Annotated in this window: 46 protein-coding genes and 1 riboswitch (2 of these 47 running past the window's edge); of the genes, 23 read left to right on the top strand and 23 right to left on the bottom strand. The window is 54.5% G+C overall.

All coding sequences use genetic code 11. The features are described from left to right. Both dcd and udk read right to left on the bottom strand, forming a co-directional pair. A protein-coding gene (gene dcd, locus AM410_RS15210; RefSeq protein ID WP_020883257.1) for a dCTP deaminase crosses the window boundary here: on the bottom strand, positions 1 to 98 show its beginning. 484 nt of this gene lie to the left of the window's left edge; only the first 98 of its 582 coding nucleotides appear in the window; its start codon is at positions 96 to 98; its stop codon lies off the left edge, out of view. 91 nt (positions 99 to 189) lie between these two features. Next, positions 190 to 831: a uridine kinase gene (gene udk, locus AM410_RS15205; protein WP_020883256.1), complete on the bottom strand. Its 642-nt coding sequence runs from the start codon at positions 829 to 831 to the stop codon at positions 190 to 192. Between the two features lie 343 nt (positions 832 to 1,174). Between udk and AM410_RS15200 the strand changes: the two genes are divergently transcribed. Beyond that, the gene (locus tag AM410_RS15200; RefSeq protein ID WP_047355807.1) at positions 1,175 to 4,504 is read left to right on the top strand and encodes a diguanylate cyclase; all 3,330 of its coding nucleotides are present in this window, start codon (positions 1,175 to 1,177) and stop codon (positions 4,502 to 4,504) included. Here the strand turns inward: AM410_RS15200 and alkA are convergent. Then, the gene (gene alkA, locus AM410_RS15195; protein WP_073396278.1) at positions 4,469 to 5,341 is read right to left on the bottom strand and encodes a DNA-3-methyladenine glycosylase 2; all 873 of its coding nucleotides are present in this window, start codon (positions 5,339 to 5,341) and stop codon (positions 4,469 to 4,471) included. The two genes, AM410_RS15200 and alkA, sit on opposite strands and share 36 nt — an antisense overlap. A gap of 130 nt (positions 5,342 to 5,471) precedes the next feature. On the opposite strand from alkA, the gene yegD reads away from it, so the two are divergent. After that, a complete protein-coding gene (gene yegD / locus AM410_RS15190; RefSeq protein ID WP_073396126.1) occupies positions 5,472 to 6,824 on the top strand; it encodes a molecular chaperone in 1,353 nt (450 codons plus the stop codon). A 41-nt stretch (positions 6,825 to 6,865) separates the two neighbouring features. Here the strand turns inward: yegD and AM410_RS15185 are convergent, their stop codons facing one another. From AM410_RS15185 to ecpA, 8 genes are all read right to left on the bottom strand, one after another. Continuing rightward, on the bottom strand, positions 6,866 to 8,353 hold the full coding sequence (locus AM410_RS15185; protein WP_047743112.1) for an EAL domain-containing protein: 1,488 nt from the start codon (positions 8,351 to 8,353) through the stop codon (positions 6,866 to 6,868). A 359-nt stretch (positions 8,354 to 8,712) separates the two neighbouring features. Beyond that, positions 8,713 to 9,186 (bottom strand): hypothetical protein, encoded by a 474-nt coding sequence (locus AM410_RS15180; protein WP_020883251.1) that lies wholly within the window; start codon positions 9,184 to 9,186, stop codon positions 8,713 to 8,715. Continuing rightward, a complete protein-coding gene (locus AM410_RS15175) occupies positions 9,161 to 9,889 on the bottom strand; it encodes a winged helix-turn-helix domain-containing protein (protein WP_073396128.1) in 729 nt (242 codons plus the stop codon). The genes AM410_RS15180 and AM410_RS15175 overlap by 26 nt, the downstream gene beginning before the upstream one ends. Before the next feature lie 96 nt (positions 9,890 to 9,985). Then, positions 9,986 to 10,681, bottom strand: a complete 696-nt coding sequence (locus AM410_RS15170; RefSeq protein ID WP_073396129.1) for a molecular chaperone — start codon at positions 10,679 to 10,681, stop codon at positions 9,986 to 9,988. Continuing rightward, complete coding sequence (locus tag AM410_RS15165; RefSeq protein WP_181012743.1) at positions 10,678 to 12,294, bottom strand: fimbrial protein; 1,617 nt, start codon at positions 12,292 to 12,294, stop codon at positions 10,678 to 10,680. The genes AM410_RS15170 and AM410_RS15165 overlap by 4 nt, the downstream gene beginning before the upstream one ends. A 4-nt stretch (positions 12,295 to 12,298) precedes the next feature. Further along, a complete protein-coding gene (locus AM410_RS15160; RefSeq protein ID WP_068794798.1) occupies positions 12,299 to 14,791 on the bottom strand; it encodes a TcfC E-set like domain-containing protein in 2,493 nt (830 codons plus the stop codon). A 55-nt stretch (positions 14,792 to 14,846) separates the two neighbouring features. Beyond that, positions 14,847 to 15,524: a hypothetical protein gene (locus tag AM410_RS15155; RefSeq protein ID WP_014170844.1), complete on the bottom strand. Its 678-nt coding sequence runs from the start codon at positions 15,522 to 15,524 to the stop codon at positions 14,847 to 14,849. A 51-nt stretch (positions 15,525 to 15,575) separates the two neighbouring features. Beyond that, on the bottom strand, positions 15,576 to 16,160 hold the full coding sequence (gene ecpA, locus AM410_RS15150) for a common pilus major fimbrillin subunit EcpA (protein ID WP_020883247.1): 585 nt from the start codon (positions 16,158 to 16,160) through the stop codon (positions 15,576 to 15,578). Positions 16,161 to 16,889: 729 nt separating this feature from the next. Between ecpA and AM410_RS15145 the strand changes: the two genes are divergently transcribed. From AM410_RS15145 to yegS, 11 genes are all read left to right on the top strand, one after another. After that, positions 16,890 to 18,098: an MdtA/MuxA family multidrug efflux RND transporter periplasmic adaptor subunit gene (locus tag AM410_RS15145; RefSeq protein ID WP_020883246.1), complete on the top strand. Its 1,209-nt coding sequence runs from the start codon at positions 16,890 to 16,892 to the stop codon at positions 18,096 to 18,098. Further along, positions 18,098 to 21,220 (top strand): MdtB/MuxB family multidrug efflux RND transporter permease subunit, encoded by a 3,123-nt coding sequence (locus tag AM410_RS15140; protein ID WP_073396132.1) that lies wholly within the window; start codon positions 18,098 to 18,100, stop codon positions 21,218 to 21,220. The genes AM410_RS15145 and AM410_RS15140 overlap by 1 nt, the downstream gene beginning before the upstream one ends. Then, positions 21,221 to 24,298 carry a multidrug efflux RND transporter permease subunit MdtC gene (gene mdtC, locus AM410_RS15135; RefSeq protein ID WP_073396134.1) on the top strand — a complete coding sequence of 1,026 codons (3,078 nt, stop codon included), beginning with the start codon at positions 21,221 to 21,223 and terminating at the stop codon, positions 24,296 to 24,298. After that, positions 24,299 to 25,714, top strand: coding sequence for an MFS transporter (locus AM410_RS15130; protein WP_014170850.1), 1,416 nt, complete (start codon positions 24,299 to 24,301; stop codon positions 25,712 to 25,714). Beyond that, positions 25,711 to 27,114 (top strand): two-component system sensor histidine kinase BaeS, encoded by a 1,404-nt coding sequence (gene baeS, locus AM410_RS15125; RefSeq protein WP_020883244.1) that lies wholly within the window; start codon positions 25,711 to 25,713, stop codon positions 27,112 to 27,114. Before AM410_RS15130 ends, baeS begins: the two co-directional genes overlap by 4 nt. Next, positions 27,111 to 27,833 carry a two-component system response regulator BaeR gene (baeR, locus tag AM410_RS15120; protein WP_014170852.1) on the top strand — a complete coding sequence of 241 codons (723 nt, stop codon included), beginning with the start codon at positions 27,111 to 27,113 and terminating at the stop codon, positions 27,831 to 27,833. The genes baeS and baeR overlap by 4 nt, the downstream gene beginning before the upstream one ends. 135 nt (positions 27,834 to 27,968) lie before the next feature. Then, a complete protein-coding gene (locus AM410_RS15115) occupies positions 27,969 to 28,301 on the top strand; it encodes a YegP family protein (protein WP_014170853.1) in 333 nt (110 codons plus the stop codon). 154 nt (positions 28,302 to 28,455) lie between these two features. Further along, positions 28,456 to 29,817 (top strand): prephenate-dependent tRNA uridine(34) hydroxylase TrhP, encoded by a 1,362-nt coding sequence (gene trhP / locus AM410_RS15110; protein ID WP_014170855.1) that lies wholly within the window; start codon positions 28,456 to 28,458, stop codon positions 29,815 to 29,817. A gap of 417 nt (positions 29,818 to 30,234) precedes the next feature. Then, a complete protein-coding gene (locus AM410_RS23975) occupies positions 30,235 to 31,200 on the top strand; it encodes a hypothetical protein (RefSeq protein WP_047742873.1) in 966 nt (321 codons plus the stop codon). Positions 31,201 to 31,207: 7 nt separating this feature from the next. After that, the gene (locus AM410_RS15100) at positions 31,208 to 31,813 is read left to right on the top strand and encodes a hypothetical protein (protein ID WP_025203670.1); all 606 of its coding nucleotides are present in this window, start codon (positions 31,208 to 31,210) and stop codon (positions 31,811 to 31,813) included. Between the two features lie 179 nt (positions 31,814 to 31,992). Then, positions 31,993 to 32,892, top strand: coding sequence for a lipid kinase YegS (gene yegS, locus AM410_RS15095; RefSeq protein ID WP_108648020.1), 900 nt, complete (start codon positions 31,993 to 31,995; stop codon positions 32,890 to 32,892). Between the two features lie 54 nt (positions 32,893 to 32,946). Here yegS and fbaB read toward each other — a convergent pair whose 3' ends face one another. Beyond that, the gene (fbaB, locus tag AM410_RS15090; protein ID WP_014170857.1) at positions 32,947 to 33,999 is read right to left on the bottom strand and encodes a class I fructose-bisphosphate aldolase; all 1,053 of its coding nucleotides are present in this window, start codon (positions 33,997 to 33,999) and stop codon (positions 32,947 to 32,949) included. A gap of 251 nt (positions 34,000 to 34,250) precedes the next feature. Between fbaB and AM410_RS15085 the strand changes: the two genes are divergently transcribed. Genes AM410_RS15085 through AM410_RS15075 form a run of 3 tightly spaced genes read left to right on the top strand, consistent with a single transcriptional unit; the run spans position 34,251 to position 37,479 of the window. Next, a complete protein-coding gene (locus AM410_RS15085; RefSeq protein ID WP_025203667.1) occupies positions 34,251 to 35,528 on the top strand; it encodes a nucleoside permease in 1,278 nt (425 codons plus the stop codon). Continuing rightward, entirely contained in the window at positions 35,525 to 36,529 is a 1,005-nt protein-coding gene (locus tag AM410_RS15080; RefSeq protein ID WP_020883237.1) for an ADP-ribosylglycohydrolase family protein, read from the top strand. The genes AM410_RS15085 and AM410_RS15080 overlap by 4 nt, the downstream gene beginning before the upstream one ends. Then, a complete protein-coding gene (locus tag AM410_RS15075; protein ID WP_073396135.1) occupies positions 36,526 to 37,479 on the top strand; it encodes a PfkB family carbohydrate kinase in 954 nt (317 codons plus the stop codon). Before AM410_RS15080 ends, AM410_RS15075 begins: the two co-directional genes overlap by 4 nt. Here the strand turns inward: AM410_RS15075 and AM410_RS15070 are convergent. The 3 genes from AM410_RS15070 to thiM are packed head-to-tail and all read right to left on the bottom strand — an operon-like array spanning position 37,453 to position 39,809. Beyond that, on the bottom strand, positions 37,453 to 38,199 hold the full coding sequence (locus AM410_RS15070) for a GntR family transcriptional regulator (RefSeq protein WP_014170861.1): 747 nt from the start codon (positions 38,197 to 38,199) through the stop codon (positions 37,453 to 37,455). The genes AM410_RS15075 and AM410_RS15070 overlap by 27 nt on opposite strands. 42 nt (positions 38,200 to 38,241) lie before the next feature. Beyond that, positions 38,242 to 39,042: a bifunctional hydroxymethylpyrimidine kinase/phosphomethylpyrimidine kinase gene (gene thiD / locus AM410_RS15065; protein WP_108648017.1), complete on the bottom strand. Its 801-nt coding sequence runs from the start codon at positions 39,040 to 39,042 to the stop codon at positions 38,242 to 38,244. Beyond that, positions 39,039 to 39,809, bottom strand: a complete 771-nt coding sequence (thiM, locus tag AM410_RS15060; protein WP_108648016.1) for a hydroxyethylthiazole kinase — start codon at positions 39,807 to 39,809, stop codon at positions 39,039 to 39,041. The genes thiD and thiM overlap by 4 nt, the downstream gene beginning before the upstream one ends. Positions 39,810 to 39,844: 35 nt before the next feature. Continuing rightward, a riboswitch (TPP riboswitch) is annotated at positions 39,845 to 39,942 on the bottom strand. 493 nt (positions 39,943 to 40,435) lie between these two features. On the opposite strand from thiM, the gene AM410_RS15055 reads away from it, so the two are divergent. Together AM410_RS15055 and AM410_RS15050 are read left to right on the top strand one after the other, a co-directional pair. After that, positions 40,436 to 41,812, top strand: coding sequence for a diaminobutyrate--2-oxoglutarate transaminase (locus AM410_RS15055; protein WP_014170865.1), 1,377 nt, complete (start codon positions 40,436 to 40,438; stop codon positions 41,810 to 41,812). A gap of 18 nt (positions 41,813 to 41,830) precedes the next feature. Next, positions 41,831 to 43,297 carry a pyridoxal phosphate-dependent decarboxylase family protein gene (locus AM410_RS15050; protein WP_025203662.1) on the top strand — a complete coding sequence of 489 codons (1,467 nt, stop codon included), beginning with the start codon at positions 41,831 to 41,833 and terminating at the stop codon, positions 43,295 to 43,297. A 36-nt stretch (positions 43,298 to 43,333) separates the two neighbouring features. Here AM410_RS15050 and AM410_RS15045 read toward each other — a convergent pair whose 3' ends face one another. Beyond that, the gene (locus AM410_RS15045) at positions 43,334 to 43,849 is read right to left on the bottom strand and encodes a protein disulfide oxidoreductase (RefSeq protein WP_073396140.1); all 516 of its coding nucleotides are present in this window, start codon (positions 43,847 to 43,849) and stop codon (positions 43,334 to 43,336) included. A 70-nt stretch (positions 43,850 to 43,919) separates the two neighbouring features. Beyond that, a complete protein-coding gene (locus tag AM410_RS15040) occupies positions 43,920 to 44,840 on the bottom strand; it encodes a LysR family transcriptional regulator (protein ID WP_175556439.1) in 921 nt (306 codons plus the stop codon). 122 nt (positions 44,841 to 44,962) lie between these two features. Here AM410_RS15040 and AM410_RS15035 point away from each other — a divergent pair, with 122 nt between their 5' ends. Next, positions 44,963 to 46,741: an adenine deaminase gene (locus tag AM410_RS15035; RefSeq protein WP_073396142.1), complete on the top strand. Its 1,779-nt coding sequence runs from the start codon at positions 44,963 to 44,965 to the stop codon at positions 46,739 to 46,741. A gap of 20 nt (positions 46,742 to 46,761) precedes the next feature. Next, positions 46,762 to 48,105, top strand: a complete 1,344-nt coding sequence (locus AM410_RS15030; protein WP_032680607.1) for an NCS2 family permease — start codon at positions 46,762 to 46,764, stop codon at positions 48,103 to 48,105. Here AM410_RS15030 and AM410_RS15025 read toward each other — a convergent pair. From AM410_RS15025 to AM410_RS15015, 3 genes are read right to left on the bottom strand one after another with little or no spacing between them, the layout of a single operon-like run. Beyond that, positions 48,102 to 50,300: a polysaccharide biosynthesis tyrosine autokinase gene (locus AM410_RS15025; RefSeq protein WP_032680606.1), complete on the bottom strand. Its 2,199-nt coding sequence runs from the start codon at positions 50,298 to 50,300 to the stop codon at positions 48,102 to 48,104. The two genes, AM410_RS15030 and AM410_RS15025, sit on opposite strands and share 4 nt — an antisense overlap. Continuing rightward, positions 50,300 to 50,749 (bottom strand): arsenate reductase/protein-tyrosine-phosphatase family protein, encoded by a 450-nt coding sequence (locus AM410_RS15020; RefSeq protein ID WP_020883220.1) that lies wholly within the window; start codon positions 50,747 to 50,749, stop codon positions 50,300 to 50,302. Before AM410_RS15020 ends, AM410_RS15025 begins: the two co-directional genes overlap by 1 nt. After that, the gene (locus tag AM410_RS15015) at positions 50,749 to 51,888 is read right to left on the bottom strand and encodes a polysaccharide export protein (protein ID WP_032680605.1); all 1,140 of its coding nucleotides are present in this window, start codon (positions 51,886 to 51,888) and stop codon (positions 50,749 to 50,751) included. The genes AM410_RS15020 and AM410_RS15015 overlap by 1 nt, the downstream gene beginning before the upstream one ends. A 489-nt stretch (positions 51,889 to 52,377) precedes the next feature. Between AM410_RS15015 and AM410_RS15010 the strand changes: the two genes are divergently transcribed. Together AM410_RS15010 and AM410_RS15005 are read left to right on the top strand one after the other, a co-directional pair. Continuing rightward, complete coding sequence (locus AM410_RS15010) at positions 52,378 to 52,710, top strand: RcnB family protein (protein WP_008500887.1); 333 nt, start codon at positions 52,378 to 52,380, stop codon at positions 52,708 to 52,710. Continuing rightward, complete coding sequence (locus AM410_RS15005; protein ID WP_369797149.1) at positions 52,685 to 53,140, top strand: GNAT family N-acetyltransferase; 456 nt, start codon at positions 52,685 to 52,687, stop codon at positions 53,138 to 53,140. Before AM410_RS15010 ends, AM410_RS15005 begins: the two co-directional genes overlap by 26 nt. A 94-nt stretch (positions 53,141 to 53,234) precedes the next feature. Here AM410_RS15005 and apbC read toward each other — a convergent pair whose 3' ends face one another. Next, positions 53,235 to 54,344 (bottom strand): iron-sulfur cluster carrier protein ApbC, encoded by a 1,110-nt coding sequence (gene apbC / locus AM410_RS15000; protein ID WP_020883218.1) that lies wholly within the window; start codon positions 54,342 to 54,344, stop codon positions 53,235 to 53,237. A gap of 137 nt (positions 54,345 to 54,481) precedes the next feature. Between apbC and metG the strand changes: the two genes are divergently transcribed. Further along, positions 54,482 to 56,515 (top strand): methionine--tRNA ligase, encoded by a 2,034-nt coding sequence (metG, locus tag AM410_RS14995; RefSeq protein ID WP_020883217.1) that lies wholly within the window; start codon positions 54,482 to 54,484, stop codon positions 56,513 to 56,515. A 64-nt stretch (positions 56,516 to 56,579) separates the two neighbouring features. Here metG and AM410_RS14990 read toward each other — a convergent pair whose 3' ends face one another. Beyond that, entirely contained in the window at positions 56,580 to 57,050 is a 471-nt protein-coding gene (locus AM410_RS14990; RefSeq protein WP_014170878.1) for a DUF1456 family protein, read from the bottom strand. 52 nt (positions 57,051 to 57,102) lie between these two features. Further along, positions 57,103 to 57,671, bottom strand: partial view of a two-component system response regulator BtsR gene (gene btsR, locus AM410_RS14985; protein ID WP_020883216.1) — the 3' portion only. It continues 151 nt past the right edge of the window; only the last 569 of its 720 coding nucleotides appear in the window; its start codon lies off the right edge, out of view; it ends in the stop codon at positions 57,103 to 57,105.

Here is a 57,671-nt window from a genome sequence, read left to right as displayed (position 1 = left end):
ACAGTCACACCATTGATACGCTCCACGGGTGGACGTGGTGTAATAGACAGACGGCCTTCATCCAGCCAGGCTTCAATATCGCGATCACAAAGACGCATCGCACTTTCTCCTTTCATGCATCGTACCCTGAAGCCATAAAGACTCAGGGCAAAACCAGGTTATCCCTGAACGGTACACAATTCGCGCGGCTTATTCAAAAAACTGGCTGATTTTCGCTTTTAAGATATCAATGGCTATGCGGTTTTTACCGCCGCGAGGCACGATGATATCGGCGTATTGCTTGGATGGTTCAATGAATTGCAGGAACATCGGGCGGACAGTTTTCTGGTATTGCGCCATCACGGAGTCCATCGAACGTCCACGCTCATTCACGTCACGCTTAATGCGGCGCATCAGGCAGATATCCAGCGGCGTATCGACGAAAATCGAGAAGTTCATTGATTCACGCAGACGAGAGTCGGTCAGAAGCAAAATACCTTCAAGGATAATGACCTTCTTCGGTTCGATACGGATCGTTTCCTGCGTACGGGTATGTTCTACATAACTATAGACGGGAAGTTCAATTGCCTGGCCGCTTTTAAGTGCTTCTAAATGCTGGAACAGTAAGCTGTGATCCATCGCATTAGGATGGTCATAGTTAGTTTTTACGCGTTCTTCCATCGACAGATGGGATTGATCTTTGTAATAGCTGTCTTCGGGAATGACGCCGATATGCTCATCACCAACTTGTTCACGCAGTTCGCGGTAAAGCGTACTGGCAATAAGACTTTTACCTGAAGCCGATGCGCCGGCGATGCCTATAATGACGCACTGATGAGACTTATCAGTCATAAATTTAGCGACCTGATTAACCTGGATGTTAAGGAAGGACGACGCCGGAGCGTCAAACGCGGCAATTATAGGGATTTCGCGGGCATGATACCAGTCGAAAGCGCAGGTTCTGCGAGACAGGGTGAAAAGCGACGAAATGATCCCTTTGTGAAATTTAAACGCACGTTTTTTCAGCGTTTGCCGGGGATTTTTTACCGAGTAACTATTTAATAAGTCTATGATGTCAAATTATGAGCAGTCGCCATATGAATTGTAAATTGTTTGTACTAGCATAAACCAAATTATCAAATTCACTCGTCCGGACTTCTCTCCTGACGGCATGGCGTCTCTGGATAAAGCGGTAATGAATAAACAATACCAGCGGGTTTTGGTTACCACCCCACATCCTTTATTGCGACTTGTCTGTCTGGGCCTGGTCACCTTTATCTTTACCTTATTTTCGCTGGAGCTGACCCGCTTCGGCACCCTGCTCGCCCCGCTCTGGTTCCCTACCGCCATCATGATGGTGGCCTTTTACCGTCATGCAGGAAAGATGTGGCCGGGTATCGCCCTGGCCTGCTCGTTTGGCAATATCCTGGCTGCGTGGATGCTTTTCTCCTGGTCGTCGATCAACCCGACCTATACCGCTATCAACGTGGTTGAAGCCGTGATTGGCGCGGTGTTACTGCGTAAACTGCTCCCGTGGTATAACCCCCTGCAGAATCTGAATGACTGGATCCGTCTGTCCATCGGCAGTGCGCTGGTGCCACCGCTGGTTGGCGGGGTGCTGGTGTATCTTCTGGTGCCGGGTCCGGAGCCGCTGCGTAATTTCCTCGTCTGGGTGTTATCAGAAGCCATTGGTGCGCTGGCGCTGGTGCCGTTAGGGTTACTGTTTAAACCACATTATCTGCTGCGTCACCGCAACCCAAAATTGCTGCTGGAAACGCTCGCCACCATGGCCGTGACGCTGGCTCTCAGTTGGATGGCGATTACCTGGCTGCCGTGGCCCTTCACCTGCGTTATCGTTCTGCTTATGTGGAGCGCCGTGCGCCTGCCGCGAATGGAGGCGTTTCTGGTGTTTCTGGTCACCGTGATGATGGTCTCGCTGATCATGACGCGTAACCCTGTATCCATGACGCCGCAAAACCTGCTGGTGACGCTGAACGCGCCCTGGCTGCCCTTTTTGATGATGCTGTTGCCGGCCAATATTATGACCATGGTGATGTATGCCTTTCGCGCCGAACGCAAACATATCACCGAAAGTGAAGCGCGTTTTCGTAACGCGATGGAGTATTCCGCCATCGGCATGGCGCTGGTCAGCATTGAGGGGCAGTGGCTTCAGGCCAATAAAGCCCTGTGTAACTTCCTGGGATACAGCCAGACGGAGCTTCAGGCCCTCACCTTCCAGCAGTTAACCTGGCCGGAAGATTTGAATACCGATCTCGAACAGCTGGAGCAGTTGGTCAACGGCGACATCAACACCTACACCCTTGAGAAGCGTTACTACACCCGCAATGGTGAAGTGGTCTGGGCCCTGCTTGCCGTCTCCGTGGTGCGCCACACCGACGGTTCACCGCTCTATTTTATCGCCCAGATTGAAGATATTAACGACCTGAAGCAGACCGAGTGGGTCAATAAACGCCTGATGGAGCGCATCACCCTCGCCAACGAAGCGGGCGGTATCGGCATCTGGGAGTGGGATCTGGAGCCAGACATTATCAGCTGGGATAAGCGGATGTTTGAGCTGTATGAGATCCCGCCGCACATCAAGCCCACCTGGCAGCTCTGGCACGAAACGATGCTCCCGGAAGACCGCGCTCACGCTGAAAAGGTGCTCCGGGATTCCCTCATTTCACGTTTGCCGTTTAAGCTTGAGTTCCGCATTCGTGTTAAAGAAGGCGTGCGCCATATACGCTCTCTGGCGAACCGGGTACTGAACAAACAGGGTGAAGTCGAACGCCTGCTCGGCATCAACATGGACATGACCGAGGTGAAGCAACTCAACGAAGCGCTGTTCCAGGAAAAAGAGCGTTTGCACATTACCCTCGATTCCATCGGCGAAGCGGTGTTGTGTACCGATATCGACATGAATGTCACCTTTATGAACCCGGTTGCCGAGAAAATGAGCGGCTGGCTGCAGACCGAGGCTATCGGGCAGCCTGTCCTGAAAGTGTTGCACATCACCTTTGGTGAAAAGGGACCGCTGATGGAGAATATTCACAGCGGCGATATGTCCCGTTCCGATATAGACCAGGACGTGGTGCTGAACTGCCGTACCGGCGGCAACTACGATATCCACTACAGCATCACCCCGCTCAGTACGCTGGACGGGCAGAACATTGGCTCCGTGATCGTAATTCAGGACGTGACGGAATCGCGCAAAATGCTGCGTCAGCTCAGTTACAGTGCCTCGCACGATGCCCTCACCCACCTCGCAAACCGGGTCAGTTTCGAAAATCACCTCAAACGTCTCTTACAGACCGTACAGGAGACACGCCAGCGTCATGCGCTGGTGTTTATCGATCTCGATCGTTTTAAAGCCGTCAACGACACCGCAGGCCATGCGGCGGGTGATGCTCTGCTGCGGGAGCTTTCGTCATTAATGTTGACCATGCTCCGCTCCAGTGACGTGCTGGCTCGTCTCGGCGGGGACGAATTCGGGTTGTTGCTCCCGGACTGCAATATCGAAAGCGCGCGTTATATTACCGGCCGCCTGATTAACACCATCAATGACTATCACTTTATGTGGGAAGGACGTCTGCACCGGATCGGCGCCAGCGCGGGTATCACTCTGATTGATGAAAATAACCATCAGGCTTCAGAAATCATGTCGCAGGCGGATATCGCCTGTTACGCCTCGAAAAACAGCGGACGCGGCGTCGTCACGGTTTACGAACCCCAGCAGGAACGGGACCACGGCATGCGCAGCATGATGTCGCTTGATGAGCAGTGGCACATGATTAAAGACAATCACCTGATGATGATTGCCCGCAGCGTCGCGTCTCCACGGATACCGGAAAGCTGCAACTTCTGGCTGATTTCATTACGCCTGTGGACCAGCCAGGGCGAAGTGCAGGAAGAGCATGCGTTCCGCTCCGGACTTGCGGAGCCTGAACTGTTGCACGCCCTTGACAGACGTATCTTCAACGAGTTTTTCCGCACCTCCGCCGCACAGGTCGCCCACAAAGGCATGGGGGTCGGGCTTCCGCTGTCTGAAGCGGGTTTAGCAAGCGTCACGCTGGTTGATGAACTTGTCGACCTGCTGGAGAAGAGCCCCATGCCGGGCCGTCTGCTGCATCTGGTTATCGCTGCCGACGTGGTATGTAACCCGGATGAGAACCTGCAGCAGGGCCTGCAAAAACTTCGCCATGCTGGCTGCCGCGTCGTGCTCAGCCAGGTGGGACGCGATATGAACGTCTTTAGCCACCTCAGCGCCAATATGGCCGATTATCTGATGCTTGATACGGAAATGGTGACGAATGTTTATGGCAACCTGATGGATGAGATGATGGTGACGATCGTTCAGGGGCACGCCCAGCGCCTGGGCATGAAAACCATCGCCGGTCCGTGTAACCAGCCCATCATGATGGACACGCTCTCCGGCATCGGCATTGATTTTATTTACGGCGACACCATCGCCGAGCCGCAGCCGTTGGATCTACTGCTTAATACCAGCTATTTCGCCATCAACTGATGGCGCCCAGCCGTCGGTATACCAGATGTGCAGCAACGCATACGAGCGCCAGGGCTGCCAGCGCTGGGCGTACCGCCGAATTTGCGCAGGCGTCATCCCGGCAAAACGTTGCTTAATCAGATAATCATCCGGCAGAAAAACGTCCTTCGCCTGCCAGCCGCGCAGGGCCAGGTAGTTTGCCGTCCAGCGTCCTATTCCGGGCCGCTGCTGTAAGGCCTTCATTCCCGCCTCAATATCCGCAGGAGGGGAAAGCGGAAACGTCCCGTCCACCACAGACTGAGCCAGATGAACGATCGACTCCGCCCGCTTTACCGGCATTCCAAGCGCTTTCAACGCCAGCGGGTCCGCTGCGGCCAGCGCGTGCGGGGTCGGGAAGCAGAGATAACCCGGGGCGTCTTCAACCGGCTCTCCGCACAGGGCGACAACGCGGGAAGCCAATTTTGCCGCCATCGCCACGCTAACCAGTTGCCCGAGTATCGCCCGCACACCCTGCTCCCAGGCATCCATCGCCCCCGGCAACCGTAAGCCTGGCCGTGCGGCCCCCAGATCCCCCAGTGTCGAGCGGATCGCCTGAGGATCGCAGCCAAGATCGAAAAGTCGCCCGATACGCTCAAGGCAGGTCTGCGCAACCGGAATCAAGCCCGGGCTGAGCGTCACGGTAAGTGTAGGGGTTTGGCTGTCCGGCGTAACGCGAAATATCCCCTGATGCCCCTCGCAGGCGAAACTGCGCTCGTAATAGTGGTCCGTGACGGTCTCTACGCCCACTACCGCACGTGCGCCAAGGAAACCAAACATCCATTGCCAGTCGTAAGGGGGTTGCCAGGTCAGGGTATACATCATCGCTCCTTTTTTGTTCTCCTCAGCATAAACCGAAAGGTCTTGTTTCGCCTTGCTTTCATATTCCTGTTGTCGCCAGGCAGACATTTCGCTAAAGTCTCGCCCCTTCTCACTGGCATGGGGACTAATCGTGTTTATTGGATTTGACTACGGTACGGCAAACTGTTCGGTTGCCATTATGCAAAACGGGCAACCACAGCTCCTGAAGATGGAAAAAGAGAGCACGCTGCTGCCATCAATGCTCTGCGCACCCACTCGCGAAGCGGTCAGCGAATGGCTGTTCCGTCATCATCAGGTTCCCGCTACCGCGGCGGAAACCCAGGCGCTGCTGCGCCGTGCGGTCAGTTTTAACCGCGACGAAGATATCGACGTGACCCCTTCCAGCGTGCAGTTTGGCCTCTCATCGCTGGGCCATTACATTGACGATCCGGAAGAGGTTTACTTCGTTAAATCCCCGAAGTCGTTTCTGGGCGCCAGCGGGTTAAAACCACAGCAGGTGGCGATGTTCGAAGACCTGGTGTGCGCCATGATGCTGCACATCCGTAACCAGGCGCAGACCCAGGTACCCGATCCCATCACACAGGCCGTTATTGGTCGTCCGATCAACTTCCAGGGTCTGGGCGGTGAAGAGGCTAACCAGCAAGCGCAGGGGATCCTCGAGCGCGCCGCACACCGAGCCGGTTTCCGTGACGTGGTCTTCCAGTATGAGCCGGTAGCGGCAGGACTGGATTTTGAAGCCACATTAACGCAAGAGCAACGCGTGCTCGTTGTGGATATTGGCGGGGGCACCACCGACTGCTCTTTACTGCTGATGGGGCCACAATGGCATCAGCGTCGTGACCGCGAAACCAGCCTGTTGGGCCACAGCGGCTGCCGCGTAGGCGGTAACGACCTGGACATTGCTCTGGCATTTAAAAGCTTGATGCCGCTGCTCGGCATGGGCGGACAAACCGAAAAAGGCATTGCCCTGCCAATTCTGCCCTGGTGGAACGCCATCGCCATTAACGACGTTCCGGCGCAGAGTGATTTTTACAGCACCGCGAACGGGCGCTTTCTGAACGATTTGGTACGCGACGCGCAGGACGCGGATAAAGTCGCCCTGCTCTATAAAGTGTGGCGTCAGCGTCTCAGCTATCGCGTAGTGCGTACCGCTGAAGAGAGCAAAATCGCCCTCTCTGACCGTGCTGAACACGCTGTCTCATTACCTTTTATCAGTGATGAGCTGGCGACCGCGATATCGCAGGAAGGGCTGGAAACGGCACTCGCCCAGCCGCTGCAGCGGATCCTCGAGCAAGTGCAACTGGCGCTGGAGAATGGCAAAGAGAAGCCGGATGTGATTTACCTGACCGGCGGTAGCGCCCGTTCACCGCTTATCAAGAAAGCGCTGGCGGAACAGCTTCCGGGTATTCCGATTGCCGGTGGCGATGACTTTGGCTCCGTAACGGCAGGTCTGGTCCGCTGGGCACAGGTGATGTTCCGTTAAGCCCCGACGGAAGCCTTCGAAATGCGCAGGGCTTCCGTCGTTTACAGCGCGTTAAAACGCACATTTTCCTTTTTACCTGGCAGCACGCTGCCCTTTTTGCATGCCGCTTCTCTTGTCGTCGGCTGGCTTTGCTCGACAAATCGCCGGAAATCAGCGAACGGCACCGGGGGCAGGAAATGATACCCCTGCAGGTAATCCACCTGTTTGCTGATAAGCCACTCTCGCTGATAAGCGTACTCCACCCCTTCCGCCACGGTACGCAGCCCCAGAATCATCGCCAGATTAATAATCGATTCCAGCATCGGCAGCGGTTGGTTATCAGCCTGGATAGCGTTGATAAAGGTCTTATCAATTTTTATGACATCCAGTTCGAGTTCATTCAGATAGCATAAATTCGCGTATCCTGTACCAAAGTCATCCAGAGCAAACATCACCCCGCGATTACGCAGTGAACGGATCAGTTCTTTTATTGCAGGCGTCACGGCCAGCGTTTGATTTTCGGTGATCTCAATCATGAGCTTCACCGGTAACGATTCTGTCAGCTCTAAAAAATTGAGGCACTCCCAATAAAACACCGGGTTACTTAACGTGGTTGGACTGACATTAAACGCCACAAACAGCGGTGTATTTAACCCGTTGCTCTTTTGCTTTAAGTCACTGGCAACTTTATGCATTAAATAGCTGGTGAGTTCGTTAATCAGGCCACAGCTTTCTGCCAGCGGAATAAATTCTCGCTGCGAAATCGTGTAATTATGCCCTAATGGCCAGCGGGCCAAAATCTCTATACCGCACAGTTCACCACCTGCACCGACAACGGGTTGATAATAAGGTAAAATTTCATCATTTTTGAGTGCCAGACTCAGACGCCCCGCATCATTATTATCATAACTACGCCCGGTGGATTTGCGCATTAACGTACTGTTCTGCCCCACATCTCTTTCAGTCAGGAAACCATTGCGGATAAGAAAAATAATAGATTCAATAAAATTTTTAAAACCAAGCCTGTGCGTTATTTTATCCCGGTAGCGATACAGGGATTTTGTGGTCAATGAATTTGCCCGGCAGAATTCGGCCTGCCCCTCTTTCGTCATCATGGCATTAAGCATGTCTGCCTCAAATTCGGTTAACGCGAAAACGTCCAGCTCATCTGATTTTACGCGTGATTCCGGTTGCGGGGTTGTCATCAGTATACGCGTGAGTATATCGATGACGGTCGTATAATGCAGTGTTACATCAATTGAGGTACTGTATTCATAGCCTCGATTAATACACTCATTTTCGCTCAACCTGAGAACAACGCTGTTTACCATGATAAACTGACTACTGTTACGATGTAGCCATTTCTTCACCAGGAAAAAGGGCATCCGGTTATCAACAATTAACAGACAGGAGTTGTATTGCTGAAAAGAAAGGTCTGACTCTGATATAAATGTCTGACTGTCGACCAGTACCAGATTAGGCAAAAAAGCCCTAAGCCCGGCGAAAAGATAAATGTCATAACTGAGCAGGAAGACCTTTTTCTTATTCATAATAATCACCATCACGTTTTCATTGTAAAACGCAGCCTTCCCGAACAGGAAAGTGTATTCATAATTGACCTGGTATTCACATAGACTTAAGGTAAAACAAATAAAATGCCTTTAGATTGCATAATGTGTAGTAGCTCATCCCCCTTGCAATAAAACTGAGCGCAGGGGAAATGATAAGAATATTCTTGCTGTATCGGTAGCGAATTCTGAGGTCCGAAATGAGTACAAACTTATGCGCTTATATTCACATTCAGACAAACTTTAGTGATAGTAAAATCGATTTTAACAGAATAAAAAACCATAAATAATGTGACACATAGGTTATTATTTCATAATAAGGCGATACCCCATTCTGAGGATTACGCTGCCCGACACACCAACAGGGTGCGTCGCAAATCGCGTATACCGTACACATTGTGCGCAATATGCATTATTTTATAATAGAAGTTGTGTTGCTTAGACATAATTAATCCCGTGATCTCATCAGGCAAATCATCATTATCATTTTTGATCACAGAAACCCGTTGGGTACGTATGTAGCCGTCACTATCATTACCTAAAAATTTAAGCATCGTGGAACGGTTAATGGCGTAACTTTTCCCATTAACATTAATCACGCCCACTTGTGACAATACCCCCTCTTCAGCAGATGATATCCTGAAAACCAGCAATACCTCCCCTTCGATGTGCATACCTGTTTTTTGCGTATTGAGCACAAGATGGTTCTTTGCTGAGCATACCAGCGCTGCCGGAACCTCATGACGTTTAAATAAAAACAAAAAAATGATAACAAGCGCTACGGCAAGACTAAAATACATAATTTTCGCACGCATGTGCAACTCCCCGGGAGCCTAACGTACAAATACTGAAAAATGATTCCTTTAGTTTATTACCTGCAGACAATCCATTGTCATCATAAAACACAATGACCTTATTTCTTCCCTTACAGATAGATTTGAATTGCTGCCATCGGGATGAATTCAAAAAAGTGGATATTTTCTCAACTGAATTATCATCTGTCGTAAATATTTCACAGGAACCGGATTTTTGTACATGCACGACACCATCGGTATCTCGTAATAATTTTGGCAGAAGGACAAAGCCAGATATCACCAGGCTGATGCCTAACATTCCGCCAACGATAGTTTTACCGTATCGCCTTAACCCGGGTTTGGTGGCGTAGGTTAATGCAGTGATGCTATGCGGCAACGCATCTTCTATTACGTTTTCGATCTGCGCCTGAAAAACAAATCCTTCTCGGGGGATAGTTGCGATCAGATTATCCATTCCCAGTTCTGCTAACGTTTTGCGCAAAATACTGACATTTTTATTCAGACTGTGACCTGATGGGATCAACCCATACCTTCCCCACACTTCGTCTATAATCAGATCCCGATGTAATTGTTTGCGGTTGTTCGCAATAAAGAGCTCCAGTAATCTTGCCGTTGCAGCGGACAGAACCACTTTTTCTCCCTGTACACTTAGCGCTCTGGTCTCTGAATCGTATACAATATGATCATTGATTATCTTTTTCATCCGGGAACTCTTTTATTATCGGCGGCAATGCCAGCACGCAGTACAGAATATATTCCCAGAGTTCAGTTAGCAATATAAGAACTGTTTCTTTAAACTTTAACTGTTATTTTTAAAACAACCATCGCCTATCGGTATATATTTTTTCAACGCAACGATGAATTTTTTATTTTTAGTGTTTAACGCGCTGCTTTGGTAGGTCTCTCCAGGCAGCAGGTAGCGCATCGTCGCCTCGTCATCGGTTGACTGACATCCCTTGTGTACGATGATCCTGAAAAACGTATTGCCGGTATTTGTCAGCGCCCCTTTTTGCTCATCCAGAGTATAACCTAGCGTCAGCTTTCTGGGCCTGACCACCAGTATCGTATCCAATGCAATAGCGGGCACAGCTTCACTTGCTTTGCCTGAATGACGTGCAGCAAACAGCGTTACCGGCATCTCGCGAAACTGAATCCGGTAGTAGCGCTCTTTGTCATCCTCGGGACCGCGATAGAAGATCTTAAAATACTCCCCGGCGTCCGGGGCGAGCGAAAACGTGAGCGGTGTAAACAGCAACTCACCGTCCTCTATTGGCAGACGCTTTTCCCCACCCGGTCCTGGACGGTCGATTTTAATCGCCGAAATGCTGTACACATTCTGTTTGTGGCTGTCGTTGTAAATACGTTTGCTAATGAACGACCGCTCTGCGGGGATATCATAGATCGTGGAGTCCAGATACAGCGCGTGGGCAGAAAGCGTGTAAAGCGCAATGCAGAGTCCCACCACACCCTCCGCGACCTTCCGCCAGCGCATCATTTTGTTACTCCCAGCCAGTTCGCGGTGACTTTGATTTCACCACTGGCGCTGACCACGCCTTCCCAGTCAGCGCCAGCCACCGTCAGTGCTGAGCGGGAATCATTCATCGGGAACAGCAGCGTTAAGTTGGTGCTGAAAAAACTGCCATCATCCGTGTTGTTGGCATCCCATGGCACCTGTTGCCATAACGCATCGTTCAGACTAATGGCATTTTCACTGCAGCTGTTCCTTACCTGAGTAGGGCTTCCCGACGCGGTGTTGTATTGCAGATAGGCAGGGACAGGCACGTTTATTCCCGCCTGGGCCGACGTAAACAGGCAGTAAGGGGTATCGTTGATTGTCGTGCTGTCCCCGATAACCTGGGCCGTAATACTGTCAGCCTGACGAGGTCCCGATACGGTGACGACGTAATCCATCTCAATCGGCGCGTCATCTCCGATGGTGCCGCTTCCACTGGCAGAGACCGTATTATTCGATGAGACAATGCTAATTCCATACTCCTTCGGCACAATATTGAGCTGCAAAGAGGGGGTAAACTGGTAATAGCCTGACTCCGGAGTTAATGCATTCGTAAACGCAAACGTAAAGGGCTGGCTGTTGGTAATACTGACGCCTGCATCCACCAGATTCTTAAGGAATGTTTTCGACAAAAAGACATAGATATACTGGCCAGATGTCGAAAAGACGTTGTAATACGCCGTCGAGGCGCTGAAGTTATACCATGTCGAGCCATTTCCCGAATATTTCACGGTGGTTGCGGAAGGGGTAAAACCCAACGCAGCAGAATCGATATACGCTCTGAACGTCAACGATGCCGTCAAATTTTGCGTCTGCTCAAGGTTGTATTTGACCATTTTACAAATTACGCCATCAACGTTACTGACGACACCCAGCTCACAGGATCCGGAATCATTTGTGATGCTTGGGGTTCCATCACTGGCGATCCACAGCTCCTGAAAGGCACTTGTTGATTCCAGCGCCAGATGTCCCCGCTTGTTTAACGTGTAATTGATGTAATTCCAGCGACCTGTTGTCTGATCCTTACAGCGTTGTCCTGAGGCGTAATCATAGTTAACCGAGGTATAGCAGCGGTTAAAAACATAGGTTTCGCTGCCACCCGTCGGCATATTACGAAAATACTCATAGGCTGAGTTGCTCAGCGAAGCAAAGCCATACGCTCCGCCAATAACCCCCGCCACGGATCCAACCTGCGCGTGGTAAAAACCATTGTTATCCACCCCCTGCCCGGCAATGTAGCCCGTCGTCGGACACTGCGAACCTCGGTAGCAGCGTATTCCGGTGAAAGGAGCATCAATGGGCGAATTATCAATCCACATATCCTGATAATTATTGGCCGGCGCAGTCCAAATGACATAACCCAGGTAACCGAGGCTGACCTGGGATGTGCCGTATTTAACCCAGGTATTTGACCCGCTGAAACGGGGATCTAACGCGGACGGCGTAATGAAGTACTCACCGTCAATGTCGTTCTCGATAAATAAAAACGTGTTGTTGATCGCCCCTGACGATGAGGCGGTCAGTGCCCTTGCGGAGAAGGGAATTGACCCCGCCAAAAACAGGAGCGAAATAAAAACGGAAGCACTTTTTTTCATAGCATTATCTCTGCGCCATCGTGGTTTGTGGTGCACATTTAACATCCCCTACCCACGCAGCGCCCCTGGCTTTTTCCAGATCTAAATCCGCTTCGCAGATATTACCGTTGGCGGACACCAGGGTAATAACGGGATACTTCTTATCAATATCAATGGCGAACTCACCTTTCGCGTCGGTGCGCGTTTTGCCAATGTGGTTATGGATGTCCGTATTTGACGCCAGTTCACCATTGGGATATCGCACCCGGCCAAACACGGTCACCATGCTTTTCACCTCAGGTGACACCACGCCGACGTTACCGGGATAAAGGTTAAGCGCCTGTTTACGGCCCGAGACAATGTCAAAACTGTCTTCAGAGTTTTTATCATTCATAATTTCCAGCTTGTATTGCGCGTAAGGCGGGAGTGCAATAAAGCTCGATTTGCCGCTAAGAATATAATTTCGGTTATTTATTTTTGCGGCCAGCTTTCCATCACCCACAAGATCGGTTTTCACAATAATGCCCGAGCGCTGTCGCTCTTTGCTCAGACCAAAATCCCCACCCGCCCAGGCAACGGAACCCTGAGAGGAGAAGTTCATATTGGTCGAGTTGTCCGCTGAACGGGTCACCGAAACCGTCCCGCCGTTATAGCGGGTGTCATAACTCAGGTTGCCATTTACAGCGTAATTGTTGTCGTAGTTCTGCTCTCCACTCAGGCGAGTCGAGGCGGAAATGCCTGCAGACGTAATGACGCTATCCTCAAATTGTTTACGCGCGCTGATATTGCCCTGTGTTGCGCCGTAGCGATCGCGTGAAACCCCGACACTCATCCACGAGGCCAGCGGCAGCGATAAATCCAGGCTGACATAGCGTTCCTGACGTCCGTCATCATTCGTATTGTTGTAGTAATAGCGCTGTATCCCGGCCCGTAACCCCACTGTGGCGTACCGTCCCGCATAGAGGGTGGTACTGTAATCCAGGTTTCGGTAGGTATTACCGGAATAGCGGTTTTCGGTCTGGCTGACCGTTAACGTGCCACCGTGCGGAATAAACCGGCTCAGGTTCAATGTTGCGCCAACCGAATAGTTATCCCGCTCCTGCACCGGCAGACGGTTACCGATTTTGCTGTCTTCCCGCGACGCCCACAGCGAGCCAAACCCGCCTGGAGCATTAAGACTGGCGCTGCTGACGTTGCGCCATGTTCCGTCGTTCGCCACCAGCGTTTGTGTCCCGACGCTGACATATTCGTTGACGTTAAGAGTAATGTCCGTTTCATTGACGGCATTGTCATCAAACCCATAACCTGTCGTTTTCAGGGTGAGCCCGGAGAGCATTGCCAGGGTTAACGAGGCCGCACCACCCGCAATCCAGGTCTGTTCACTGCCGGCATCACGGTAATGATTGCGTTTATAACTCACGCGGTCGTAATCAAGTGAACCGCCAAAAATTTGCCATGCGACTTCATGCAGGCCTGCGGCCTGCTGGCGGGCAAATATTTTATTCACCCGACTGACGCGGGTGTTCACCGTCCGGCCATTTACCACGACATCCACCGTGACGTCATACACACCGTAAGGGAACCGGCTGGTGTCAATTTCGTAGCTGCCCATGTTGAAGTTCTGAACGCTTAACAAGCGCCCATCACGAAACACATGCACTTCGCCGGCAGACGGTAAAAATATGGTTATTGGGATCAAGGACAGGGAGGTGTTTTCAACCACCGTACTGCCTTTATTGCCGTAGCTGACGCCGTAGATCTTGCCGCCATTCAGCGCATTGAGGCTGGCGATCGACTGAACGTTCCAGGTGTCGAGCATGCCCAACGCCAGACGATAACCCTCATAATCGCGCTCATACATGGCACGATACAGTTTGCTGGAGCGGTTACTCTCGCCAATACCATAGACCGAGCCATTGATATTGAGGTGGTGCTCTCTCAACGAGGTGGTGTTATCCAGTGTTAAATAACTGCGAGAGCTGCTGCCATTGCGGTAGTCATTGTAATAGGTACCAAAGTTGTAATTCAGCACAGTAGACAGTCGATCAACGCTGGACGGTCCCAGCAATGAACTGCGGGCGACTACCGCTTCAGTCAGGGCATCCCGGCTGACAATCATCTCCAGATGAAAAGAGGAGACGTTTAATTTCAGCCGTGCGTCTCGCGAAAGGGCAAGAGAGGTATTGTCGATAAATTTCGCATCGCCTATTTTTTCCACCATCTCGCGCGTTTTCTCTGAAAGCACCGCGTTATTGGGCAAATCGGCAATCATAATGGATTTTACAACGATATTTCCCTCAACCAGCGAGATGACCGCATCAGCAATTTTTTGTTGGCTTTTTGTATCCGTCTCCTGGTAGCGGATATAAACGGGGACCGTCATCCCCTGTTCAAGAGAACGCGCGAATGCCCCTGGAATAACATAATTACCAATCTTAACCGGTGCAGAATGCGCAACCCCTGATGTTAGCGCATAAGAGAGTAATAAACTCCCTCCTATAAGATATTTAAAAGACATACGCATCCTTACTTTTCGGTATTTTTATTACTGGTACCGGAAATGACGCCGTGTATTACTTCACTGTAATAAATTGCTTGCCATGCCAAATCCCAATGCGGGTGCGACTGTTTGACACATCGCTTTTCTGCAATCTTATTTTTGTACCTGGCATGACGTAATAACGCTCGCGACACCCGCGTCCCCGATCCTGTGACGCCTCTTTGCAGGCTCCGTAAGCAATGACCCGAAACGAGACGTTGCCTTTGTTGGTGATGACATCCCCGTCACGACCGTATTCGAATCGTTCCTTGCGTGGCGCCACGACCAGTATTGTCCCGATTTCTGCCGACGCCGTCGCAATCGCGGCTTTGCCAGCCTTAGTCGATGCGCTTTCGCTTACGGGTTCGTCAACCCACTGCAGCCGGTAATAACGTTCTTTATCATCTTCTGGCCCTTTATAGAAAAAGCGAAAAACATCTTTTGCATCACCGGGTAAAATAAGGCTCGCCGGTGTAGAAAGTAATTCTCCCGACGTTTCAAATTGCATTTCTGTTCCGTCAGGCAGCGGTGAAGAGAGCCTTTTTACGGTAACGCTCACATAGCGGGCGGAATCAGTGGTGTTGATAATTTCTTTTGATAACGCGTTTTGATCGGCCGTCATTATTGACGTGATATCACCCACATTAATCGCCAGACTGGAAAAGGATACGACCATCCCTGCCAGCGCTGCGAGTGGCAAATATTTCTTCATCAGTGCATTCCTGCGAAATTCGGGAGAGAGCCTCTCCCGAATTAATATTCATTACGCTGGAGTGGTCCAGGTTGCATTGAACTGAACTTTTACGTCACCCGTCCAGTAACCATCTGGCAGCGCAGAATAGTCAGTTACAGCAGTCGAACCGTCAGAAGTCGCTGAAGCGATGGAGAATTTGAAGCTGGACTGATCGCTTACACGCTCAGCGCCGTTATAGGCGCCATCGGCCAGCAGGCTTTCCAGACCTGAAGTGGAAGCCGCATTCACCAGAACGGTTTCGGCAGAGTTAGACAGCGCCTGACCATTCCATGCCACGCCCACATTCAGGGTAGATGCATCACCGCTTGCATTGGTCAGCGTATTGCTGATGACCTGAGCAGTCAGTTCAAAATCGGTTGCACTTTCCTGTCCCTGAATCGTCACATCAAAAGCGCCATCCTGAGTGTTAAACCCATTCAGGCCCTCTGCATACTGGAACGTCAGCGAGTTCAATGGGGTCACGACCAGCAGGCTGGTTGTATCTTTCGTTGCCGTTGCATCCCATGATGCGGTGGCAGATGCCGTAACATCAGCCATAGCATTTGCAGCAGCAAATACAGAAACCAGAGAGGCCACCAGTAATAATTTTTTCATTTTCATCTCCTGAGAACAAACGTACTGCCAGGTGCCATTTAATAAATAACCTGGAAGCTCCATTTAAATGCGAACGGGATTTACCGCGCCGAAAAAGTATTATTTGAATTATGTTTCAGGACAACCAATCGAATGACGAAAAAACCCTCCGTCGTTAGGATTTTTCTCATAATCATTCATGACGAGATCGCTTAAATAAAAACATAAAACCATTTAAATAACATTTTTAAAATAAAAATCTATAATTATCGCAATTTTAGGTAATTTAAACTGTTTTAGCTTTTTGATACAAATCAAAAGTGGTGCAATGAAAGGAATAACAAAAACATATTTCAAATCAAATAAATACGTCACATTGCAAAAAATCATTAGTTTGTTAATGATTTGATAACAAGATGAAAAATATTGGTATAACAGAGAATATTCCGATCCTTACATGATGAATAATGAAATTTTCCTAAAGACAAATTAAATAATAAAACCAATTGTTATCTTTCTCCGTTTCTCACCCGGCAGATAAATAATAAGAATATTTCAGGTGGCAGGGAATATTCCTGGTAAATTATGCACTGGCAATTGATCCGATTTGAAGGCCGTCTCACGCCGCGCCCCTCCCCCTGCCAATCAGACAAATCCAGACAGTCTTCCATATTTCCTCCATTTTTCTGCCGTGTTGCCTGACTAAACTAGTATCATTCCCCGAAGTATTCAGGATGAGAACGTATAACGATGAAAGGCAGTAACAAATCCCGCTGGGCAATCGCCGCTGGCATCATTGTGGTGGCTCTTGCCGCCGCCTGGTTCTGGCACAATCACTCTTCTGACACTTCCGCAGGTGCCAGCAGTCCATCACAGCGTCCCGCGAGTGGCGGGCGTCACGGCATGCGCGGCGGTGCGCTGGCTCCCGTTCAGGCGGCTACTGCGGTAAATAAAGCGGTGCCCCGTTATCTCTCCGGGCTGGGAACCATTACCGCCGCCAACACCGTTACGGTTCGCAGCCGTGTGGACGGGCAGCTGATGGCGCTTCACTTCCAGGAAGGCCAGCAGGTTAAAGCCGGGGACTTACTGGCGGAAATTGACCCAAGCCAGTTTAAAGTCACCCTCGCGCAGGCGCAGGGCCAGCTCGCGAAAGACAAGGCCACGCTCGCGAACGCCCGACGCGATTTGGCACGCTATCAGCAACTGGTGAAAACCAACCTGGTATCGCGTCAGGAACTGGATACGCAGCAGTCTCTGGTCAGCGAAGCGCTGGGCACCCTTAAAGCTGACGAAGCCGCCGTGGCCAGCGCACAGTTACAGCTCGACTGGAGCCGCATCACCGCCCCGATTGACGGCCGCGTCGGTCTGAAGCAGGTTGATATTGGCAACCAGATTTCCAGCGGCGATACCACCGGTATCGTGGTCATCACCCAGACGCATCCTGTCGATTTAGTCTTTACCCTGCCGGAGAGCGACATCGCAACCGTGGTTCAGGCGCAAAAAGCCGGCAAAGGGCTGGTTGTGGAGGCCTGGGATCGCACCAACAAGCAAAAATTGAGCGAAGGCACCCTGCTCAGTCTGGATAACCAGATTGACACCACCACCGGCACCATCAAGTTAAAAGCCCGCTTTAACAATCAGGATGATGCGCTTTTCCCGAATCAGTTCGTGAATGCGCGGATGCTGGTCGCAACGCAGGAAAATGCGGTCGTTATCCCAACGGCGGCGCTGCAGATGGGCAACGAAGGGAACTTTGTCTGGGTGCTTAACAGTGAGAATAACGTCAGCAAGCATCTGGTGAAAACCGGCATTCAGGACAGCCAGACGGTGGTGATCAGCGCCGGCCTTTCCGCAGGTGACCGCGTGGTTACCGACGGTATTGATCGTCTCACCGAGGGGGCGAAAGTCGAAGTGGTAGAAGGCCAGCAACAGCCTGCTAAGCAGGGAGCGACGTCCTGATGCAGGTTATGCCACCGAGCTCTACAGGTGGGCCTTCACGCCTGTTTATTCTGCGCCCTGTTGCCACCACGCTGTTAATGGTGGCAATCCTGCTGGCCGGGATTATTGGCTATCGCTTCCTGCCCGTCTCGGCGCTGCCGGAAGTGGATTATCCCACCATCCAGGTGGTCACCCTTTATCCGGGTGCGAGCCCTGATGTGGTGACGTCGGCCATCACCGCACCGCTGGAGCGCCAGTTTGGTCAGATGTCTGGCCTGAAGCAAATGTCCTCGCAAAGCTCCGGCGGAGCTTCCGTGGTGACGCTGCAGTTCCAGCTTACGCTCTCACTCGACGTTGCCGAACAGGAAGTACAGGCCGCGATTAACGCGGCCACCAACCTGCTGCCATCCGACCTGCCCAACCCACCGGTCTACAGCAAAGTAAACCCGGCGGATCCGCCGATCATGACGCTCGCCGTCACCTCCTCCGCCATGCCGATGACTCAGGTCGAAGACATGGTCGAAACGCGCGTGGCACAGAAAATTTCACAGGTCTCTGGCGTGGGACTGGTTACGCTTGCCGGCGGTCAACGTCCGGCGGTGCGCGTGAAGCTCAATGCCCAGGCCATCGCCGCGCTGGGCCTCACCAGCGAAACTATCCGCAGCGCCATCAGTAACGCCAACGTCAACTCGGCAAAAGGCTCGCTTGATGGCCCAACCCGGGCCGTGACCCTCTCGGCGAACGATCAAATGCAGTCCGCGGATGAATATCGACAGCTGATCGTCGCGTACCAGAACGGTGCGCCGGTGCGTCTGGGCGATGTGGCAACCGTTGAGCAAGGTGCGGAAAACAGCTGGCTCGGCGCCTGGGCCAACAAACAGCAGGCGATCGTGATGAACGTCCAGCGCCAGCCGGGTGCCAATATCATTGAAACCGCAGACAGCATTCGCACTATGCTGCCGCAACTGATTGAAAGCCTGCCCAGGTCAGTTAGCGTGAAAGTGCTGTCTGACCGGACCACCAATATTCGCGCGTCCGTGACTGACACCCAGTTTGAACTGATGCTGGCGATTGCGCTGGTGGTGATGATCATCTACCTGTTCCTGCGTAACGTGCCGGCGACCCTCATTCCTGCCGTCGCCGTGCCGCTCTCACTGGTGGGAACATTTGCCGTCATGGTGTTCCTCGATTTTTCGATAAACAACCTGACGCTGATGGCCCTTACCATTGCCACCGGCTTTGTGGTCGATGACGCTATCGTTGTTATCGAGAACATCTCGCGCTATATCGAAAAAGGTGAAAAACCGTTAGCCGCGGCGCTGAAAGGAGCGGGCGAGATCGGCTTTACCATTATCTCCCTCACCTTCTCACTGATTGCGGTACTGATCCCGCTGCTGTTCATGGGCGATATCGTCGGGCGTTTGTTCCGCGAATTTGCCGTGACGCTGGCCGTCGCCATTCTGATTTCCGCCGTGGTGTCACTGACCCTCACGCCAATGATGTGCGCCCGTATGCTGAGCCACGCCTCCCTGCGCAAGCAAAACCGCTTCTCGCGCGCCTCTGAGCGGATGTTCGAACGCATTATTGCCGCTTACGGACGGGTGCTGGCGAAAGTGCTTAACCATCCATGGGCAACCCTTGGCGTGGCGCTTGGTACGCTGGCGCTCAGCGTTATGCTGTGGATTTTCATCCCGAAAGGCTTCTTCCCGATTCAGGACAATGGCATTATCCAGGGCACGCTTCAGGCACCGCAGACGGTCTCCTTCGCTAACATGGCGCAGCGTCAGCAGCAGGTGTCAGAGATCATCATGAAAGATCCGGCAGTAGAGAGCCTGACCTCGTATGTCGGTGTCGATGGCACCAACCCGTCGCTGAACAGTGCCCGTCTGCAGATCAACCTTAAACCGCTTGACGATCGCGATGACCGCGTGCAGACGGTAATCGACCGCCTGCAAACTGCCGTGGCGCGCGTCCCGGGTATTGAGCTGTACCTCCAGCCAATTCAGGATTTAACCATCGATACCCAGGTGAGCCGTACCCAGTACCAGTTCACGCTGCAGGCCACCACCCTTGATGCACTCAGCACCTGGGTACCGCAACTGGTGGATAAACTCAACGCCCTGCCGCAGCTCTCGGACGTCAGCAGCGACTGGCAGGACAAAGGGCTGGCGGCATATGTGAACGTCAACCGTGATACCGCCAGTCGGCTTGGGATCACCATGGCCGACGTGGATAACGCGCTGTATAACGCTTTCGGTCAGCGTCTGATCTCCACCATCTATACCCAGGCGAATCAGTATCGCGTGGTGCTGGAACACAACACGGAAAACACGCCCGGACTGGCCGCGCTCGTTTCGGTGCGCCTGACCAGCAAAGACGGGGGCATCGTGCCCCTCAGCGCCATCGCGACGGTGGAAGAGCGCTACACACCGCTGTCGATTAACCATCTGGATCAGTTCCCGTCCACCACCATCTCGTTTAACGTACCGGACGGTTATTCGCTGGGCGAAGCGGTGGAGTCCATTCTGGCCGCAGAGAAGACGCTGAACTTCCCGTCTGATATTCAGACCCAGTTCCAGGGCAGCACGCTGGCGTTCCAGGCCGCGCTGGGCAACACCATCTGGCTGATTGTCGCGGCCGTGGTGGCGATGTATATCGTGCTCGGTGTGCTGTATGAAAGCTTTATTCACCCTATTACCATCCTCTCCACCCTGCCAACGGCGGGCGTGGGGGCGCTGCTGGCATTGATGCTGGCGGGGAGCGAGCTGGACGTGATTGCCATCATTGGGATCATCCTGCTTATCGGGATCGTGAAGAAAAACGCCATCATGATGATCGACTTTGCCCTTGCCGCCGAGCGCGAGCAGGGGATGTCGCCGCGCGAGGCAATTTTCCAGGCCTGCCTGCTGCGTTTTCGCCCGATCCTGATGACCACGCTCGCCGCCCTGCTAGGTGCCCTGCCGCTGATGCTCAGTACCGGTGTTGGTGCCGAGCTGCGTCGTCCGCTGGGGATTGGTATGGTCGGTGGCCTGCTGGTAAGCCAGGTCCTGACCCTGTTCACCACGCCGGTCATTTATCTGCTGTTTGACCGTCTGGCGCTGTGGACGAAAAGCCGCTTCCCGAAACGTGAAGAGGAGGCGTAAATGAAGTTTTTCGCCCTCTTCATTTATCGCCCGGTGGCGACGATTTTACTCTCACTCGCCATCACCCTGTGCGGCGTCCTGGGCTTCCGGCTGCTGCCGGTGGCCCCGCTGCCGCAGGTGGATTTCCCGGTGATCATGGTCAGCGCCTCGCTGCCCGGTGCATCACCGGAAACCATGGCCTCGTCGGTTGCCACACCGCTGGAACGTTCACTCGGGCGAATTGCCGGGGTCAACGAGATGACCTCCAGCAGCTCGCTTGGCAGCACGCGCATCATTCTGGAATTCAGCTTCGACCGGGATATTAACGGCGCCGCGCGCGATGTGCAGGCGGCGATCAACGCCGCGCAGAACCTGCTACCGAGCGGGATGCCGGGCCGTCCGACATACCGTAAAGCGAACCCGTCCGATGCGCCGATCATGATCCTGACGCTTACCTCAGACACCTATTCGCAGGGGCAGCTGTACGATTTCGCCTCCACCCAACTGGCGCAGACTCTTGCCCAGATTAACGGCGTGGGTGATGTCAGCGTTGGCGGAAGCTCTCTGCCCGCCGTGCGCGTGGGCTTAAACCCGCAGGCGCTGTTTAACCAGGGTGTTTCACTGGACGATGTGCGCTCCGCCATCAGCAATGCAAACGTGCGCAAACCGCAGGGGGCCATTGAGGACAGTAGCCACCGCTGGCAGATCCAGACTAACGATGAGCTGAAAACCGCTGCGGAATACCAGCCGCTGATCATTCACTACAACAACGGTGCGGCGGTGCGCCTGAGCGATGTCGCGAGCGTCACCGACTCGGTGCAGGACGTGCGCAACGCAGGGATGACCAACGCCAAACCGGCCATTTTGCTGATGATCCGCAAGCTGCCGGAAGCCAATATTATTGAGACGGTGAACGGTATCCGCGCGAGATTGCCGGAACTCCAGCAGACCATCCCGGCGGCGATCGATCTGCAGATTGCCCAGGATCGCTCCCCCACCATTCGCGCCTCGCTTGAAGAGGTAGAGCAGACGCTTGTGATCTCCGTTGCGCTGGTGATTCTGGTGGTCTTCCTGTTTCTGCGTTCAGGCCGGGCCACGCTGATCCCTGCGGTGGCAGTGCCTGTCTCGCTGATCGGGACCTTCGCGGCGATGTACCTGTGCGGATTTAGCCTTAACAACCTGTCGCTGATGGCGCTGACGATTGCCACCGGCTTCGTGGTGGATGACGCCATTGTGGTGCTGGAGAACATCTCGCGCCATCTGGAGGCGGGGATGAAACCGCTGCAGGCCGCGCTGCAGGGAACGCGAGAAGTGGGCTTTACGGTACTGTCGATGAGCCTGTCGCTGGTGGCGGTGTTCCTGCCGTTACTGCTGATGGGCGGCCTGCCTGGCCGGCTGTTACGGGAATTTGCCGTCACGCTCTCGGTCGCCATCGGTATTTCATTGATCGTGTCTCTCACGCTCACGCCGATGATGTGCGGCTGGATGTTAAAACGCAGCAAGCCCCACTCTCAGCCGCGCCGTAAGGGGTTTGGTCGCTTCCTGCTGGCGATGCAGGAGAGCTATGGCAAGTCCCTGAAGTGGGTGCTGAGGCATACGCGCATCGTCGGCCTGGTGCTGATTGGCACCATCGTGCTCAACGTCTGGATGTACATTACTATCCCGAAAACCTTCTTCCCGGAGCAGGACACCGGGGTGCTGATGGGTGGGATCCAGGCAGACCAGAGTATTTCGTTTCAGGCCATGCGCGGCAAGCTGCAGGACTTTATGAAGATCATCCGCGAAGATAAAGCGGTAGATAACGTGACCGGCTTTACCGGCGGTTCGCGGGTGAACAGCGGGATGATGTTTATCACCCTGAAGCCGCGTGACGAGCGCAATGAAACCGCCCAGCAGGTTATCGATCGCCTGCGCGTTAAGCTCGCCAAAGAGCCGGGCGCTAATCTGTTTTTGATGGCCGTTCAGGATATCCGCGTCGGCGGGCGTCAGGCTAACGCCAGCTATCAATACACGTTACTCTCTGACGATTTAGCCGCCCTGCGCGAGTGGGAGCCTAAGATCCGCAAGGCGCTGGCCGCCCTGCCACAGCTGGCGGACGTTAACTCCGATCAGCAGGACAACGGCGCAGAAATGGCGCTGACCTACAATCGCGAAACCATGTCACGTCTGGGGATTAACGTCGATGCCGCCAACAGCCTGCTGAACAATGCCTTCGGCCAGCGTGAGATTTCCACCATCTACCAGCCCATGAACCAATACAAGGTGGTGATGGAGGTGGACCCGCGTTACACCCAGGACATCAGCGCGCTGGACAACATGTTTGTGATTAATAACGACGGTAAGGCGATCCCGCTCTCTTACTTTGCCAGCTGGCAGCCGGCGAACGCGCCGCTGTCGGTGAACCACCAGGGCCTTTCGGCGGCATCGACCATCTCCTTTAACCTGCCAGCCGGTTCGTCCCTCTCTGAGGCCAGCGATGCAATCAACCGTGCGATGACCCAGCTTGGCGTGCCGTCCACGGTACGCGGCAGTTTTGCCGGTACCGCGCAGGTGTTCCAGGAGACGATGAATTCGCAGGTGATTTTGATTCTGGCCGCCATTGCGACGGTCTATATCGTGCTGGGCGTGCTTTATGAAAGCTACGTCCATCCGCTGACCATTCTCTCCACGCTGCCGTCGGCGGGCGTCGGGGCGCTGCTGGCACTGGAGCTGTTCGGCGCGCCCTTCAGCCTGATTGCGCTGATTGGTATCATGCTGTTAATTGGCATCGTGAAGAAAAACGCCATCATGATGGTGGACTTCGCGCTGGACGCCCAGCGAAATGGCAACCTGACGCCAGAAGAGGCCATATTCCAGGCCTGTCTGCTGCGTTTTCGCCCGATCATGATGACCACGCTGGCGGCGCTGTTTGGCGCGCTGCCGCTGGTGATTTCCGGCGGTGACGGCTCAGAATTGCGCCAGCCGCTGGGGATCACCATTGTCGGGGGGCTGGTGATGAGCCAGCTGCTGACGCTCTACACCACGCCGGTGGTCTATCTGTTCTTTGACCGTCTGCGGGTGCGTTTTTCGCGTAAAAACAGAACGATGGTAACCGAATAAATGACCGACCTCCCACGTCACGTACGCTGGCAGCTGTGGATTGTCGCCTTCGGCTTCTTTATGCAGTCGCTGGATACAACCATCGTCAATACCGCCCTCCCCTCGATGGCAAAAAGCCTGGGGGAGAGTCCGCTGCATATGCATATGGTGATTGTCTCCTATGTATTAACGGTGGCCGTTATGCTTCCGGCCAGCGGCTGGCTGGCGGACAAAGTGGGCGTGCGGAATATCTTTTTCACCGCCATCGTGCTGTTTACCACAGGCTCGCTGTTTTGCGCCCAGGCGAATACGCTGGATCAACTGGTGATGGCCCGCGCGTTACAGGGCATTGGCGGGGCGATGATGGTGCCTGTCGGGCGGCTGACGGTGATGAAGATTGTGCCCCGCGAGCAGTATATGGCCGCGATGACCTTCGTCACCCTGCCAGGCCAGGTCGGCCCGCTGCTTGGCCCGGCGCTGGGCGGAGTGCTGGTGGAGTATGCCTCCTGGCACTGGATCTTCTTAATCAACCTGCCGGTGGGCATCATCGGCGCGATTGCCACCCTGATGCTGATGCCTAACTACACCATGCAGACCCGGCGCTTTGATTTCCTGGGTTTTATCCTGCTGGCGGCGGGGATGGCGATGCTCACCCTCGCGCTTGATGGCCAAAAAGGCCTCGGGATTTCCGCCCTTACGCTTGGCCTTCTGGTGGCGCTCGGCATTACCGCTATCCTGTGGTATCTCTGGCATGCCAGAGGTAACGAGAGCGCGTTGTTCACGCTCGATCTGTTTAAAAACCCTACCTATCGTCTGGGCCTGTTCGGGAGCTTTGCCGGGCGCGTCGGCAGCGGCATGTTGCCCTTTATGACGCCAGTCTTTTTGCAGATTGGAATGGGATTTTCACCGTTTCACGCCGGCTTGATGATGATCCCGATGGTACTTGGCAGCATGGGAATGAAACGCATCGTGGTGCAGGTGGTTAACCGTTTTGGTTATCGCCACGTCCTGGTCGCCGCGACGCTTGGGTTAGCCCTGGTGAGCCTGCTGTTTATGGCCGTGGCGCTGCTGGGCTGGTACTACGCGCTGCCGCTGGTGTTGTTCTGCCAGGGCATAATTAACTCTGTGCGCTTTTCATCAATGAATACCCTGACGTTAAAAGCACTCCCGGATGACCTGGCGAGCAGCGGAAACAGCCTGCTGTCGATGATCATGCAGCTCTCCATGAGCGTAGGGGTGACCCTTGCCGGTTTACTGCTCGGCATGTACGGACAGCATCATCTCAGCGTCGACACGCCGGTCGCCCATCAGGTCTTTTTGTATACCTATCTCAGCATGGCGGTGATTATCGCCCTGCCCGCGTTCATCTTCGCCAGAGTGCCGGATGATACCCGTAAGAACGTCGTTATCCGACACGGCAAAAGGAGTGCACCATGAAATTCTGGCGTCCGGGCATTACCGGTAAACTCTTTGTGGCGATATTTGCCACCTGTATCGTGCTGCTGGTCACCATGCACTGGGCCGTGCGGGTCAGTTTCGAACGGGGTTTTATTGATTACATCAAGCATGGTAATGAACAGCGTTTACAGGGGCTGAGCGATGCGCTGAGCGATCAGTATGCCCTGCACGGTAACTGGCGTTTTCTGCGCAATAACGACCGCTTCGTATTCCAGATCCTGCGCTCGCTTGAGCATGATACCGGTGACGATCGCCCGGGGCCCGGGATGCCGCCGCACGGCTGGCGCACCCAGTTCTGGGTGATAGACCAGGATATGCGCGTACTGGTTGGCCCGCGCGCGCCCATTCCGCCGGATGGCACAAAGCGGGCGATCACAGTGAATAACGCCACCGTCGGCTGGGTGATCGCCTCGCCGGTTGAACGCCTGACGCGTAACACCGATATCAACTTTGATCGTCAGCAGCGCCGCACCAGCTGGTTGATTGTCGCGCTCTCCACCCTGCTGGCCGCGCTCGCGACCTTCCCGCTGGCCCGTGGCCTGCTCGCGCCGGTTAAACGGCTGGTGGAAGGGACGCATAAGCTGGCCGCCGGGGATTTCTCCACCCGCGTCGATACCCGTAGCCAGGACGAACTCGGCAAGCTGGCGCAGGACTTTAACCAGCTCGCCAGCACCCTGGAAAAAAACCAGCAGATGCGACGCGATTTTATGGCTGATATTTCCCATGAACTCCGCACGCCGCTGGCGGTGCTGCGCGGCGAGCTGGAAGCTATTCAGGACGGCGTGCGTCAGTTCACTCCCGAATCGGTGGCCTCGCTGCAGGCGGAAGTGGGCACGCTGACCAAACTGGTCGATGATCTCCACCAGCTCTCCATGTCAGACGAAGGCGCGCTGGCCTATCAGAAAGCGCCCGTCGATGTGATAAACGTGCTGGAGGTGGTAAGCGGTGCCTTCCGCGAACGTTTCGCCAGCCGCAACCTGAAAATCGATCTCTCACTGCCTGACAGCGCCGTGGTGTTTGGCGACAAAGATCGCCTGATGCAGCTGTTCAACAATCTGCTGGAAAATAGCCTGCGCTACACCGACAGCGGCGGTGGCCTGCATATTTCCGGCAAACAAGAAAACGGGCATTTTGCCCTGACTTTTGCGGATTCCGCCCCCGGCGTGCAGGATGCACAGCTGGAAAAACTGTTTGAGCGATTTTATCGCACCGAAGGCTCCCGCAATCGCGCCAGCGGCGGGTCCGGTCTGGGACTGGCGATTTGCGTAAACATCGTCGAGGCCCATAATGGCACGATCCGCGCCGCCCATTCGCCTTTTGGCGGGGTAAGCATTACAGTAGAGTTACCTCTGGAACGGGATTTATCGAGAGAAGCATGACCGAGTTACCGATTGACGAAAACACGCCACGCATTTTGATTGTCGAAGACGAGCCGAAGCTCGGGCAGTTACTGATCGACTATTTACGCGCGGCAAGCTATGCCCCCACGCTTATCAGCCATGGCGATCAGGTGCTGCCTTATGTGCGCCAGACGCCGCCGGACCTGATCCTGCTGGATCTGATGCTCCCCGGAACCGATGGCCTGACCCTGTGCCGGGAAATTCGTCGCTTCTCAGACGTGCCGGTGGTAATGGTGACGGCGAAAATCGAAGAGATCGACCGCCTGCTGGGCCTCGAAATTGGCGCGGACGATTACATCTGCAAGCCATACAGCCCGCGTGAAGTGGTCGCGCGCGTAAAAACCATTCTGCGCCGCTGCAAGCCCCATCGTGAACTGCAGGTACTGGACGCGGAAAGCCCACTTATCGTCGATGAAAGCCGCTTCCAGGCGAGCTGGCGCGGCAAGCTGCTGGATCTCACCCCCGCCGAATTCCGCCTGTTGAAAACCCTCTCCCACGAGCCGGGGAAGGTCTTCTCCCGCGAGCAGCTGCTGAACCGTCTGTATGATGATTACCGCGTCGTGACTGACCGTACCATCGACAGCCATATTAAAAACCTGCGCCGCAAGCTGGAAGCGCTCGATGCGGAGCAGTCATTTATCCGCGCGGTGTATGGCGTGGGCTACCGATGGGAAGCGGATGCCTGCAGGATAGCCTGAGCATTTAGTTTACCGAACCCGCCTGCTGGCGGGTTTTTCATTTCTGGAAAGCAACGAAGAATCAACCATACTCACATTACCGGTTCGCTTATTGATAACTGGTGCAGATAATTCCACTTCGTTCAAGGAGTTCCTATGTCTGGTTGGTTCGAGTTAAACAAAAGCAGTGATGGTCAGTTCAGGTTTGTTCTCAAAGCAGGAAACGGAGAAACGATCCTGACCAGTGAGCTTTACACCACCAAAAATTCCGCCGAAAACGGTATCGCCTCCGTTCGCACCAATAGCCCTTCTGATGAACGTTATGAGAAGAAAGTGGCCACCAACGGTAAATTCCACTTCAATCTGAAGGCCGGGAATCATCAGGTTATTGGCAGCAGCCAGATGTATGCCTCGGAACAGTCGCGAGATAAAGGCATCGCGTCGGTCAAAACTAACGGTTCAAGCCAGACGGTAAAAGACAATACCTGACGACACGCCTCCGGCCGGGTTAGCGATGGTACGACCCGGCGCTTTACCTCCCTGTCCCTCAGCGCTACAATGCCCGCCCTTAAAGTGGGGGATCTCCCCTTACCGCTGCACCTGGTGCATGCGGATCTGACCTGTCATCAGAACGAGAACAAACATGTTTAAACCGGAACTCCTTTCCCCGGCGGGAACGCTGCAAAATATGCGTTACGCTTTCGCCTATGGCGCTGACGCCGTCTATGCTGGCCAGCCGCGCTACTCGCTGCGCGTGCGTAACAATGAATTCAACCACGAGAACCTGCAGCTCGGCATTAACGAAGCACATGCCCTGGGCAAAAAATTCTACGTGGTGGTCAACATTGCGCCGCATAACGCCAAGTTGAAAACGTTCATCCGCGATCTGAAGCCGGTGGTTGATATGGGACCGGACGCGCTGATCATGTCGGACCCGGGTTTAATTATGCTGGTTCGGGAGAACTTCCCGGAGATGGATATTCACCTCTCCGTTCAGGCCAACGCCGTTAACTGGGCAACGGTGAAATTCTGGAAACAGATGGGGCTGACCCGCGTCATTCTGTCTCGTGAACTTTCGCTGGAAGAGATTGAAGAGATCCGCACGCAGGTGCCGGATATGGAAATCGAAATCTTCGTTCACGGCGCGCTGTGCATGGCCTACTCCGGTCGTTGCCTGCTCTCGGGATACATCAACAAGCGTGACCCGAACCAGGGTACCTGCACCAACGCCTGCCGCTGGGAATATAACGTTCAGGAAGGCAAAGAAGACGACATCGGCAATATCGTCCACAAACATGAGCCTATCCCGGTGACCAACGTGGAGCCAACCTTAGGCATCGGCGCGCCAACTGACAGCGTGTTCATGATTGAAGAGGCCAAACGTCCGGGTGAGTACATGACCGCCTTTGAAGACGAGCATGGCACTTACATCATGAACTCCAAAGACCTGCGTGCGATTGCGCACGTTGAGCGTCTGACGCAGATGGGCGTGCATTCCCTGAAAATTGAAGGCCGTACCAAGTCCTACTACTACTGCGCGCGTACTGCTCAGGTGTACCGTAAAGCCATCGACGATGCCGCTGCCGGCAAGCCGTTCGATACCAGCCTGCTGGAAACCCTGGAAGGCCTGGCGCATCGCGGTTATACCGAAGGCTTCCTGCGTCGTCACACCCATGACGATTACCAGAACTACGAACACGGCTATTCCGTTTCCGAGCGCCAGCAGTTTGTCGGTGATTTTACCGGTGAGCGCAAAGGTGCGCTGGCCGCCGTTGCGGTCAAGAACAAATTCACCAAAGGCGACAGCCTGGAGTTAATGACCCCGCAGGGCAACATGAACTTCACCCTGGAACATCTGGAAAACGGTAAAGGCGAAGCAATTGACGTGGCGCCAGGCAACGGCCATACCGTCTGGCTGCCGGTACCCGAAGAAGTGGAGCTGGAGTTTGCGCTGCTGATGCGTAATTTCAACGGTGAAAGTACCCGTAACCCGCACAGTAAATAATCAAGCAGGGAAATTTTTTCGCGCTGGGATAATTCTTAGAATCGGATCACATACCGCTTCGTTCAATACGGGTATTATCCCCCCGCTGAAAAACATAACCCATAAATGCTAGCTGTACCAGGAACCACCTCCTTAGCCTGCGTAATCTCCCTTACGCGGGCTTATTTTTTTGTACAATTCAGTCCACTTATTAAGAATGCAATTGCATAGACCCACCATATGAAGGGTGTGTATTCGCGATAACGTATGCCGGAATACCGTTCATGAAAATCGGACGGACCTATGATATTCATCACAACTATTATTGGATCTGGTAGGCGGGAGTGTTATTCAGAGCATTCCTAATTCCCGACCATAGCATGCCCTTTACTCTTGATTTCTTAGCACAATACGTTTTCACATGGACGGAGAGACGACATGACATTCCCCGGTCAGTTTTCAAAGGACATTCCGAATTACGAACTCGCACGCAGTCTGGGCCTTGCCTCCGGCGGCGATATTAATTTCAACGATTTTGCCAGTCACCTGGACTGTAGCCGAAACTTTAGCCAGGTTGGGATCATCTACTCAGACGGTGCGCGTCAGTGGTTAGTAAGGCCCTCAAGGCGGATTGCGACACCAAACGAAAGCTCGGTAAGTCATGTAGTCATCACGAAAGTAAATGCTTCCTCAAGTAGTGCCATCCAGGCAACGACGACTACGATTCAGTCACCTTCATTGGCGACTGAAATCGGTTCTACGGCAATTTCTTGCGGAGCCGCCATTCTCACTGTCGTACTTGCTGCTGGCGCAGGTATGGCCATTCCTCTCACCGCAGGCTCTTCCGGTGCTGTTGCTGCCGTGATTGTCGCCGGTGGTGTGGCAACAGGAATTCAGTGTGCGAACGGGCTTGGCCGCTTGTCACTTATTGCCATGAATCATAATGACTATGTAGCGTGGATGGATTCCCAGGAATGGTATACTGCAACCAATACCGCTCTGGATGCGATTTCACTTGCTGGGGCCGCTGCGGGTCTAAAAAGCGCGGTATTGACCTACCGCCTTCTTAATCGCTCGACGTCTGAAAGTTTACTCTCTTTATTACAAAAAATGAGCCGAGCGGACCGCACGAGGTTAACGGAGGAAATTATTCGCATCCGAAATCCCGGCATCTCGAATTCAGGTGTTAAAGCAGCGATGAAAGCTGGGGTTTACCCTAAACGTTACCCATCTGAAGCGCTGCAGTTGCTCTTACAGCGTGAGCTGTTGAATGCCATTTCCAACTCCTCAGCTTTTGTTGGAAGTGCGGTCTCGGGTACAATCAGGAATCCTCAGAATATTACACAATCTGGAAAATACGTTTTTGGTTTGATCCAGTCTTTTTCATTTACAGGAAGTTATTGACCTGAGCATGATAAAATACATCAAGAAGAGCCTGGCATTAAGTACTGTGATCACAAGTCAAATGGCGACTGACGATCTCCAACGGCTTGAGTCTTTAAAAGATGGCTTAAAAGATCAGTTTGGCGTTCCTGTAGGTGTACATATGACAGGCATTCCCTTGGCTATCAGTATGTTACTCGCCATTTTTTGCTACGCTATGCTACAAGTTTCTGTCTGGATATTACTATTTCGCCTGCTCGGCTTACCCGAATTTAAAGTCATGATGGGTGTATTTCTTGCAGCAGTGGCGTATTGCATGATTGCGATGAGTACTATGTTTCTGACTGCTCGGGGGTCCTTGGCTGGATTTAAAGCGCATATTTCCGTTATCACGCTGACTGGACTGATGAGCATCGTTTATTTTATCTGGACGTGGAGTTCACTTTTATTCGGCTCTGTTGAGAATTACACCCCGCAAATAACCTCTTTTTTAGGGTTGGGATTTTTCTGCATGAATGTCGTGTGGATGAATACATCACTCTTTTACCGTTCAATCGCCCTAACGCTACATAATCGGATTTGGCGTAAACAGCTGAAAATAGAGACAAGGCAAATGTCGCGACTCAAACGTTGAGTGCAATAGCCCAGTGATTGGCAGACGTAAAAAGTGTAAACGACACCGGGCACAGATTACGTTATACGAGGGAAAATCTCCTTTACACAGGCTTATTTTTTGCCTTTCATCCTGTTCTTACCCGCTTTTTTCCTCCCTGCTATACACTCTTACTAACGCTAAAAAAGGGAGCAGCGCGGATGGCAATCTATCCAGACAGTTTATTGATTCTCAATGGCAAAAGTGCGGGCAACGATTTGTTGCGCCAGGCGGTGACGGATTTGCGTGAAGACGGTGCGCGTATACACGTGCGAGTGACGTGGGAAAAAGGTGATGCGGCACGCTATATCGACGAAGGCCTGAAGCTCGGGGTCGAAACCATTATTTCTGGCGGGGGCGATGGCACCATTAATGAAATTGCCGGCGCTCTGATAGATCTTCCCGCAACCGACCGCCCGGTGATGGGCATTTTGCCGCTCGGTACGGCCAACGATTTCGCCACTAGCGCCGGAATCCCCGAAGAGCTGGGAAAAGCCCTGCAGCTGGCTATCCTCGGCAAAGCCACCGCCGTGGATATTGCTCAGGTGAATGAAAAAACCTGTTTTATCAATATGGCGACCGGTGGATTCGGGACGCGCATTACCAGCGAAACCCCTGAAAAGCTGAAGGCAGCGCTGGGCGGCGTCTCGTATCTGATCCACGGCCTGATGCGCATGGATACCCTGAAGCCGGACCGCTGTGAGATTCACGGCGAGAACTTTCAGTGGCAGGGTGATGCGCTGGTGATTGGTATCGGCAATGGCCGTCAGGCCGGTGGCGGACAGCAGTTATGCCCGGAGGCGCTGATCAATGATGGTCAGTTACAGCTGCGTATTTTCACGGGTGATGGCCTGCTGCCTGCGCTATTTACCACCCTGACCCAGGCAGAAGAGAGCCCGAATATTATTGCCGGTAAATCCGCGTGGTTTGAAGTGAATGCCCCACACGGCATGACGTTTAATCTTGACGGGGAGCCGCTGAGCGGAAAGCAGTTCCGCATTGAGGTGTTACCGGGTGCGCTACAGTGCCGGCTGCCACCGGACTGCCAGCTTCTGCGTTGACAGTGTGGCCGGGCGGCGGTAACGCCTGACCCGGCCAGCGTTTTACAAAAAGTCTTAAGCGATAGTCACTTTGCTGTCCAGGTACACATCCTGCACGGCATTGATCAGCTTCACGCCGTCCGCCATCGATTTTTTAAACGCCTTACGGCCCAGGATCAGCCCCATACCGCCCGCGCGCTTATTGATAACCGCCGTGCGCACCGCGTCGGAGAGATCGGTGTCGCCACCCGCCGCACCACCGGAGTTAATTAACCCGGCACGTCCCATATAGCAGTTCGCCAGCTGATAACGCACCAGGTCGATAGGGTTTTCGCTGGTCAGTTTGCTGTAGACCCGGTCATCGGTGTAACCGAAGTTTACCGCTTTATAACCGCCGTTATTTTCCGCCATCTTCTGCTTCACAATATCCGCGCCAATGGTTGCCGCCAGATGGTTCGCCTGGCCGGTCAGGTCGGCAGAAACGTGGTAGTCCACTCCGTCTTTCTTAAATGCGGAGTTACGCAGATACGCCCACAGAACGGTGACCATACCCAGCTCATGCGCGCGTTCGAAGGCAGCAGAAATTTCTTCAATCTGGCGACGTGACTGCTCAGAACCAAAGTAGATCGTCGCCCCGACCGCTACTGCACCCATATTGAACGCCTGCTCTACGCTGGCGTAAAGCGTCTGATCGTATTCGGTCGGGTAGCTCAGGGTTTCGTTGTGATTCAGTTTGACGAGGAATGGAATGCGGTGGGCATAGCGACGCGATACGGAGGCCAGTACGCCATAGGTGGACGCCACGCAGTTACAGCCCGCTTCTATCGCCAGTTCGACGATGTTCTTCGGATCGAAATACAGCGGGTTCGCCGCAAAGGAGGCGCCCGCGGAGTGCTCAACGCCCTGGTCAACCGGCAGAATAGAAAGATACCCGGTTCCCCCCAGTCGCCCGGTATTATAGAGGGTCTGCATATTTCGCAGTACCGCAGGCGGACGGTTGTTATCAACCATCACGCGGTCGACGTAATCGTGGCCAGGCAGATAAAGCTGGTCGGCTGGAATGGTCATACAACGATGCTGTAAAAGGCTGTCGGCGTCTTTGCCAAGCAACTGCGCAATATCAGTCATGTGATGCTCCCGTAAGCCCGACGTGATGTCGGTGAGTGTTTATCCAGACCCATAGCGTTATGGGCAGACTAAGCCTGGTACCGACTTAACAGATTTTCCACCATTTGCATTTTTTTTCAGCACAATCTGCTGGCTCGATTCGTGTACAACAAAACTGTTACATTGATCAAACAATCACCGCAAAGGTATTTAAAAGGTATTATTAAGTGGTATGTTAAAGGCGTACCCTCTCTGACATGCAGGATTAAACAATGAAAACGAAAGTCCAACTGTCATTCATGATGTTTGTTGAATGGTTTATCTGGGGCGCGTGGTTTGTACCGCTGTGGTTATGGCTGAGCAAAAGCGGTTTTACCGCCGGGGAAATTGGCTGGTCTTATGCCTGTACCGCGATTGCCGCGATCCTCTCCCCCATTCTGGTGGGTTCACTGACCGACCGCTTTTTCGCTGCGCAGAAAGTACTGGCCGTACTGATGTTCGCCGGTGCCATCGTGATGTACTTCGCCGCACAGCAAACCCAGTTCAGCACCTTTTTCCCGCTGCTGCTGGTTTACTCCCTGACCTATATGCCGACCATTGCGCTGACCAACAGTATTGCCTTCGCCAATGTGGATGATGTGGAGGCTGATTTCCCGCGTATCCGCGTGATGGGCACCCTCGGCTGGATCGCCTCAGGACTGGCGTGCGGTTTCCTGCCGCAGATGATGGGCTATAACGACATTTCCGATACCAATATTCCGCTGCTGATGACGGCGGGCAGCTCCGCCCTGCTCGGTGTCTTTGCGCTGTTCCTGCCGAACACCCCGCCGAAGAGTACCGGCAAGATGGATTTCAAAGTCATGCTGGGGCTGGATGCGCTGATCCTGCTGCGCGATAAAAACTTCCTGGTGTTCTTCTTCTGCTCATTCCTGTTCGCGATGCCGCTGGCCTTCTATTACATCTTTGCTAACGGCTATCTCACCGAAGTGGGGATGAAAAACGCCACTGGCTGGATGACGCTCGGCCAGTTCTCCGAAATCTTCTTTATGCTGGCGCTGCCGTTCTTCACCAAACGCTTTGGTATTAAGAAGGTCTTGCTGCTGGGCCTGCTCACCGCCGCCATCCGCTATGGCTTCTTTGTTTACGGTGGTGCCGATCAGTACTTCACCTATGCCCTGCTGTTCCTCGGCATTCTGCTGCATGGCGTGAGCTACGACTTCTACTATGTGACCGCGTATATCTACGTGGATAAAAAAGCGCCGGTGCATATGCGCACCGCCGCACAAGGCCTGATTACGCTGTGCTGTCAGGGGTTTGGTAGCCTGTTAGGTTACCGCCTGGGCGGCGTGATGATGGAAAAAATGTTCGCATACAAAGAGCCGGTGAATGGGTTGACCTTCAACTGGGCCGGAATGTGGGCATTCGGAGGGATCATGATTGCCGTGATCGCCGTGCTGTTTATGCTGTTTTTCCGCGAATCGGACAAAGAGATCACCGCAATTGAGGTGGTTGAAGGCGATACCGCGCTGACACGAGGGGAAGTTAAATGAAACAAGAACGTGTTCTCGGTGCCCTTTACGGGCAAGCGTTAGGGGATGCGATGGGCATGCCGTCGGAGCTTTGGCCGAGAAAGCGCGTCAAAGCGCACTTCGGCTGGATCGACCGTTTTTTACCCGGACCGGCTGAAAATAACGCCGCCTGCTATTTTAAGCAGGCAGAATTCACCGACGATACGTCAATGGCGTTATGCCTGGCGGATGCGATTATCGAATGCGACGGGCAGATCAACGCAGATGTTATCGGCAAACATATTCTGCACTGGGCGGAATCGTTCGATGCGTTTAACAAGAATGTGTTAGGCCCGACATCGAAGATTGCGCTTAACGCCATTCGTGACGGCAAGCCGGTCAGTGAACTGGAAAACAACGGCGTCACCAACGGTGCGGCGATGCGCGCCTCTCCGCTGGGCTGCCTGCTGCCGGCCACGCGTCTGGAGCACTTTGTCGCAGAGGTGGCGCTGGCCTCCAGCCCGACCCATAAATCCGACCTCGCGATTGCCGGCGCGGTGGTGATAGCCTGGGCAGTGTCGCGTGCCATTGACGGTGAACGCTGGCAGAACATCGTCGATGCCCTGCCAGGCATTGCCCGCTACGCACAAGAAGCGAAAACAACCACCTTCAGCGCATCGCTGGCGGCACGGATTGAGCTCGCCCTTAAGACCGTGCGTGAAGCCAACGGCATCGATTCCGCCAGCGAGCAGGTTTACCAGCTTATTGGCGCGGGCACCAGCACGCTTGAGTCGGTTCCAGCGGCGATTGCGATGGTCGAACTGGCAGGCACCGACCCGAACCGCTGCGCCATTTTGTGCGCCAACCTCGGCGGTGATACGGACACCATCGGCGCGATGGCGACGGCAATCTGCGGTGCGCTTCACGGCGTACAGGCGATTGACCCGGCCTACAAGGAGGAACTCGACGCCGTAAACCGCCTCGACTTTAATCACTATTGTGAAAAACTGCTGCACTTCCGGGAGCAAAGGGAGGGCGTATGAGTGCTTTTGCTGCACGCCTTGAAACACTGCACGCCACTCGCCCGGTCACGGTGTTGGGTGCCGCGGTCATCGACGTGATCGCCGACGCCTATGCCCTGCCCTGGCGCGGGTGTGATATCGAACTTAAACAACAGGGTGTCAATATCGGCGGCTGTGCGCTGAATATTGCTATTGCGCTGAAACGGCTCGGGATCGCCGCGCAAAACGCGCTCCCCGTCGGTCACGGAGTGTGGGCAGACATCATCCGTAACGCCATGGCCAAACAGGATCTGCACAGCGTCGTCGAAGTAGAAACGGGCGACAACGGCTGGTGTCTGGCGCTGGTCGAACCGGACGGTGAGCGGACCTTTATGTCGTTTAGCGGCGTGGAGAACCAGTGGCAACAGCGCTGGCTGGATGCGCTGAACGTGCCGCCTGAAAGCCTGGTCTACCTCTCAGGCTATCAGCTGGCGTCACCGTGCGGAGAGCTCCTGACGGCCTGGCTGGAAGGCCTGGAAAACGTTACCGCGTTTATCGACTTTGGGCCGCGCATTGCCGATATTCCTGATGCGCTGATGGCGCGGATCATGGCCTGTAAGCCGATGGTATCGCTTAATCGCCAGGAAGCGGAGATGGCAGCGGGACGATTTGGCATGGAAGCTGAAACACTCGGTCCGCAGTGGCTACAGCGTTTTGGTTCGGCGCTGATTATTCGCCACGATAAAGACGGTGCCGCCTGGTTTGAGGGTGATAAATCGGGCTACGTTCCGGCGTTTCCCGCAACCGTCGTCGACACGATCGGTGCGGGCGACAGCCACGCCGGTGGCACGCTTGCCGGGCTGGCGGCAGGATGGTCGCTGGCTGATGCCGTTACGCTTGGCAATGCAGTGGCGGCCTGGGTCGTTAGCCACCGCGGCGGCGACTGTGCGCCAGGGCGCGAGGCGTTACTCCTCGCACACAAAGACGTATAAATCGCTACGGCAGTAGCTGATGCTGAACTCAATGGGCCGGTTCTGCTGATCAAGTGCAACCTGCTTGATCACCAGCACCGGGATTTTGTCATCCATGCGGATATGCGTCTGAAACTCGCTGTCCGGCATGCGGGCACTGACGCGTGAGCGGGTGCGTTGCGGGAAGATATTCTGGCTTCGGAAGTAGTCATACAGGGAAATCCCAATTGCATCCGGATCGTGAATCAACCCTACCGGCACCCAGGACTCCTCAATCGATACGGCGTCATCATCCACATAGCGGATGCGCTTAAGCAAAAAGACCTCGCTCTCCGGCGGCACTGACAGCTGGCTGGCCACCTCTTCCGGGCATTTCACCACCCGTTTATTCACCCACAGCGTGTTGGGTTTTTTGCCGCGCAGCACCACCTGCTGAGAAAAACCGCGCGCTTCCTTGAGCGAGTATTCAAAGATGTTATTGATTTGCGTCCCGTAGCCGCGGGCACGCGTCACTACGCCCTCGGCTTCCAGAGCCTGCATCGCTTTGCGCACGGTAATGCGCGACACGCCGGTTAACTGACTGAGATCGCGCTCGCCGGGCAGTATATTCCCATGCTCCAGCACCCCGTTGCGTACCGCGTTTTTTACCGTTTCGGCAAATTTCAGATACAGCGGCGTGTTGTCCGGGGCGGCAATGCGTTCATTCAGTTGGTCGATTAACCGGGTATGCGCTTGTTCCATCTCTGTTTTTCTCAGGCCTGGTGTGTGTTGCCAGTATACGGCTTACCACCAGGCATGAAAATGGTGTACCGGACCAATACCGTGACCAACCTCGAGAGTATCGGCTTTTGCCAGCGCTTCGGAGAGCCAGATTTTAGCGTCGCGGACCGTATCCCCCCAGTTGTCACGACGGGGGCGCAAAGCCGCCAGCGCAGCAGAGAGCGTGCAGCCGGTCCCGTGGGTGTTTTTGGTCTGTACCCGCGCGGCCGTGAAACGCAGCGCACCGTCGTGGGTAAACAACCAGTCAGGGCTTTCTTCATCATCAAGATGACCGCCTTTCATCAGCACGGCGCCGCAGCCCATCGCCAGGAGCGCATTCCCCTGCTCTTTCATTTCGCGCTCATTCTGCGCGTGCGGCGCATCCAGCAGCGCAGCGGCTTCAGGCAGATTAGGCGTGATAAGCGCCACCTGCGGCAGCAGTTTATTTCGCAGCGTCTCGACGGCGGAGGCGGACAGCAGCGGGTCACCGCTTTTTGCCAGCATCACGGTATCCAGCACCACGTTTTGCACCTGATAACGTTTAAGCCGTTCTGCCACCGCTTCAACAATGTCGGTCTCGGCCAGCATCCCAATCTTGGTGGTGTCGATTCGCACATCGCTGAAAACCGAATCCAGCTGTGCGGCGACAAAGTCCGGCTCAATGCGGTAAACCGACTGCACGCCACGCGTATTTTGCGCCACCAGCGCGGTAATCACCGAGCAGCCGTATGCGCCGAGTGCGGAGAACGTTTTCAAATCAGCCTGAATGCCCGCGCCGCCGCTTGGGTCGGTACCGGCAATGGTAAGGGCGTTAATCCGTTTCATACCCGTTCCTCCAGAGTGTAGAGCGCGTCGAGGAACGCGCTGGCAAAACTGCCGGGACCACCGGACCGGGCGACGGCTGCCGATCCGGCACGTTTCATCCATCCGCAGGCGGCGGCGATGTTATCCAGCCGGTCACCGGGAAGCGAGCAGCTCGCCGCCACGACTGCCGAGAGCGCGCATCCCGTTCCCACCACGCGGGTCATCATCGGGTCACCGCCCACTACCGTGCGGGTGCGCTGCCCGTCGGTGACGTAATCCCGTTCACCGGTGACCACCACAATGGCATTCGTCTGGCGAGCCAGCGCCTGCGCGGCAGGCAGCGCAGCCGCCGCCGTGTCGGTGGTATCGACGCCGCGCCCGCCCGCACTCATCCCGGCAAGGGCGAGAATTTCCGAGGCATTGCCGCGAATGGCCGCCGGTTTCAGGGCGAGGATTTGGTGGCAAAAACGGGTGCGGAACGTCAGCGCCCCTACGGCAACCGGGTCAAGCGTCCAGGGTTTCCCTGCTGCCACTGCACGCTCAATCGCCCGGCGCATCGCCTGGGCGCGCGGCGCCGTCAGCGTCCCGACGTTAATCAGCAGGGCATCTGCGAGCGCGGCAAACTGCTCGGCCTCTTCGGCTTCAATCACCATAGCCGGAGAAGCGCCAAGCGCCAGTAACACATTGGCCGTAAAGGTCTGTACCACATCGTTGGTCATACAGTGGGTAAGCGGGGAACGGGTTCGAAACTGATGTAAAACGTGTAAATCGAGCAGGTCAGGCTGCATGGTATCGCTCCTGCCGTGCGTGAAGAAGCGATGACCGGGAAGGCATCTGACTTCCCTACGCTGGCATTATCCAGATCAGGTAATACGGGTATTTCTCAGCCTTCATTTAAGAAGGGCACCCCGAGTCATTGGTAAGAATTCACTTACATTTGGCAGATTAGGGGAAGAGTACCAGTGATGCAAGACCTGTTGATTTCTCGCTTTCATGATTTTGTTATACCAATCAGATGTAATGAGAAGCCTGTAACCGCTATGTCCGGGAATAAAAACAACCTGTCGTGACCCCGGTATTTTGCAGGTAATGTCGAGATAATGCGCTTAAAGGGGCTATCTGCCCCCCTTAACGTCCCTCAATGGCACGATTTGTCACACACTTTTCTCTCTTTTTACAGTCCTGACAAAATACGCGTAACCGGCTGTTTTTGTTTGGCATAAAGCGCAATTTTTATTCTTAAAATGAGGATATTCCCTCCCCCGTACCGCATGTCATAAAACAGTAAACAAATTAACCATTGAGCCTCGTGACAAAAGGCTCTATATTGGCGGCGTTTTTTTCAGGCCCCCATCTGTTTTTTAACTTTTTATTCAATCGTTGCTCATAACGAAGCGGCGGTTGTAGGAGTGATATGATGACGGATAAAGTCCGTATTGACACCGTAGATGCCCACAAAAGCAACGAAACCTATCTGGCCCGTCAGGCCGAGTTTGAATCTAACGTCAGGAGTTATCCGCGCAAACTGCCTTTAGCAATCACTAAAGCAGAAGGCGTGTGGATCACCGATGCAGACAATAAAGAATACCTTGACTGTTTAGCAGGCGCAGGCACCCTTGCGCTTGGACATAACCATCCTGATGTGCTGAAAAGCATCCAAAATGTCATTACCAGCGGCTTGCCGTTACATACTCTGGATCTGACTACGCCTCTGAAAGACGCGTTCTCAGAATATCTGCTCTCTCTGCTGCCTGGTCAGGGCAAAGAGTACTGCCTGCAGTTCACCGGTCCATCCGGTGCTGATGCCGTTGAAGCGGCGCTGAAACTGGCGAAAAAAGTGACCGGTCGTAGCGGTATCATCAGCTTCTCTGGTGGTTACCACGGTATGACTCATGGCGCACTGGCCGTTACCGGCAACCTGTCTCCGAAAGAAGCGGTTAACGGTATGATGCCAGAAGTGCAGTTCATGCCTTACCCACACCAGTACCGTTGCCCACTGGGTATCGGCGGTGAGGCGGGTGTGAAAGCGCTGACCTACTATTTCGAAAACTTGATCAACGACGTTGAAAGCGGCGTGCGTAAACCTGCGGCAGTGATCCTTGAAGCCGTTCAGGGTGAAGGCGGCGTTAACCCGGCTCCGGTTGAGTGGCTGCAGCGCATCCGTAAAGTGACTCAGGAACACGGCATTCTGCTGATCCTCGACGAAGTTCAGGCTGGCTTTGCCCGTACCGGTAAATTCTTCGCCTTCGAACACGCGGGCATTGAGCCAGACATCATCGTGATGTCTAAAGCGGTTGGCGGCGGTCTGCCACTGGCGGTACTCGGCATCAAAAAACAGTTCGACGCGTGGGCACCAGGCCACCACACCGGTACCTTCCGCGGTAACCAGCTGGCAATGGCAACCGGTCTGACAACGCTGAAAATCCTGAAAGACCAGAACATCGCGGGCAAAGTGGCCGCTCAGGGCGAATGGCTGAAAGGCCAGCTGAACGAGATGGCGAAACGCTATCCGGTTATCGGACACGTTCGCGGCCTGGGCATGATGATCGGGATTGAGATCGTTAAGCCACACGAAGCGGCAGACCACATGGGTTGCTACCCGGGTGATGGCGAGCTGTCTGCACTGATTCAGAAGAAGTGCTTCGAAGCCGGCCTGATTCTGGAGCGCGGTGGTCGCAACGGTATTGTTCTGCGTCTGCTGCCTTCCCTGCTGATCAGCGATGATGAGCTGAAAGTCTTCCTGGATAAATTCGAGCAGGCACTGCTTGCTGCGGGCGTTCGCCCGGCGTAACCGGAGTTGTTGAACACGATGTCAGATTCAAACCCAATTTTGTTCTCCTCTGCGCAGAGCATTGAAGCTTACCAGCAGGCGATTGAACAAAGCACTCAGGCTGTGATGCAGTGGCTGAAACAGCCTGAGATGTATCAGGGCAAAACGGTCGCGGAACTGCGCGACCGTATTAAGCTGGATTTCAACCCGAAAGGGCTGGGCAACGAAGCGGCGATTGAACGCGCCGTGGAGTTCTTCCTGAAAGACAGCCTGTCCGTTCATCACCCGCAGTGTGTGGCGCACCTGCACTGCCCAAGCCTGGTGGTTAGCCAGGCGGCGGAAGTGCTGATTAACGCCACTAACCAGAGCATGGACTCCTGGGATCAAAGCCCGTCCGCAACCATCATTGAGATCAAGCTGATCGAATGGCTGCGTACCCGCGTGGGTTATCAGGCTGGCGACGCTGGTGTGTTCACCAGCGGCGGCACGCAGAGTAACCTGATGGGTCTGATGCTGGCCCGTGATGCGTTCTTCGCGCGTCAGGGTCATTCCGTTCAGCAGGACGGCCTGGTTGGCGATCTGCGTAAAATCCGCGTGCTGTGCTCTGAAAACGCACACTTCTCCGTGCAGAAGAACATGGCGCTGATGGGTCTGGGCTACCAGTCCGTCGTTCAGGTGAAAACGGATGAATTCTCGCGCATGGATCTCAACGATCTGGCAGCGAAAATTGAGCAGTGCAATGCTAACGGCGAGCAGATCCTGGCGATTGTTGCCACTGCCGGTACTACCGATGCAGGTGCAATCGATCCGCTGCGTGCCATTGCTGAACTGGCGGCGAAACAGAATATCTGGGTACACGTTGATGCGGCCTGGGGCGGCGCGCTGCTGATGTCTGAGCAGTATCGTCACTACCTGGACGGTATCGAGCTGGTGGATTCCGTTACTCTGGACTTCCACAAGCAGTTCTTCCAGACCATCAGCTGCGGTGCGTTCCTGCTGAAAGAAGCGCGCCACTATGAGCTGATGCGCTATCAGGCGGCCTATCTGAACTCTGAGTTCGATGAAGAAGCTGGCGTGCCTAATCTGGTGTCCAAATCTCTGCAGACGACCCGTCGTTTCGACGCGCTGAAGCTGTGGATGAGCCTGGAAGCGCTGGGTCAGGAACAATACGCGGCGATCATCGATCACGGTGTTACGCTGGCACAGCAGGTTGCGGCTTACGTGAAAGAGCAGCCTGCTCTGGAACTGGTTATGCAACCGCAGCTGGCAAGCGTACTGTTCCGCTTCCGTGGACAGGTACAGATGGACGACGCGGGTATCGCCCTGCTGAACCAGAAAATTGGTGATGCGCTGCTGGAATCCGGCCGTGCTAACGTCGGCGTGACCGAGCATAACGGCGTCACCTGCCTGAAGCTGACTCTGCTGAACCCAACCGTGACCCTGGAGGACATTAAAGTCCTGCTGTCGCTGGTTGAGCGTACCGCACAGGAAGTTCTGGCGAAGTAATATCCAGCCCCTCTTCCGCCGGAAGAGGGGCTCTCTTTACAGCCCTGCCCACCACAGTCTGAGCTTCATTCCCCAGTAACTTGTCCACCCCGTGGTGGTACTGACCACTTTCCCCTTCGACACGATCACCAGCGTCGGTGTTACGCTCACCTGCCACGCCTGTGACAGCGCACCGTTGGCATCGTTGACCACCGGCATGACCAGCTGTTTCTTGTCGACCCAGCGCGCCAGCTTTGCATCGTCGCCGGAACGCATGGCGATACTCACGACGTTGCCACCCTGTTCTGCCAGAGTATTGACCGAGGGCGTCGTAAACCGGCAGATGCTGCACCAGGTTGCCCATACGTATATCAGCAGCGGGCGTTCCTGGCTGAGTGCCGTTATATCGTGGCTCTTTCCGTCGATGCTGTGCATCGGTGCAGCGCTAAAGCTGGCGGGGAGTGTGGGCTTGCGGTATTGATCCACGCCCCACATGACGGCCAGCGCGAGCAGAAAGAAGATGATCCCTTCCCGCGCCCAGCGGCGCAGTCGACTGAATTTGCGGTTTTCCATTGTGACCTCTTGATGAATCGACGGTCATCTTAGCGAGCAATGCGCCATCACGCTGTAAAGAAGTGTCGGGTCATTTCGTTCGCAACGTGTCGGCCATCAGCGTAAAGCAGGATTCGATAAGCGGAGGAAGCGGCTGCGGGGCACGCATTAACGCCACCGTGCGGGCCAGGGCCGGTTGTTGAAGATGTACCACCCTGAGCTGCGGGTCCTGGAGGTGCGTGGTATAGAGCTGCGGTAAAATCGCCACGGCGAGTTTCGAGCGCACCAGACCATACAACGTTTCGATGTAGTCCACCTGATAGCGTGTCGGCAACGACAAACGGTGGCTTTCCGCGAGCGCCGCAACCAGACGCTGAATATTGCCTTTTGAGAACACGGCGATATCTCGCCCTGCCAGTTGCTTCCAGGGCAGGTGCGCCGACGCGGCCAGCGGATCGTCGCTGTGAATGACCGCGACAAACGGATCATCCTGTAAGGGAAACACGTTCAGCTGGTCGGGAACAGAGTTATCGAGCGCACCAATGCCGAAATCAATCTGCCCTTTCAGCAGCTGGACCACCAGCGCATCGTTGGTTTGATCGTGAAATTCCACCCTGAGGCGGGGAAAAGCCTGCGCGAGCGTCCGGGGCAACAAGGGGAACAGCAGCGAACTCACGGAAGGGATCAGCCCGATACGCACCGTACCTTCTCCGCCCGCCTGAACAATGTGCTGCATGTCGTCAAACGCAAGCTGCGCCACGCTGAGCACCCGCTGCGCGTGCGGCAGGATGGCATTGCCAAGCTCCGTCAACGTCACGGCCGAGGCGGTCCGGTTAACCAGTTTGCCCCCAAGCACCGTCTCGATTTGCCGCAACGCACTGCTGAGCGCCGGCTGGCTGATAGCCAGTTTGCTGGCGGTATCAGTAAAATGACGCAGCTGCGCCAGAGTGACAAAATACTGTAGCTGTCGAAGAGAGAGCGCGGGCAAGCGCTGCCAGGGTTCCGTCATGATTATCCATTACACGCGTCACAGAATAACCCGGGGTTATCGGGCGATAAATTTTATCAGCTGGGCAAACGTTTGCCGTGTGCATAGAGTAGCGTCATTATTTTGATGCTGGAACTGTTAATTGCATGACTGCTGAAACCCGACGCCGCGCCGTTCAGGCTGCACGAGGCGAAATGCCCTTTGACCTGCTGCTCACCGATACCCGTATTGTGGATATGGTCACCGGTGAGATCCGCGAAGCGGATGTTGGTATCGTGGGCTCACTGATTGCCAGCGTCCATCCGCGCGGCAGCCGCAAGGACGCGTATGAGACCCACGCGCTGAACAACCAGTTTCTGTCGCCAGGGCTGATGGATACCCACGTCCACCTTGAAAGCTCCCATCTTATGCCCGCCCGCTACGCGGAGATTGTGCTTGCACAGGGCACCACGGCGGTCTTCTGGGATCCGCATGAACTGGCCAACGTGCTGGGCATTGACGGCGTCCGTTTTGCCATTGAGGCCAGCCGCAATCTGCCGCTGCAGGTGATGGTCGCCGCGCCTTCAAGCGTGCCCTCAACGCCCGGCCTGGAAATGTCCGGGGCGGATTTTGCCGGAGACGAGATGAACACCCTGCTCGGCTGGCCGGAAGTGCGCGGTGTGGCTGAAGTGATGGACATGCACGGGGTGCTTAATGGCAGCCAGCGTATGCTTGAAATTATGCAGGCCGGGCTCGACAGCGGAAAGCTGATTGAAGGCCATGCCCGCGGTCTCAGCGGTGCGGATTTACAGGCTTATCTGGCAGCAGGCGTGACTTCTGACCATGAGTTAACGTCAGCTGACGATGCGCTGGAAAAACTGCGTGCCGGGCTGACGCTGGAGATCCGCGGTTCGCACCCTTATCTGCTGCCCGATATTGTCAGCGCCCTGAAAACGCTCCCCCATCTTTCGTCTCACATCACGGTTTGTACCGATGATGTTCCGCCAGACATCCTCATGGAAAAAGGCGGGATCATCGCGCTGCTGAACCTGCTGATTGAACATGGATTAGCGGCCACCGACGCACTGCGTTTTGCAACGCTCAATGCAGCCATTCGCCTGCAGCGTAACGACCTGGGGCTGATTGCCGCCGGGCGTCGCGCGGATCTGGTGGTGTTTGACTCGCTGGATAAACTGACGGCGCGCCAGGTCTACGTCGCCGGAAAGCTGATTGCCCGGGACGGGGCAACGCTCGAACCTGTTGCTGATACGCCTCTTACGTTGCCGCGTGATACCGTACGGTTGTCTGCCCTGACCGCTGATGATTTTTGCATGCGTATTGGCAACGCGAACCATGGCGTGGCTCGCTTGCGCCACATCTGCGGCGCGCGCTTTACCCGCTGGGGTGAAACAGATGTGCAGGTGCGCAACGGGTGCGTGCAGATCCCGGACGGCTTTAGCCTGATCTGGGTTCAGCATCGCCATGCCCGTCATGCAGCAAAACCGCAAATTGCCCTGCTTGAAGGCTGGGGGGAACTGCGCGGGGCGATTGCCACCAGCTACTCGCACGACTCTCACAACCTGGTGGTTTTGGGCCGCGATCCGAACGATATGGCGCTGGCTGCCAATACGCTTATCAACAGCGGTGGTGGCATGGCGCTGGCGCAACAGGGTGACGTGATTGCCCACGTTGCCATGCCGATTGCGGGCATGCTGTCGGAACTGCCACCTGCCGAGCTGGCGCTGCAGTTCAGGACGCTGCGCGATCGCAGCAGTCTGATTGCCGACTGGGAACCGCCGTATCGGGTCTTTAAGGCCATCGAAGGAACCTGCCTTGCCTGTAATGCCGGGCCACATTTGACCGATCTTGGACTGACCGATGGCAGCACGCGCCAGATTGTCGATCCGCTGATTTCTTACCGGGAAACCCCGGACAACACACAATAATACCGAAGGAGAGCCGGATAATGGCCGACAATACCGTTAATTCGCCAGCACCAGGGCGCTGGCTTGAACGTCGTTTTGCACTCCGTGCACGCGGGAGCACCGTGCGCACCGAGTGCCTGGCGGGTATCACTGGTTTTCTCGCCGCCGCCTATTTGCTGGTGGTGATCCCGGGGCTGCTGGCCGTGGGAGGAATGGATAAAGGCGCCGCGACCACGGGCACCATTCTGGTCTTCGTTGCCGGGACGCTGCTGATGGCGTTTTACGCCAACCTGCCGTTTATCGTCGGGCCAGGAATTGGTGGCTCGGTGCTGGTCGGGGTGACGCTTGCGGGCAGTGAAAGCATTGGCTGGCAAATTGGTCTGGGTATCGCCTGCTGGTCGGGGATTTTATTCTTTCTGCTGACCCGGTTTGGCCTGCGTGAAGTGGTGACCCGCTCGGTGCCACAGTCCATCAAGCTGGGGCTGACGGCCTCCATCGGTCTGTTTGTCGCCGTACTCGGTTTCCGCAACGCCGGGCTGGTGCTGGCGAATGCCAAAACGAACGCACTGATGTTGGGAGATTTTTTGTCACCCGGTGCACTGGTGGCGTTACTCGGCCTGTTCCTGGCTATCGGCCTGCAGGCTCGTCGTATTCCGGGTGCGATCCTGTGGGCTATCCTGCTCGCGACCCTCGTGGGTATTCCGATGGGCGTCACGAAATTACCCGCCAGTTTTATCGATGTGCCCCACTCCATTGCTCCCGTCCTTGGGCATGTCGATATGCTGGGCGCGCTGAATATTGCTTTTCTGCCATTCCTGTTTGTCTTCTTCGCCTCCGAGTTTTTCTCCACCATGGGAACAACGCTGGCGGTGGGCGGGGAAGCAGGGCTGCTGGATGAAGAAGGCAATATGCCAAACATTAACCGCCCGTTTATGGTGGACTCCATTGCCGCCGCGATTGGCCCGTGGGTAGGCATTCCTGCCGCCACGGCGCTGATTGAATCGTCCGCAGCCGCGGAAGCCGGCGGCAAAACCGGCATGACCGCGCTGGCCGCGGCGGTAATGTTCCTGCTGATGCTGCTGTTTACCCCTGTGGCGCTGATGATCCCGAAAGAAGCCACGGCGCCCGCCCTGATCCTCATCGGGCTGAATATGTTTAGCGGTCTACGTAAGGTTGATTTGGCGAACTTCACCGACGGCTTGCCGGTGTTGATGATGGTGATGATTACGCTGATTGCCAACAGTTTCGGGACCGGTATTGCGGGCGGGCTGCTGTTTTATATCGTTATCAAAGCGATAGCCGGGAAATGGCGCGATATCCCCGTCGGTCTTTGGATCCTCGCCATTCCCCTGGTGTATTACTTCGCCACGCTGGTGAAGCACTAACCCTCACGCCTCTTTTCCTTCGGGGTATAGCCGTAGTCGAAATGGCTATACCCCGCGCTGTAATACAGCGCCGCAGATTTCACGATATCATTGAGAATGGCACCGTTCACCTGCACACCCATCTGCTGCAGACGCTTTACACAGTTTTCCGTCTCTTTCACGTTGGTTTTACCAAAGCGGGCAACCAATAACGTGGTTGCGGCCACTCTGGCAATCAGCACCGCATCGGTCACGGCCAGCACCGGCGGTGTATCAACGATAACAACGTCATAGTGTGCGTTCATCCCCGACATCACCTCCTGGAAGCGTTCTCCCATGAGCAGCTCCACGGGACGTAACGGCTGGGGACCACAGGTCAGAACATCAAAGCCCGCCTTATCAACGCGCTGGATCGCCTCCTGCCACGCCACATTTCCCTCAAGGACAGCGGATAATCCGTGATGGTTGTTCAGCTTAAAGAGATTATGCACATAGCCTTTACGCATATCCGCATCGATAAAGAGCACCCGCTTTCCGGCCTGAGCCGCTATTGATGCCAGTGACGTGCTGACCAGCGTTTTGCCGCAATTCTGTGTGGGGCCCGTAATCACCACGATCTGGTTTGAGGCGTCCATCATCGTGAAGTGCAGGCTGGTACGCAGTCCGCGCATCGCTTCAACAAACATATCCGCTGGCCGGTCTGTGGGCAGGAAGGGGATATCCGAAGTTTTGTGTTTCCCGTGGGGCGCCAAAAAGTGCTTTCGGCGCAAATGCGTTTTTTTCCACAGCCAGACCGAGCGCGGCAGCGTCGCCAGAACCGGCATCCCCTGCTCTTCTATTTGCTCTGACGAGGTGATCCCTCGCCGACAGGCAGTACGAACCAACACCCAACCCATGGAGACCATCAGCCCTAGCAGCACACCAGGCAGAATAATAAGCGCTTTACGGGGCTTTATTGGCTCAGGTTGCGTAACCGCGGTATCAATGATCCGCACGTTGCCGATAGCGCTGGAGCGTGAAATGTTCAGTTCCTGTTGGCGTGTCAGCAGCTGCAGGTAAATGGTACGCCCGGACTCGACATCACGGCTAAGGCGCAACACTTCCTGCTGGGTAGAAGGCATAGATGAAACCCGGCTGTTCAGGCGCGCGCGTCCCTCTTCGAGCGTTTGTCGCTTCTCCCGTAATGCGCGATAGGTCGGGTGATCCTTTTTGAAAAGCTGAGAAACCTCTGCCTCACGAAAAGTCAGTTCGTTGAGCTGATTTTCCACGTTAACGACCTGATCCAGTACGGACTTCGCCTCAAGGGATAAGTCGACGGAATCGCGCTTCGCCCGATAGGCATTCAGTCGTGCTTCGGCCTCATCCAGTTCGTGACGGACCTTAGGCAACTGCTCCTGTAAAAACGCCAGACTTCGGGAATCCTGTGCCTCCTGGCGCGCAATATTCTGGCTGAGATAATTTTCAGCAATCGTATTGAGCACCACCGCTATCCTGTCCGGGTCTTCACCCGTCAGCGTCAGGGTGATCATACCGCTCTGTTTACCGGATTCCGCGACAAAGAGTCTCTTCTGCAGCGCGTTAATTGCCTCAAGCCTGGTGAAGGCATGAAGGGTAAATTGGGTCCCCGGCTCCGCGCTGAGCGAGGTCACCAGAAGCGTGATCCCGTCTTTCACCAGCCGTTTGCCAACCCTACCGTCAGCCTTAAGCGTCTCCCCTTCCAGGCGATACCGGCCCTGCCCCAGCACGGTCAGGACAACCGCTTGCGGTTTCCCCTCCTGCTGGGGCAGGTTAAGCTCACCTATCGTCATGTTGCCCGGTTTGCTGCCTCCTAGACGTTCCCAGAGGCGCCCCACAACCGGGAGAACGCGCTGTTTTACCTGATATGTCAGCCCCAGATTATCAACGGTTCCCCCCAGGATCATGCGCGATTTAAGCAGCAACAGTTCAGGTTCAGCGTCGGGTGAAAGGTCAGACCCAAACTGGCTTAAGCTTTTAAGCAACGAGTTGTCCTGCTTTGCTTCTATCTGTACCAGGGCATCCGCCTGGTAGACCGGCGTGGCGCTAAACGCGTAGAGCCCCGCGCACACCGTAAACAGGAGCGTGACCAGCCCGATTAGCATGCGGTGATCAATCATCTCAGCAAGTAGCTGCATAAGATCGATTTCATTACTGTGCGGTGCGGCAGCACCGTATTTGTCTGATGTATGAGAAGACATTAACGCTTCATTCCTTTTTGACCCACACGACGAGCCCATTCCTGACTGGCTTTTACCAGCTGCCCGAAAACATATTCAAACGCTTCACGACTTTTGCGGTAAGGATCGGGAATGTCCCTGTTTTCCAGCCATTGGCCAAACAGCAGCGATTTTCCGCGACATTCGGGCGACACAGCGGCAATAAAACGCAGGTGCTCCGGCTCCATCACCAGAATCAAATCGGAGGTTTGCAACATGCTGCGCGTCATCTTGCGTGCCACGTGCCCCTCCAGCGAAACGCCGTAACACCGGGCCACCTCCCGTGCAGTTGCATCCGCCGGGCGTCCTTCAAATCCGTAAATCCCAGCCGATGTCACGAGTCTGCCGGGCAGCTGTTGTCGCAACAGCCGCTCCCCCATCGGCGAACGGCAAATATTGCCGGTGCAAACCACTAAGATTGAGTTAAACATTATTGCGGCCATGAACGAATGAAGCGGACGGTTTCGGTCAGGTCATGGACACCGCTGATGGTGGGTACCAGCTGCGTGATCACGCGATTCCAGCGTGACAAGGGCGCGGTGGTGACGTAGACAATGTCATACGGTTCAAGCTGGAATTCCGTCCCCAGTACCATCGCGGAGGCATCCTTCGCATTGAGCTGATAGATATTGGCAATTTTGTCCGTCGCCCCTTTTTTCGCTACCGAGCGAATAACAAAAATCCCGGTTGCATCGGCCATATTCTGATCCAGCCCGCCTGCATTCCCCAGGGCTTCCGCCAGGGTCATTCCGCTACGATCCATCTTCAACGTGCTCTGCTTCACCACCTCGCCCATCACGAACACTTTTAAGGCATCGTTACGCGGAACAAAGAGGATATCGCCCGGATACAGCAGCTTATTCTGGCTTAAATCACCATGCTGCATCAGCGCATAGAGCGAAAGGCGCGCGTCCTGGCCATTATGCGTGAGGACCACGTTACGCCAGTCGGCATCCGCGGAAAGCCCACCTGCGGCGTTGACCGCGTCCATTACCGTCAACGGAATATTGGTTATCGGTTGCTGGCCTGATTTTGCCACCTCTCCTGTCACATAGGCTTTTTGTGAGCGGAAAGACGCCACGCTGACATCCACCTGCGGGCTCTCAATGACCTTCTCCAGTTGCGCGGTGATTGCTTCACGCACCTGCGCGACCGTTTTGCCTGCAACATGCAGTTTTCCGACGTAGGGATAGAAGAGCGTTCCATCCGCATTCACCCAGTTACCCGCGTCACTCGCGGTACGATACTGCCCTGCGGGCGTGGTTAATTCCGGATGATCCCAGACGGTGACCGTCAGGATGTCGCCGGTGCCTATGCGGTATTCCCAGTTTTTGACCTGCTCATCCAGAGTAGGATTTGCCTGAGATTTGAGGACAGGCGGTCGCAATTTTTCAACGAGCGCCGGGGTCAGGGGATAAATTTCCACGTGTTGATCGAGCTGATAATTCGCTTCTCCGTCAGCCATGACTTTTTTCCCGGTAATGCTGAGATCCTGACCTGGCGAAAATACGCAACCAGTTAACTGGCCGACTGAAAGAAATAAAAGTGAAAATAGCGTTGTATTTTTCATTTATATAAAAAGTTCTTTTATTGTTGTGTTTGTTGTTAAACAGATAAAAAATAAATTCATTTACATTAAAATTTTCAACGGGTTATTGTTTTAGCGGACGTATTACAAAAAACAGACAACGTTTCCCTTCATGGCGATAAAAAAGCAAAATCGTTCCCATTCTTTTGAAAAAAATGGAAAGAGATTGATGTCATACGGAGGCGATATTAAATGTTCTTACGTGGGAAAGCATGCGTTGAACAGTCCATTTGCGAAGTGAGAAGGTATTTTCAGAATTGATTAATGAAATAATAAATATTGGAAATATCAAATTCGGGAGATATTGACTGTAGTGATACTGCGCGCGTCATTACGACTACACAAAACCGTCCACTTTTGTTACATTTTTTTTCAAACACACCATGCTTTGGTACTTAAAATGGACTGTCTGCCTCGCGTTCCATGAACCCGCAGACGAAAAGTATCTGTAACGATATCACTGGAGAAAAAATGGCTAAGCGTAAATTGCTGCTTCTGGGTGTATTACTGTCTCTGGCGGGTTCCGCGTTTTCTGCCCCGCAAACCGCCGCTGCGCCATCAGGCATTAAAGCCTATGAGGAACAAGAGTTCATCGCTGATTTCACCAAATTCAAGATTGGCGACACCGCACCGGCGCAGTATCAAACGCCTGAGTACACCATTAAACAGTACCAGCTGCGTAACCTGCCGGCCCCGGATGCGGGTACCCACTGGACCTATATGGGCGAGAACTACGTCCTGATTGGCGATGCAGATGGCAAAATCTACAAAGCCTACAATGGAGATATCTTCTATCACCGCTAATGACATTTTAATCCGGCCCTGGCAGGAGAGCGATCGCCCCTTTTTGCGAACACTCTATCTCCACGCGCGGCGCGAGGCCTGGCCATGGCTGGACGGTTCCGAGTGGCAGCTTGAAGACTTTGACGCGGCAACCCGCGACGAAGTGATTTGGGTGGCCGTTCAGGACGGGCATCGACTGGGTTTTGCTTCGGTGTGGACGAACGACAATTTCCTGCACAATCTGTTTGTCGATCCGCAGTATCAAGGTCTGGGCGTCGGTCATTCGCTCCTTGAACAGGTGCAAAACGCGTTCACCAGTACGGGTTCGCTGAAGTGTCTGGTAAAGAATGACCGGGCTGTTGCCTTTTACCAGCGCCATGGCTGGCATATTGAAGCGAAGGGTGACTCGCCGGAAGGTGAGTACTTTTTAATGCATTACGTACAGCGTTAAACGCGGGTGACGCTTCGCTGAGCCGGCCTACAACACGTTATTTCCGTAGGCCGGGTCAGGCGCAAACGCCGCCCGGCAATTCAGACTAAAGCACTCACACCGCGCGAAACGCAATTTCACTCGGGATGACTTCGCCCTGCCAGTAAAGCTGCGCCGCAACGCGCCCCGCCAGCTGTCGATACATCTCTGCAAATTCACTGTCCGGACGGCTGACGACCGTCGGCTTCCCGCTGTCCAGATCTTCACGCAGCGAGATGTGCAGCGGCATCTGCCCAAGCAGTTGGGTGTGATACTGCGCAGCCAGTTTTTCTGCCCCACCGGTGCCAAAGATAGGCTCATGGTGTCCGCAGTTGCTGCAGATATGCATACTCATGTTCTCGACAATACCCAGCACCGGCACGTCCACTTTCTCGAACATCACGATGCCTTTTTTGGCGTCGATCAGCGCGATATCCTGCGGGGTGGTCACCACGACCGCTCCCGTGACCGGAATGTTTTGCGCCAGCGTCAGCTGAATGTCACCGGTGCCCGGCGGCATATCCAGCACCAGATAATCCAGATCGGGCCACATTGTCTCCTGCAGCATCTGCATCAGCGCTTTGCTGGCCATCGGGCCACGCCACACCATGGCGTTATCGTCAGTCACCAGATAACCAATGGAGTTGGTTGCCAGACCGTGGGCCATGATCGGTGCCATGTGCGTGCCATCCGGCGAGGTTGGGCGCTGGTTTTCCGCGCCCAGCATGTTAGGCACAGACGGTCCGTAAATATCGGCGTCCAGAATACCGACTTTCGCCCCTTCGGCTGCCAGCGCGAGCGCCAGGTTTACCGCCGTGGAGGATTTACCCACCCCACCCTTGCCTGAACTGACGGCAATGATGTTTTTCACGCCGTTCACGCCCGGGTGGTTTTTCACACGCTTGAGGGTGGCGATGCTGTGGGTCAGCTTCCAGTCAATGGCTTTCGCGCCGGTAATGCGCAACAGCTCAGAGCTGGTTTGCTCTTTCAGCGCGTCAAACGCGCTGGTCCAGACGAAGGGCATCTGCAACTCGATGTGCAGCGTATCGTCCAGCCATGCGACATGGTGTAACGCTTTCAGCGTGGTGAGATTGTGCTTCAGGGTTGGATGCTGAAAGTTAGCCAGCGTCCCGGCGACCATTGCTCTTAAGGCTTCCGGTGATTTGGCCTGGGATTGAGAACTCATCCCGACTCCTTTGTTCTTGTGAATAAGACCTTAGATGAACAAGTTTACCTGAAAGGCCGTGGTTTGTGCTTACTTAATAATGCCCCTTTTGGTAATATCAAAAACCCTTTTCACAGTTAAAAGAAGTAATGCCTACTATGACTCAAGTCGCGAAGAAAATTCTGGTAACGTGCGCACTGCCGTACGCCAACGGCTCAATCCACCTCGGCCACATGCTGGAGCATATCCAGGCTGATGTCTGGGTCCGTTACCAGCGAATGCGCGGCCACGAGGTTAACTTCATCTGTGCGGACGATGCCCACGGCACGCCGATCATGCTGAAAGCGCAGCAGTTGGGGATCTCCCCAGAGCAGATGATTGCCGAAATGAGTCAGGAGCATCAGACCGATTTTGCGGGCTTTGACATCAGCTATGACAACTATCACTCCACGCACAGCGACGAAAACCGTGAGCTGTCGGAGCTGATCTACTCTCGCCTGAAAGAGAACGGTTTTATTAAAAACCGCACCATCTCTCAGCTGTACGATCCGGAAAAAGGCATGTTCCTGCCGGACCGCTTTGTCAAAGGTACCTGCCCGAAATGTAAATCACCGGATCAGTATGGCGATAACTGCGAAGTGTGCGGCGCAACCTACAGCCCGACCGAGCTTATCGATCCGAAATCTGTTGTTTCGGGTGCCACACCGGTAATGCGTGATTCCGAGCACTTCTTCTTCGACCTGCCGTCCTTCAGCGAAATGCTGCAGGCGTGGACCCGCAGCGGCGCGCTGCAGGAGCAAGTCGCGAATAAAATGCAGGAGTGGTTCGAATCCGGTCTGCAGCAGTGGGATATCTCCCGCGATGCACCGTACTTCGGTTTCGAAATTCCGAACGCACCGGGTAAATACTTCTACGTCTGGCTGGATGCGCCAATCGGGTACATGGGTTCCTTCAAGAACCTGTGCGACAAGCGCGGCGACACCGTCAGCTTTGACGAATACTGGAAGAAAGATTCCGACGCCGAGCTGTATCACTTTATCGGCAAAGACATTGTTTACTTCCACAGCCTGTTCTGGCCGGCGATGCTGGAAGGCAGTAACTTCCGTAAACCAACCAACCTGTTTGTGCACGGCTATGTGACGGTCAACGGCGCGAAGATGTCCAAATCTCGCGGTACGTTCATTAAAGCCAGCACCTGGCTGAACCACTTCGACGCGGACAGCCTGCGTTATTACTACACGGCGAAGCTCTCTTCCCGCATCGACGATATCGACCTGAACCTGGAAGATTTCGTGCAGCGCGTGAACGCCGACATCGTCAACAAAGTCGTGAACCTGGCTTCCCGTAACGCAGGCTTTATCGCCAAGCGTTTCGACGGCGTGCTGTCTGCCGAACTGGCCGATCCTGAGCTGTACAAAACCTTCACCGACGCCGCCGCGGCGGTTGGCGAAGCCTGGGAAAGCCGTGAGTTCGGTAAAGCAATTCGTGAAATCATGGCGCTGGCTGACGTGGCTAACCGCTACGTTGACGAGCAGGCTCCGTGGGTTGTCGCGAAACAGGAAGGCCGCGACGCCGACCTGCAGGCGATCTGCACCATGGGCCTGAACATGTTCCGCGTGCTGATGACCTGGCTGAAGCCGGTACTGCCACAGCTGGCCTCCCGCGCTGAAGCGTTCCTCAACACCGAGCTGACCTGGGATGCTATCCAGCAGCCGCTGCTCGGTCACAAGGTGAATACCTTCAAGGCGCTGTACAACCGCATCGAGATGAAGCAGGTAGAATCCCTGGTGGAAGCGTCTAAAGAAGAGGTGAAGGCTGCCGCTGCGCCGGTGACCGGCCCGCTGGCAGACGATCCGATTCAGGAGACCATTACCTTTGATGATTTCGCCAAGGTCGATCTGCGTGTCGCACTGATTGAAAACGCGGAATTTGTCGAAGGCTCGGACAAACTGCTGCGCCTGACGCTGGATCTGGGCGGTGAGAAGCGTAACGTCTTCTCCGGAATCCGTTCTGCCTATCCTGATCCGCAGGTGCTGATTGGCCGTCAGACCGTGATGGTCGCCAACCTGGCACCGCGCAAAATGCGCTTCGGCATCTCGGAAGGCATGGTGATGGCGGCAGGTCCTGGCGGGAAAGATATCTTCCTGTTAAGCCCTGATGAAGGCGCCAAACCAGGTCAGCAGGTGAAATAATAAAAAAGCCGGAGATAATCTCCGGCTTTTTTTTGCCTCTTCATCCTTCACGCCCCGGTACCACTCACGGCTTAGCGTGATGCACCCGGTGAGTCAGTCCGCGTAAAAAATAACGCAAAAACTGGTCGCCGCACTCGCGGTAGTTCTTATGGTCCGGCGCACGCATCATGGCGGTGATCTCCGGCATCGACACGCGGTGCTTCTGCTCTGTCATAATCGCCAGAATGTCGTCTGTTTTCAGTGAAAACGCGATACGCAGCTTTTTCAGCACCGTGTTGTTATTCACCCGACGCTCAAGCGCCAGTTCTGGTGCTGAGTCATCTTTCCCGCGCTTGTCGTAGATGAGGCCGTTCAGGAAGCCAGACAGGATAATGTCAGGGCAGCGAACAAACCCCTCTTCATCCTCTTTTGTCATCCAGGTGTCGAAACCGGCAGAGGTGGACTCCATGCCAGCAAGCGCAAGAATGCGCACCATATCGTTATTGTTTGCTTTCAGGGTGTAGCGCAGGCTACGGAGAATATCATTACTGAGCATGGGTGCCTTTAACTTAACTGTCGATGATGCAATGGGGCGCAGTGTACCAGTTTTACAGGCCGATCGCCTCTTTCAAACTCTTAAGGTAGCGGCGACTGACGGGGACGGTTTGCCCGGCACGCAGCACCAGCTCTGCCTGTCCGTTGTCTTCCAGCCGGATCTCTTTCAGGTGCGCCATGTTCACCAGATACTGGCGATGGCAACGAACGAGCGGCGTTCGGCTCTCCAGCGTCCGCAGCGTCAGCTCGGTAAAGCCTTCGTTCCCCTCCGCGCTGGTAACAAATACGCCGCTCAAACGGCTGCTGACAAACGCCACATCGTCCATCTGCAGAAGGTAAATCCGACTGTGGCCGGTGCACGGGATAAACTTCAGCGGCTGCTGGTTTTCCGGCAACAGCGTGACATCCTGCACGGTGCGCTCCTGGCGCAAACGGCTGAGGGTCTTTTCAAGACGCTTCTCTTCAATCGGTTTCAGTAAATAATCGAATGCGTGCTCCTCAAAGGCTTTGACGGCGTATTCATCGAAGGCGGTCAAAAACACAATGTAGGGGCGATGCTCCGGGTCGAGCATTCCGACCATCTCCAGGCCGCTAATTCGGGGCATCTGAATGTCGAGGAACA

This window comes from Enterobacter cloacae complex sp. FDA-CDC-AR_0164, from assembly GCF_003071645.1.
Taxonomy (GTDB): Bacteria; Pseudomonadota; Gammaproteobacteria; order Enterobacterales; family Enterobacteriaceae; genus Enterobacter; species Enterobacter ludwigii.
Note: the sequence above shows the minus strand (reverse complement) of the source record. Positions and strands in the feature narration are given on the sequence as shown.

What these genes read in the sequence shown, in the direction of transcription:
- udk (WP_020883256.1), bottom strand. Translation starts at nt 831, where the DNA reads ATGACTGATAAGTCTCATCAGTGCGTCATTATAGGCATCGCCGGCGCA.
- AM410_RS15200 (WP_047355807.1), top strand. Translation starts at nt 1,175, where the DNA reads ATGAATAAACAATACCAGCGGGTTTTGGTTACCACCCCACATCCTTTA.
- alkA (WP_073396278.1), bottom strand. Translation starts at nt 5,341, where the DNA reads ATGTATACCCTGACCTGGCAACCCCCTTACGACTGGCAATGGATGTTT.
- AM410_RS15185 (WP_047743112.1), bottom strand. Translation starts at nt 8,353, where the DNA reads ATGAATAAGAAAAAGGTCTTCCTGCTCAGTTATGACATTTATCTTTTC.
- AM410_RS15180 (WP_020883251.1), bottom strand. Translation starts at nt 9,186, where the DNA reads ATGCGTGCGAAAATTATGTATTTTAGTCTTGCCGTAGCGCTTGTTATC.
- AM410_RS15175 (WP_073396128.1), bottom strand. Translation starts at nt 9,889, where the DNA reads ATGAAAAAGATAATCAATGATCATATTGTATACGATTCAGAGACCAGA.
- AM410_RS15170 (WP_073396129.1), bottom strand. Translation starts at nt 10,681, where the DNA reads ATGATGCGCTGGCGGAAGGTCGCGGAGGGTGTGGTGGGACTCTGCATT.
- AM410_RS15165 (WP_181012743.1), bottom strand. Translation starts at nt 12,294, where the DNA reads ATGAAAAAAAGTGCTTCCGTTTTTATTTCGCTCCTGTTTTTGGCGGGG.
- AM410_RS15160 (WP_068794798.1), bottom strand. Translation starts at nt 14,791, where the DNA reads ATGTCTTTTAAATATCTTATAGGAGGGAGTTTATTACTCTCTTATGCG.
- AM410_RS15155 (WP_014170844.1), bottom strand. Translation starts at nt 15,524, where the DNA reads ATGAAGAAATATTTGCCACTCGCAGCGCTGGCAGGGATGGTCGTATCC.
- ecpA (WP_020883247.1), bottom strand. Translation starts at nt 16,160, where the DNA reads ATGAAAAAATTATTACTGGTGGCCTCTCTGGTTTCTGTATTTGCTGCT.
- AM410_RS15145 (WP_020883246.1), top strand. Translation starts at nt 16,890, where the DNA reads ATGAAAGGCAGTAACAAATCCCGCTGGGCAATCGCCGCTGGCATCATT.
- AM410_RS15140 (WP_073396132.1), top strand. Translation starts at nt 18,098, where the DNA reads ATGCAGGTTATGCCACCGAGCTCTACAGGTGGGCCTTCACGCCTGTTT.
- mdtC (WP_073396134.1), top strand. Translation starts at nt 21,221, where the DNA reads ATGAAGTTTTTCGCCCTCTTCATTTATCGCCCGGTGGCGACGATTTTA.
- AM410_RS15130 (WP_014170850.1), top strand. Translation starts at nt 24,299, where the DNA reads ATGACCGACCTCCCACGTCACGTACGCTGGCAGCTGTGGATTGTCGCC.
- baeS (WP_020883244.1), top strand. Translation starts at nt 25,711, where the DNA reads ATGAAATTCTGGCGTCCGGGCATTACCGGTAAACTCTTTGTGGCGATA.
- baeR (WP_014170852.1), top strand. Translation starts at nt 27,111, where the DNA reads ATGACCGAGTTACCGATTGACGAAAACACGCCACGCATTTTGATTGTC.
- AM410_RS15115 (WP_014170853.1), top strand. Translation starts at nt 27,969, where the DNA reads ATGTCTGGTTGGTTCGAGTTAAACAAAAGCAGTGATGGTCAGTTCAGG.
- trhP (WP_014170855.1), top strand. Translation starts at nt 28,456, where the DNA reads ATGTTTAAACCGGAACTCCTTTCCCCGGCGGGAACGCTGCAAAATATG.
- AM410_RS23975 (WP_047742873.1), top strand. Translation starts at nt 30,235, where the DNA reads ATGACATTCCCCGGTCAGTTTTCAAAGGACATTCCGAATTACGAACTC.
- AM410_RS15100 (WP_025203670.1), top strand. Translation starts at nt 31,208, where the DNA reads ATGATAAAATACATCAAGAAGAGCCTGGCATTAAGTACTGTGATCACA.
- yegS (WP_108648020.1), top strand. Translation starts at nt 31,993, where the DNA reads ATGGCAATCTATCCAGACAGTTTATTGATTCTCAATGGCAAAAGTGCG.
- fbaB (WP_014170857.1), bottom strand. Translation starts at nt 33,999, where the DNA reads ATGACTGATATTGCGCAGTTGCTTGGCAAAGACGCCGACAGCCTTTTA.
- AM410_RS15085 (WP_025203667.1), top strand. Translation starts at nt 34,251, where the DNA reads ATGAAAACGAAAGTCCAACTGTCATTCATGATGTTTGTTGAATGGTTT.
- AM410_RS15080 (WP_020883237.1), top strand. Translation starts at nt 35,525, where the DNA reads ATGAAACAAGAACGTGTTCTCGGTGCCCTTTACGGGCAAGCGTTAGGG.
- AM410_RS15075 (WP_073396135.1), top strand. Translation starts at nt 36,526, where the DNA reads ATGAGTGCTTTTGCTGCACGCCTTGAAACACTGCACGCCACTCGCCCG.
- AM410_RS15070 (WP_014170861.1), bottom strand. Translation starts at nt 38,199, where the DNA reads ATGGAACAAGCGCATACCCGGTTAATCGACCAACTGAATGAACGCATT.
- thiD (WP_108648017.1), bottom strand. Translation starts at nt 39,042, where the DNA reads ATGAAACGGATTAACGCCCTTACCATTGCCGGTACCGACCCAAGCGGC.
- thiM (WP_108648016.1), bottom strand. Translation starts at nt 39,809, where the DNA reads ATGCAGCCTGACCTGCTCGATTTACACGTTTTACATCAGTTTCGAACC.
- AM410_RS15055 (WP_014170865.1), top strand. Translation starts at nt 40,436, where the DNA reads ATGATGACGGATAAAGTCCGTATTGACACCGTAGATGCCCACAAAAGC.
- AM410_RS15050 (WP_025203662.1), top strand. Translation starts at nt 41,831, where the DNA reads ATGTCAGATTCAAACCCAATTTTGTTCTCCTCTGCGCAGAGCATTGAA.
- AM410_RS15045 (WP_073396140.1), bottom strand. Translation starts at nt 43,849, where the DNA reads ATGGAAAACCGCAAATTCAGTCGACTGCGCCGCTGGGCGCGGGAAGGG.
- AM410_RS15035 (WP_073396142.1), top strand. Translation starts at nt 44,963, where the DNA reads ATGACTGCTGAAACCCGACGCCGCGCCGTTCAGGCTGCACGAGGCGAA.
- AM410_RS15030 (WP_032680607.1), top strand. Translation starts at nt 46,762, where the DNA reads ATGGCCGACAATACCGTTAATTCGCCAGCACCAGGGCGCTGGCTTGAA.
- AM410_RS15025 (WP_032680606.1), bottom strand. Translation starts at nt 50,300, where the DNA reads ATGTCTTCTCATACATCAGACAAATACGGTGCTGCCGCACCGCACAGT.
- AM410_RS15020 (WP_020883220.1), bottom strand. Translation starts at nt 50,749, where the DNA reads ATGTTTAACTCAATCTTAGTGGTTTGCACCGGCAATATTTGCCGTTCG.
- AM410_RS15015 (WP_032680605.1), bottom strand. Translation starts at nt 51,888, where the DNA reads ATGAAAAATACAACGCTATTTTCACTTTTATTTCTTTCAGTCGGCCAG.
- AM410_RS15010 (WP_008500887.1), top strand. Translation starts at nt 52,378, where the DNA reads ATGGCTAAGCGTAAATTGCTGCTTCTGGGTGTATTACTGTCTCTGGCG.
- AM410_RS15005 (WP_369797149.1), top strand. Translation starts at nt 52,685, where the DNA reads ATGGAGATATCTTCTATCACCGCTAATGACATTTTAATCCGGCCCTGG.
- apbC (WP_020883218.1), bottom strand. Translation starts at nt 54,344, where the DNA reads ATGAGTTCTCAATCCCAGGCCAAATCACCGGAAGCCTTAAGAGCAATG.
- metG (WP_020883217.1), top strand. Translation starts at nt 54,482, where the DNA reads ATGACTCAAGTCGCGAAGAAAATTCTGGTAACGTGCGCACTGCCGTAC.
- AM410_RS14990 (WP_014170878.1), bottom strand. Translation starts at nt 57,050, where the DNA reads ATGCTCAGTAATGATATTCTCCGTAGCCTGCGCTACACCCTGAAAGCA.